At 54.9% G+C, this 53,687-nt stretch carries 48 protein-coding genes; 13 read left to right on the top strand and 35 right to left on the bottom strand.

Annotation, left to right across the window (positions count from 1 at the left end; genetic code table 11):
* From KQX66_RS33835 to KQX66_RS33810, 6 genes are all read right to left on the bottom strand, one after another.
* Window positions 1–437, bottom strand: a 437-nt coding sequence (locus tag KQX66_RS33835) for a M17 family peptidase N-terminal domain-containing protein (RefSeq protein ID WP_308647311.1), incomplete at its 3' end; no start/stop codon positions are given.
* A 72-nt stretch (window positions 438–509) separates the two neighbouring features.
* On the bottom strand, window positions 510–1,526 hold the full coding sequence (locus tag KQX66_RS33830; protein ID WP_216797961.1) for an aldo/keto reductase: 1,017 nt from the start codon (window positions 1,524–1,526) through the stop codon (window positions 510–512).
* A 207-nt stretch (window positions 1,527–1,733) separates the two neighbouring features.
* The gene (locus KQX66_RS33825) at window positions 1,734–3,905 is read right to left on the bottom strand and encodes an S-layer homology domain-containing protein (RefSeq protein WP_216797960.1); all 2,172 of its coding nucleotides are present in this window, start codon (window positions 3,903–3,905) and stop codon (window positions 1,734–1,736) included.
* 196 nt (window positions 3,906–4,101) lie between these two features.
* Window positions 4,102–5,652 (bottom strand): anti-sigma factor domain-containing protein, encoded by a 1,551-nt coding sequence (locus KQX66_RS33820; RefSeq protein ID WP_216797959.1) that lies wholly within the window; start codon window positions 5,650–5,652, stop codon window positions 4,102–4,104.
* Window positions 5,645–6,454, bottom strand: coding sequence for an RNA polymerase sigma factor SigI (gene sigI, locus KQX66_RS33815; protein ID WP_010499579.1), 810 nt, complete (start codon window positions 6,452–6,454; stop codon window positions 5,645–5,647). Before sigI ends, KQX66_RS33820 begins: the two co-directional genes overlap by 8 nt.
* Window positions 6,455–6,762: 308 nt before the next feature.
* Complete coding sequence (locus tag KQX66_RS33810; RefSeq protein ID WP_216797958.1) at window positions 6,763–7,191, bottom strand: hypothetical protein; 429 nt, start codon at window positions 7,189–7,191, stop codon at window positions 6,763–6,765.
* A gap of 474 nt (window positions 7,192–7,665) precedes the next feature.
* Here KQX66_RS33810 and KQX66_RS33805 point away from each other — a divergent pair, with 474 nt between their 5' ends.
* The 5 genes from KQX66_RS33805 (at window position 7,666) to KQX66_RS33785 (ending at window position 16,263) form a co-directional block, all read left to right on the top strand.
* Complete coding sequence (locus KQX66_RS33805) at window positions 7,666–8,175, top strand: DUF4912 domain-containing protein (protein ID WP_216797957.1); 510 nt, start codon at window positions 7,666–7,668, stop codon at window positions 8,173–8,175.
* Between the two features lie 12 nt (window positions 8,176–8,187).
* Entirely contained in the window at window positions 8,188–11,097 is a 2,910-nt protein-coding gene (locus KQX66_RS33800) for a 1,4-alpha-glucan branching protein domain-containing protein (protein WP_216797956.1), read from the top strand.
* Between the two features lie 58 nt (window positions 11,098–11,155).
* Window positions 11,156–13,552 (top strand): sugar phosphate nucleotidyltransferase, encoded by a 2,397-nt coding sequence (locus KQX66_RS33795; protein ID WP_216797955.1) that lies wholly within the window; start codon window positions 11,156–11,158, stop codon window positions 13,550–13,552.
* Between the two features lie 353 nt (window positions 13,553–13,905).
* The gene (locus tag KQX66_RS33790) at window positions 13,906–14,118 is read left to right on the top strand and encodes a KTSC domain-containing protein (RefSeq protein WP_216797954.1); all 213 of its coding nucleotides are present in this window, start codon (window positions 13,906–13,908) and stop codon (window positions 14,116–14,118) included.
* Window positions 14,119–14,286: 168 nt separating this feature from the next.
* A complete protein-coding gene (locus KQX66_RS33785; RefSeq protein ID WP_216797953.1) occupies window positions 14,287–16,263 on the top strand; it encodes a glycoside hydrolase family 15 protein in 1,977 nt (658 codons plus the stop codon).
* Between the two features lie 89 nt (window positions 16,264–16,352).
* On the opposite strand, the gene KQX66_RS33780 is transcribed toward KQX66_RS33785, so the two are convergent.
* The 6 genes from KQX66_RS33780 to KQX66_RS33755 form a co-directional block, all read right to left on the bottom strand.
* The gene (locus KQX66_RS33780) at window positions 16,353–16,859 is read right to left on the bottom strand and encodes a DUF1572 family protein (protein WP_216797952.1); all 507 of its coding nucleotides are present in this window, start codon (window positions 16,857–16,859) and stop codon (window positions 16,353–16,355) included.
* A 142-nt stretch (window positions 16,860–17,001) separates the two neighbouring features.
* Window positions 17,002–17,385: a glycine cleavage system protein GcvH gene (gene gcvH / locus KQX66_RS33775; RefSeq protein ID WP_036694249.1), complete on the bottom strand. Its 384-nt coding sequence runs from the start codon at window positions 17,383–17,385 to the stop codon at window positions 17,002–17,004.
* A 96-nt stretch (window positions 17,386–17,481) separates the two neighbouring features.
* A complete protein-coding gene (locus tag KQX66_RS33770; RefSeq protein ID WP_216797951.1) occupies window positions 17,482–18,030 on the bottom strand; it encodes a peroxiredoxin in 549 nt (182 codons plus the stop codon).
* Between the two features lie 231 nt (window positions 18,031–18,261).
* Window positions 18,262–19,341, bottom strand: a complete 1,080-nt coding sequence (gene leuB, locus KQX66_RS33765) for a 3-isopropylmalate dehydrogenase (protein ID WP_054972762.1) — start codon at window positions 19,339–19,341, stop codon at window positions 18,262–18,264.
* A gap of 187 nt (window positions 19,342–19,528) precedes the next feature.
* Entirely contained in the window at window positions 19,529–21,028 is a 1,500-nt protein-coding gene (locus KQX66_RS33760) for a PH domain-containing protein (RefSeq protein ID WP_216797950.1), read from the bottom strand.
* Window positions 21,025–21,519, bottom strand: coding sequence for a PH domain-containing protein (locus tag KQX66_RS33755; protein ID WP_216797949.1), 495 nt, complete (start codon window positions 21,517–21,519; stop codon window positions 21,025–21,027). Before KQX66_RS33755 ends, KQX66_RS33760 begins: the two co-directional genes overlap by 4 nt.
* Window positions 21,520–21,722: 203 nt before the next feature.
* Here KQX66_RS33755 and KQX66_RS33750 point away from each other — a divergent pair, with 203 nt between their 5' ends.
* Window positions 21,723–22,295, top strand: coding sequence for a DUF2975 domain-containing protein (locus KQX66_RS33750; protein ID WP_216797948.1), 573 nt, complete (start codon window positions 21,723–21,725; stop codon window positions 22,293–22,295).
* A gap of 19 nt (window positions 22,296–22,314) precedes the next feature.
* The gene (locus KQX66_RS33745; protein ID WP_216797947.1) at window positions 22,315–22,533 is read left to right on the top strand and encodes a helix-turn-helix domain-containing protein; all 219 of its coding nucleotides are present in this window, start codon (window positions 22,315–22,317) and stop codon (window positions 22,531–22,533) included.
* 415 nt (window positions 22,534–22,948) lie between these two features.
* Here KQX66_RS33745 and KQX66_RS33740 read toward each other — a convergent pair whose 3' ends face one another.
* On the bottom strand, window positions 22,949–23,854 hold the full coding sequence (locus tag KQX66_RS33740) for a hypothetical protein (protein WP_216797946.1): 906 nt from the start codon (window positions 23,852–23,854) through the stop codon (window positions 22,949–22,951).
* Window positions 23,855–23,983: 129 nt separating this feature from the next.
* Window positions 23,984–24,808, bottom strand: a complete 825-nt coding sequence (locus KQX66_RS38050) for an AraC family transcriptional regulator (RefSeq protein WP_216797945.1) — start codon at window positions 24,806–24,808, stop codon at window positions 23,984–23,986.
* A gap of 190 nt (window positions 24,809–24,998) precedes the next feature.
* Here KQX66_RS38050 and KQX66_RS33730 point away from each other — a divergent pair, with 190 nt between their 5' ends.
* Complete coding sequence (locus tag KQX66_RS33730; protein ID WP_216797944.1) at window positions 24,999–26,201, top strand: aminotransferase-like domain-containing protein; 1,203 nt, start codon at window positions 24,999–25,001, stop codon at window positions 26,199–26,201.
* Between the two features lie 156 nt (window positions 26,202–26,357).
* Here KQX66_RS33730 and rfbD read toward each other — a convergent pair whose 3' ends face one another.
* From rfbD to ilvB, 8 genes are all read right to left on the bottom strand, one after another.
* The gene (gene rfbD, locus KQX66_RS33725; protein ID WP_216797943.1) at window positions 26,358–27,200 is read right to left on the bottom strand and encodes a dTDP-4-dehydrorhamnose reductase; all 843 of its coding nucleotides are present in this window, start codon (window positions 27,198–27,200) and stop codon (window positions 26,358–26,360) included.
* A complete protein-coding gene (gene rfbB, locus KQX66_RS33720; RefSeq protein ID WP_216797942.1) occupies window positions 27,200–28,222 on the bottom strand; it encodes a dTDP-glucose 4,6-dehydratase in 1,023 nt (340 codons plus the stop codon). The genes rfbD and rfbB overlap by 1 nt, the downstream gene beginning before the upstream one ends.
* A gap of 10 nt (window positions 28,223–28,232) precedes the next feature.
* Complete coding sequence (gene rfbC / locus KQX66_RS33715) at window positions 28,233–28,796, bottom strand: dTDP-4-dehydrorhamnose 3,5-epimerase (RefSeq protein ID WP_216797941.1); 564 nt, start codon at window positions 28,794–28,796, stop codon at window positions 28,233–28,235.
* A 15-nt stretch (window positions 28,797–28,811) separates the two neighbouring features.
* Window positions 28,812–29,552, bottom strand: a complete 741-nt coding sequence (locus tag KQX66_RS33710; protein WP_216797940.1) for a sugar phosphate nucleotidyltransferase — start codon at window positions 29,550–29,552, stop codon at window positions 28,812–28,814.
* Window positions 29,553–29,878: 326 nt separating this feature from the next.
* On the bottom strand, window positions 29,879–31,426 hold the full coding sequence (locus tag KQX66_RS33705) for a 2-isopropylmalate synthase (protein WP_216797939.1): 1,548 nt from the start codon (window positions 31,424–31,426) through the stop codon (window positions 29,879–29,881).
* Between the two features lie 161 nt (window positions 31,427–31,587).
* The gene (ilvC, locus tag KQX66_RS33700) at window positions 31,588–32,580 is read right to left on the bottom strand and encodes a ketol-acid reductoisomerase (protein ID WP_010499554.1); all 993 of its coding nucleotides are present in this window, start codon (window positions 32,578–32,580) and stop codon (window positions 31,588–31,590) included.
* Window positions 32,581–32,738: 158 nt separating this feature from the next.
* The gene (gene ilvN, locus KQX66_RS33695; protein WP_010499553.1) at window positions 32,739–33,227 is read right to left on the bottom strand and encodes an acetolactate synthase small subunit; all 489 of its coding nucleotides are present in this window, start codon (window positions 33,225–33,227) and stop codon (window positions 32,739–32,741) included.
* A complete protein-coding gene (gene ilvB / locus KQX66_RS33690) occupies window positions 33,224–34,966 on the bottom strand; it encodes a biosynthetic-type acetolactate synthase large subunit (protein ID WP_216797938.1) in 1,743 nt (580 codons plus the stop codon). Before ilvB ends, ilvN begins: the two co-directional genes overlap by 4 nt.
* Window positions 34,967–35,921: 955 nt before the next feature.
* Between ilvB and KQX66_RS33685 the strand changes: the two genes are divergently transcribed.
* The gene (locus KQX66_RS33685) at window positions 35,922–37,100 is read left to right on the top strand and encodes a metallophosphoesterase family protein (RefSeq protein WP_216797937.1); all 1,179 of its coding nucleotides are present in this window, start codon (window positions 35,922–35,924) and stop codon (window positions 37,098–37,100) included.
* Between the two features lie 300 nt (window positions 37,101–37,400).
* Here KQX66_RS33685 and KQX66_RS33680 read toward each other — a convergent pair whose 3' ends face one another.
* The 11 genes from KQX66_RS33680 to KQX66_RS33630 form a co-directional block, all read right to left on the bottom strand.
* On the bottom strand, window positions 37,401–37,787 hold the full coding sequence (locus tag KQX66_RS33680; protein ID WP_216797936.1) for a GtrA family protein: 387 nt from the start codon (window positions 37,785–37,787) through the stop codon (window positions 37,401–37,403).
* Complete coding sequence (locus KQX66_RS33675; protein WP_216797935.1) at window positions 37,784–38,770, bottom strand: glycosyltransferase family 2 protein; 987 nt, start codon at window positions 38,768–38,770, stop codon at window positions 37,784–37,786. The genes KQX66_RS33680 and KQX66_RS33675 overlap by 4 nt, the downstream gene beginning before the upstream one ends.
* Before the next feature lie 20 nt (window positions 38,771–38,790).
* The gene (locus tag KQX66_RS33670; RefSeq protein ID WP_216797934.1) at window positions 38,791–40,371 is read right to left on the bottom strand and encodes an ArnT family glycosyltransferase; all 1,581 of its coding nucleotides are present in this window, start codon (window positions 40,369–40,371) and stop codon (window positions 38,791–38,793) included.
* A 2-nt stretch (window positions 40,372–40,373) separates the two neighbouring features.
* Complete coding sequence (locus KQX66_RS33665; protein WP_216797933.1) at window positions 40,374–42,740, bottom strand: cyclic di-GMP-binding domain-containing protein, MshE-related; 2,367 nt, start codon at window positions 42,738–42,740, stop codon at window positions 40,374–40,376.
* On the bottom strand, window positions 42,719–42,949 hold the full coding sequence (locus KQX66_RS33660) for a hypothetical protein (RefSeq protein WP_216797932.1): 231 nt from the start codon (window positions 42,947–42,949) through the stop codon (window positions 42,719–42,721). Before KQX66_RS33660 ends, KQX66_RS33665 begins: the two co-directional genes overlap by 22 nt.
* 12 nt (window positions 42,950–42,961) lie before the next feature.
* Entirely contained in the window at window positions 42,962–44,269 is a 1,308-nt protein-coding gene (locus KQX66_RS33655; RefSeq protein WP_216797931.1) for a sugar phosphate nucleotidyltransferase, read from the bottom strand.
* Between the two features lie 234 nt (window positions 44,270–44,503).
* Window positions 44,504–44,863, bottom strand: a complete 360-nt coding sequence (rplT, locus tag KQX66_RS33650; protein ID WP_025849278.1) for a 50S ribosomal protein L20 — start codon at window positions 44,861–44,863, stop codon at window positions 44,504–44,506.
* Between the two features lie 52 nt (window positions 44,864–44,915).
* Complete coding sequence (rpmI, locus tag KQX66_RS33645; RefSeq protein WP_025849277.1) at window positions 44,916–45,116, bottom strand: 50S ribosomal protein L35; 201 nt, start codon at window positions 45,114–45,116, stop codon at window positions 44,916–44,918.
* Window positions 45,117–45,144: 28 nt separating this feature from the next.
* Window positions 45,145–45,648 carry a translation initiation factor IF-3 gene (gene infC / locus KQX66_RS33640; protein ID WP_216797930.1) on the bottom strand — a complete coding sequence of 168 codons (504 nt, stop codon included), beginning with the start codon at window positions 45,646–45,648 and terminating at the stop codon, window positions 45,145–45,147.
* A 262-nt stretch (window positions 45,649–45,910) separates the two neighbouring features.
* Window positions 45,911–47,146 carry a glycosyltransferase family 2 protein gene (locus tag KQX66_RS33635; RefSeq protein ID WP_216797929.1) on the bottom strand — a complete coding sequence of 412 codons (1,236 nt, stop codon included), beginning with the start codon at window positions 47,144–47,146 and terminating at the stop codon, window positions 45,911–45,913.
* 305 nt (window positions 47,147–47,451) lie between these two features.
* The gene (locus tag KQX66_RS33630) at window positions 47,452–48,624 is read right to left on the bottom strand and encodes a glycosyltransferase family 4 protein (protein ID WP_216797928.1); all 1,173 of its coding nucleotides are present in this window, start codon (window positions 48,622–48,624) and stop codon (window positions 47,452–47,454) included.
* A 397-nt stretch (window positions 48,625–49,021) separates the two neighbouring features.
* Between KQX66_RS33630 and KQX66_RS33625 the strand changes: the two genes are divergently transcribed.
* Together KQX66_RS33625 and KQX66_RS33620 are read left to right on the top strand one after the other, a co-directional pair.
* Complete coding sequence (locus tag KQX66_RS33625) at window positions 49,022–49,549, top strand: phosphatase PAP2 family protein (RefSeq protein ID WP_216797927.1); 528 nt, start codon at window positions 49,022–49,024, stop codon at window positions 49,547–49,549.
* 58 nt (window positions 49,550–49,607) lie between these two features.
* The gene (locus tag KQX66_RS33620) at window positions 49,608–50,726 is read left to right on the top strand and encodes an MGDG synthase family glycosyltransferase (RefSeq protein WP_216797926.1); all 1,119 of its coding nucleotides are present in this window, start codon (window positions 49,608–49,610) and stop codon (window positions 50,724–50,726) included.
* A gap of 56 nt (window positions 50,727–50,782) precedes the next feature.
* Here KQX66_RS33620 and trmB read toward each other — a convergent pair whose 3' ends face one another.
* A complete protein-coding gene (trmB, locus tag KQX66_RS33615) occupies window positions 50,783–51,523 on the bottom strand; it encodes a tRNA (guanosine(46)-N7)-methyltransferase TrmB (protein WP_216797925.1) in 741 nt (246 codons plus the stop codon).
* 139 nt (window positions 51,524–51,662) lie between these two features.
* Window positions 51,663–52,178 carry a WGxxGxxG-CTERM domain-containing protein gene (locus KQX66_RS33610; RefSeq protein WP_216797924.1) on the bottom strand — a complete coding sequence of 172 codons (516 nt, stop codon included), beginning with the start codon at window positions 52,176–52,178 and terminating at the stop codon, window positions 51,663–51,665.
* A gap of 230 nt (window positions 52,179–52,408) precedes the next feature.
* On the opposite strand from KQX66_RS33610, the gene mnmL reads away from it, so the two are divergent.
* Window positions 52,409–53,389, top strand: coding sequence for a tRNA modification radical SAM protein MnmL/YtqA (gene mnmL, locus KQX66_RS33605; RefSeq protein ID WP_216797923.1), 981 nt, complete (start codon window positions 52,409–52,411; stop codon window positions 53,387–53,389).
* Between the two features lie 74 nt (window positions 53,390–53,463).
* A partial coding sequence (locus KQX66_RS33600) for a hypothetical protein (RefSeq protein ID WP_438804220.1) occupies window positions 53,464–53,687 on the top strand: 224 nt, incomplete at its 3' end.

The following is a 53,687-nucleotide window of genomic DNA, read 5'->3' as shown; positions in this document are numbered from 1 at the left end:
GGGCCAGCCCCGAGCCCGTGCTCGTGCGCGGCGCGGGCCGCGTAGACGCCTGCGCTGCGCCAGGCGTCGGTGTCTTCGGCGCGGGCGGCGTCGCCCAGGCCGCAGAGCAGCAGGGCCTGATAGCGCGGCATCAGGCCGAGCACGGGCAGCGCCTCGGTGTCCCCAAGGCGGCCCTTGAACCGCCCGCGCGCGGCGAGCGAGCGGACCGCCTGGACGAGCGGCTCCGGCACCTCCGTGCCGGCCGCCGCCGTCCACGCGTCCGCCGCCAGCGCCTCCGGCGTGACGAACACCGCGAGCGCGACGGCCTCCGCCGCGTCTCCCTCCGCTCCCGCCGACGCTTCGCTTCCGCCAGCTCCAGTCCCGCCAAAGCGCTCCTCATTCACCAATGCGATGCGCAGCTTCAACTCCTGCGTAATATAACGATCCAACGTCTCCACTCTCGTCACTCCTTATCGATTTGAGCGGGCGCTGATCCCCGCAAAGTTCTTCCTTCGCCCTAGCCGAAAAATTCAGCCGAAATACCCGGCGGCCTCCATCACAACCTGCCGCATCGGCAAATGGTACGGACACTGCTGCTGGCAAAGCGGCTGCTCCTTACAGGGCTCGTAGTCGGCACAGGACAATATTTTGTCCTTTTGCCTCTGGTAAAACCCGTCGCCCTTCGGCAGCAGGCCGAACGTCCGGCGCACCTGGCTTGAAATCATGATGTCGGGAATCGTCACGCCGATCGGACAGGAGCAGTAATTGCACCGGCGGCAGTTATGCGCTCCGAGCTCCACCGCCAGCGCCTCCAGCTCGCGCCGTTCGTCGTCTCCGACTTCTTCCCGCATCGCGGCGATATTTTCCTTCACCTCGTCCACGCTGATCATGCCCGAGATCGTCACATGCACATCCTGGCTGTAGGGATAGCGAATTGCTTGGGACACCGGCTGGATAAAGCCGCCCGAGAGCGGTTTCATCGCCGTCTTTCCCATCTGCTGCCGGGTCGCCTCCGGAATCAGCTCGTCCAAAGCGAACGGCTGCGCCAAGTTCAGGTGAAACAGCACCTGATCGAATTGCCCTTTGCCGATCCATTTGGCCAGCAGCTCCGGCCGGTGCCCGGTCAGGCCGATGAACCGGACATGCCCCTTGCGCTTCATCTCAAGCGCCGCCTGATATGCGCCGTTTTCCTCCATTGCCGCTTTAAACTCTTGAACTGTGTTGACATAATGAATCTGCAGCAGATCGATGACGTCCGTTTTCATCCGGTCCAGGCTGCGTTCCATTTCTTCCATGGCCGACTTGTAATCCCGTTTCCCCGTCTTCGTCGCCAAAAAATATTCCGAACGGCGGTGCGAAATGCATTCGCCGATAATTTCTTCGCTGTTGCGGTAGGCTGCGGCCGTATCGATGTAGTTGATCCCTTCGTCGAGCGCGTAATTCAGCGCCGCCCGGGCCTGTTCGAGCGGTACATTGGGCAAGTTCATCGCCCCGAAGCCGAGCGAAGAGACGCGGTATCCCGTGCTTCCAAACGTCGTGTAACGCATGTCCAAGTCTCTCCCTCATGGAAAAATTACATGTTCTCCCTTAATTAATTATAGAGCAACCGGCGCCAAAATAACAGTCTGCGGAACACGCCTCGCCTCGCAGACTTCCAGGCTTGACGGCCTCTCTTCTCAGTCCTGAAACGGCAAAAAACGGGCCGCCCCGAAAGGCAAACCCGCTTTTTTGTATCTCAGACTCCCAATGCGCACTTATGGTTTCGGCACGTCGTTTTTGTCGGTCGGCAAGCTTTTGAAGTTTTTGAACACCTTCACCGTTTTGCCTACCAGCGTGCTGCCTTCCGGCAACATATCGGCCGTAATGACCATGTCCTCCGGCTGGCCCATTTCTTCCAGATCGGTGAAGCCGTCCCCGTCCGTATCCTTGCCGGTGAGCGGGTCGGTGCTCGTCCGGATGATCATGCCGTTCTCCAGCATCATCCCGGCCGTCTTCTCGTAGAAGTCGTCCAAGCCGTCCTGATCTTTATCTTCGTGATAGCTGTTCCCCAGCGCCGACTTGAAGTACGCCTCAAGATCGTCGGCCGTCTGCACCTGGAAGTACATTCCGCCGGTATACTCGGCAATTTGCTTCAGCAGGCTGAGATCCGCATCTCGGCTCAGTCCCATCGTGATGATCGTGATGCCTTTTTCGAACGCCTCTTTCAGCATGTTCAGATCGTCCTGGGTCGTCGCAAAGTTGTTTTGTCCGTCGGTCAGCAGCAGGGCGATTTTCCGCTGTCCGTTGTCTCCATACGTATCGAACAGCTTCACCGCTTCGCGAACCCCTGCGAAAATATTCGTTCCGCCGTTGCTGTCGATATGGTACACCGCGTCGGCTACGGTCTGACTGTGGGCCGAGAATGTCGCGTACGTCCGCACTCCGGTGTCAAAATCGATAATCGCCGCCCGGTCGCTCAAGGAATAGACCTGATTCGTTACGGTCGGGTATTCGAAGTGAACCCCTTTCCCCTCCTCGTATACCGACTTGGTCACCGTCACCGTTTCCGTCTTCAGCAGACTCTCCGGATCGTGCTTCAAGCCGTAAACCAGGCTCGTAACCGCCGTTTTGCGCAAATTTTTAGGGTCCGTGCTGTTCATGCTGCCGGAGCTGTCGATGATGAAGGCAAAATCGATATACGGCTTGTAGGTACCGTCGACGACAGTTGAGAGATGCGCCCGGAACGTTTGCTCCCAGGACGTCTTATCGATCAGCACGTATTTGCTGTTGTGCGTCGTCGTAAAGCTCAGCGTTCCTTGATCCGCATTGTACGCGGTAGGCAAAAATTCGAACCGCTTCTTCGTTTCGTTATAATACGCCGCCGCCAAATTCTGTTTATTGGACAGCGCAGCCACATCGAACGTCAGCGTGCCGGACGCGAACGACTTCCCGTTGGTGGAGAACTCGACCACGGGCCCCGTCAAGCCGGGAACGGACAGTTGGCTGAACACCGTATTCGGCTTCTCCAGTTTGACCGAAATGTCGCTCAGGCTTCCGCCAAAAGAGCTCAGGTCCAGACCGACCAAAGCGATCCTGTTGTTCAAATCGTCGGTCCCTTCCACCGGGTTGCCGCCGCCAAGCGTATTTTGGATCGCCTCTTTATCCAGCGTGACCCTCTGCGTGCCGGAATCCGAGCTCGAATCGGAGCCGGAGCTGGAACTTCCTCCGCTGACCGTGCCGGATGTACCCGCAGCCGGGGTCGTTGACGGCGCAGGAGTCGGCGTCTCTTTCTTCGGATCTTTGGCGCCGGTTTCCGTTGTTTTCAAGTACCGGGTCAGCATTGCCATCCCTTCGGCACGGGTTGCCGCTTTTCCCGGATAAAAATAATGCTTGCCGTTCACCGTATCGCCTTCGACGATTTTGTTCGAAGCGGCGATGTTTACGTAATTGTTCGCCCAGTGGCCTGCCGTATCCTCGAATGCGACTGGATTGCCTTCCTGCATTCTTAGATTGTAGCTGCGGACCATCAGGGCAGCGATTTCCGCTCGGCTTACTTTGTTATCGGGCTTAAACGTCCCGTCCTCATACCCGTCGGTCCATCCGTTCGCTTTGGCCGCTTCGATATACTTCAGCGCCCAATGGGAGGAAGCGATGTCTTGAAACGAGCTCTGAGCCGGTTCGGCCAGCTTCACCTGCCGTGCGGAGACAAGCAGCTTGATGTACTCCGCTCTTGTAATGCTTTGGTCCGGCAGGATTACAGGCTGTCCGTTCTGTATGATCCCGTCGACGATCCCTTTCTGGACGAGATACTCCACTTCGCTCTTCGACCAGTGATCTTTCAGATCGTCAAAAGCCGGGACTTGATTGTCCGCCGCCGCGATACTGGAAAGTGAGGAGCCAAACATGAGACTTGCGATAGATACTGCTGTGATTGCTTTCCTTAGCATCTGTACACCTTCCTTGGCTACTGTGATTAAACTCTTAGGTGCGCCCCCCCCCTTATTGCCAAGCGCCACTCTTACATTTTATCGGTGGGCCGTTTGGTTTTATTTATGTGAAATAAACCCCAAAAAACCGTTTCCCGGGCGGCAAGTCCGCTTCGGTAACGGTTTTTGGACAGAGCAATATACTGGCATCTAAATATTAATCCTTCTTCCGGTCATCCCCCGGATGATCCTCTTTCTTGCGGGGATCGTCCGGCTTGTTATCGTCTTTCTTCTTCGAATCTCCGGCCGGCTTTTTATTGCTGCCGTCGTCCGATTTCTTGCTGTCGGATTCCTTCTTTTTATCCTGTTCCTTCTGTTGGTCTTGCTCTTTCCTTTTAGATTCGTCAACGCGCCGGTCTGCATCTTCGCGCCGGCGCTCATCGTTCGATTTGGTGGACTCTTCCTTCTTCCGGTCGTCCTCCCGGTCCTTCGAATTCGAACCGGAACGGTCGTTCTTTTGTCGATCGTCCTCTTTTTTCCGGTCGCCATCCTTCTTGTCGTCGTTCTTCTCACCGGGACGCGACGTGCCGGGATTTGTCGTTCCCGGCTTCGTGCCCGCAGGAGGCGTACTGCCCGGCCTTGTATTGACCGGCGTCGTCTTTCCTTGATCTGCGGATTTGTCGTCTTTATCGCTGCCCCGCTTATTGCCGTTCTTGTCGTCGTTTTTATCGTCGTCTTTGTTTTTGTCTTTTCCACCGTTCCCGGTCGTGCTTCCGGGCTTTTTCGGATCGTTCTTCGAATCGTTTCTCGAGTCGTTCTTGGAGTTGTTGTTCTTGGGGTCGTTTTTCGAGTCGTTTTTCGAATCGTTCTTTCCATTTTTTCCGTTCTTGCCGTTGTCTTGCTTGCGGTCTTTCTGATGCTCCTCCAGCTTCTTGTCCAGCTCTCCGTTCTTCTCTTCCTCCACCATCTTCTTGATGTCCGCTTTCGTCGGAAGCTTATCCGGTTGAATGAGCTTGGCCACTTCCGGCTTCTGCTTGGAGATCTGCAGAACCGATTCTCGCTTCAATTCGTCGAGAGTTACACTCTCTCCGTTGCTTTTGGCATTCAAATATACGGTGTATTTGCCCATGGATACACCGTTCTGGGAGGCGGCCTCCCGCACCTCCTGCGGCGCGGCGAACGCGGCGACCTGGTAAGCTTCCGCTTTGGTCGGGTGCGCCTCTTGGATGTGCTTGGTCACCTGCTTGCGCAGCTTCTCGGCAATGCCCGCATCGCTCACCTGGCTCTTAGGCTCGACGACGGTGCTGGCAATGACGATCTCCGTCTCTTGCTTGGCAAGCGGGCCCTGCTCGGCCTTGTCCAACAGCTTCGAGGTGACGGCCTCCAGCGTTTTCCCCTTGTAGTCGACCGCTTGCGCCAGCACCGCTCCATCGTCGTTAAGCCCCCGCAGCTCGAGCACGTTCTCTTTGGCGTCGATGCCCATCTCGATGCTCGGGTTAATGTCCATCGAGACGTAGGCTACCACCTCGGGACTGCCCAGCTTCCCATTGAAGCTGGCAAACAACACCAGACCAAAAACGACGGCTGCCGCAATCGCCGAACGGCCGGCGACGGAAGGACTTCTCCAATTGATGCCGCTATCGGCATAGACGATTTCTTCGCCGATTTCGCAAGTCCGCTTCTTGCGGGGCACCCGCTCGAACTTGCCGTCCGGACGCATCACAACGATGCTTTTTTCCGTGATTTCCATCACGACCCCTTTATTCACGGACATCTTCCCCTTTTTCATGATCCTCTCTGATATGTAAATAATCTCTGAGATACGGATAAGGTCCTTGATATATCAGAGCAACAGCAATAATAAATTTGCGGTTTCGTTCCAGCGTCTTGCGCGAAACCTTCACTTGAGCCAGCAGCTCCTTAATCGGAAGCATCCGCTTGGATAACATGATCCGCATCAGCTCGCCGTCCTTCGAGAGCGTCTTGGCAATACCGAAGAGCGCCTGACGCGAGTCGTCGTGCTTAGGGGAAGCATCGACCAAATCTCCGAAGCGGATACCGAATTCGGACAGACAGCGGTTCAGATCGATAATCTCGCTGCGCCGTTCCTCCATTCCCTTCTGCTTCTCGTACTGTTCGACAGCCTGATGGATTTCGACCGGATTGACGATGTTGTCCTCCTCGTCCTCCACCTCGAACGTGCTGTACGGGATTTGCTGCGAGAAGCGCTGCTCCTTGCGGACATAGTCGATGAGCCGCCGGCGGATGACCTGCTCGGAGAAGCCGAGAAACGATCTTCCGGCCTGCGGCGAAAACTGATTGATCGCTTCATTGAAGGCGCCGAGTGCGATGCTGAACTCATCGTCCCGGGCCGGGTCCACATATCTTTTGCAAAATCTGCTCGTTACCTTCGCAACATAAGGTTGATAATCCGTGATGAATTGATTGCGGAGGCGTAGATCACCTTCTTGAATCAAAATTACGATTTGTTCCGGCGTTTGCGCATCCGCGGAATCCGAGTGGTGTGCCTGGCGTTTTCCGAGAAATTTCTTAAATAAAACCAGCAGCAATCGTTCCACCTCTCTGCTTAAAAATTTCGCTGTTGCTTATACGATTACGGGGGTCATTTTGAAGGCTGGACGCCTATATTTCTTAAGGAATTTTTTTGCGTGTCAGGACGGGTTTTCCAACCGGGCCAGCCGCAAAAAACGTCCCTATCCATGCCGCAGCCGCGGCAGGCTTGCCCGGGGCGCCGGACCGCATCGCCATGCGGCCGCAGCGTCGCACTTACATGGGCATACGGCGCCGCTGCCGGCGCTGTCTTTGCCTGCAAAGAAGCTTGGCGTAGAAGGGACGTTTTTGCAAAAGGTTGGTTCTTTTAAGACAGGCCACGCATGGTCTTTTTATTCTTCAGCTTGTGACGGCGCTGGCTGAGCACGTTCAGCCTTTTTTTGAGCTGCTGCTCCCATTCGGCGTCGCCGATCTCTTTGGCCACCATCAACAGGTCAAGCGCCATGTCGATCTGGCTTCGAACGACCTCAAGCGGCTCTTCGTTCTCGTGATTCACGCAGTTCTCGAACATCTCCTGAACGTCCCGATGCTCGACATACTCTTGGAAGTCCACTTCCGGCGCGCCGTCTCCATGCGCATATTCGGCAAGGATCTCGTACTCGTTTTCCACCAGATGATGCACTTCCACACGATGGCATACCGGGCAGAACAATAACGGCACGTTATGAATTTGCGTCCGGATATGTCTTAGCGTCCCTTTGGTCCCCAACATGCTGGCGCCGCAGCAAAAACTCATCGTCCTCGTCCCCCTGTTTCCACTACGAATCTATGACGGCTATGACTGCAAACTAGATCGAAAAACGTTTCGCACAGGAAAAACCGTTAATCGAATCGGCTCAAGAGGTCTCCCGGGACGATTCCAACTATATTGACGTTATTTTCCTGTAAAAGGTTTCTCGATGTTTGCGCGTCCCAAGCCGCATGGTCTCCTTGCTTTATAGTGACGTTAGCGAATTGTCAATCGTTCATGCGCAGCTGCAGGCTGCAAAAAGCTTATCCATACTTATCAACAAAAAAAAGACCCCTGCCGTTATCCCTAAGCTATTCGACCAAGAGCGCCAAAAATCCTCTTTTTTCGCCCCGCGGATGCCTAGTTAAATGTTTCCTTCTTGGAAACGGCAGGTCGTCCCCCCGCTTCCCGCGTGCATAAATTGGCTGTGATTTGCAAATTCTGTTAAAGATAAAGTTCGTTTCCAAGGAGGACTTTGCCGTGCGGTCTATTCCGACGTCCGGCTTCGAGCTGCCGGATCGCTATGAGAAGGATCTGCTGCATCCGATGGTCCGGGATGCCCATACGCTGTTCGTTTATTGGGAAGTCGGCAACCGCAAGCGCTGGCTGTGCTCGCAGCATTTTGAGTGCGACTGGGGCGTGCTGCCGAAGGTGCTGCGGGTATACGACGTCACCGGTGTATATTTTAACGGGAACAACGCGCACCGTCATTTCGATATCGAGACGACGCCGGAGGCCGACCGTTGGTACATTCATGGGCTTTCGGCCGATACCGTATGGACCGTCGATTTCGGCGTCTATACGATCCGGCGGCAGTTCGTTCCGCTGCTGCGGTCCGGCGCCGTCCGGACGCCGCGGGACAGCGCCGCTCCGTGGGGAGCTCCGCTGCAGCCGACCGTACCGGAGGCACGGGAGCCCGGCAAAACTCCCGCGCGTATACAACCGTACGATTTTGAGAATTTCAGCGCTTACCACAGCTGGATGAAATGAGGTTCTTCCTTTATGCTCAACCGAGGCCAGCCGAAGCCGGACCCGAAGGGCTACCTGGCTTTGGTTCTTCACGCCCATTTGCCCTATATCCGGCATTACGACCGCGACGACTATATGGAGGAGCGCTGGTTTTACGAGGCGATGACGGAAACGTACCTTCCCTTCGTCGGCCTGTTCGACCGGTTGGCGGCGGAAGGCGTCGATTTCAGGCTCACCTTCTCGATGACGCCCACGCTGCTGGCGCTGTGCACGGACCCGTTGATGCAGGAGCGCTACGCGATCCATCTGGCCAAGCTGATCCGGCTGGCCGATCAGGAAATCGTCCGGCTTCGGGGCGACGAGCGCTTCGAGCCGCTGGCCCGCATGTACGCCAAGCGGTTCCGGGAGCTGAGCCGGCTTTACGAGGCTTGCGGACGCGACATCGTGACCCGCTTCAAGCATTACCAGGATCTCGGCATGCTCGAAATCGTCACCTGCGCCGCGACCCATGGCTTTTTGCCGCTGATGCGGACCGAAGAGGCGATCCGCGCCCAGATTGTTACGGCCGTCCGCGATTACGAACGGCATTTCGGCCGCTCGCCGCGCGGCATTTGGCTACCCGAATGCGGCTTCACCCCCGGGGTGGACCGGGTGCTGAAATCGTGCGGCATCGATTATTTTTTTGCCGACTCGACGGCGGTCGCCTATGCCACGCCGCGTCCGAACCGCGAGCTGTACGCCCCGCTCATGACGCCCTATGGCGTCACGGCGTTTCCGCGCGATCCCGAATCGTCGCAGCAGGTGTGGAGCGCCGAGGACGGATATCCGGGCGACTACGACTACCGGGAATATTACCGGGATATCGGCTGGGACCTCGGCTGGCACGATTTGGCGGAGTGGGAACATATTCGTCCGTACGTATTGCCGACGCACGAACGGGTCAATACGGGCATCAAATATTACCGGATCACCGGCAAAGACGGACACCGCGAGCCGTACAACCCGGAATGGGCAAGGAGCAAGGCCGCCGAGCATGCGGGGAATTTTCTGTTCAACCGGCAAAAGCAGGCGGAGCATTGGCACCATCATTTGGACCGTAAGCCGATCATTGTCTCGCCCTACGACGCCGAGCTGTTCGGCCATTGGTGGTACGAAGGGCCGCTGTGGATCGAGATGCTGTGCCGCAAGCTGTTTTACGATCCGTTCGAGCTGCGGATGGTGACGCCTTCGGAGTATTTGCGAGAGTACCCGGTCGCCGATACGGGCAAAGTGAACGAATCCAGTTGGGGGCGCGGGGCTTCGGCGGAGGTATGGCTGCAGGGGAATAACGACTGGATTTACCGCCACCTGCACGAAGCGGAGCTGCGGATGATCCGGCTTGCCACGAAGCACGAGCATTTGGAGGAAGGCAAGAGACTCCTGAAGCGCGCGCTGAACCAGGCGGCCCGCGAGCTGATGCTGGCGCAAAGCAGCGACTGGGCGTTCATTATGGATTCGCAGACGGTCGTCGATTACGCCTGCCGCCGGACGAAGGACCACCTCGGCTGCTTCCGGACGCTGTGCGAACAAATCGAGGCAGAGGTGGTCAACGAATCGTTCGTCGCGGAGCTGGAAGCGAAAGACAACTGCTTTCCCGGGATCGACTACCGGGATTACGTTTCCATTCACCGGGCGTCGCCGGTTCCGCTGCTGCCGGATGCGGAGCATTTCCGGCAAATCCTGCAGGAAACGAAGCATAGCCCGAACGTGTTCATGCTCGCCTGGGAGTACCCGCCCAAAACGGTCGGCGGGCTCTCCCGCGCCGTGGCCGATTTGTCCGAGGCGCTGGCCGCCCAGGGCGCGATCGTTCATGTGGTAACGAGCGCGCATGACGGCTCGCCGTATTTCGAGAAGCGCGGCGGCGTGTACGTGCACCGCGTTCCGGTGCTGCATTCCGGGGATACGGACTTTTACGATTGGACCTTCGAGATGAATCTCGCCTTCACGGATCATCTTGTCCGCTATAAAGAAAACGGCGGCCGCATCGACCTGCTGCATGCCCACGATTGGATGGTGTACCATGCGGCGCGCGAGCTGAAGATGAGCTACGGCCTTCCGCTCGTCTGCACGATTCATGCCACCGAATGGGGGCGGAATCACGGACGGCTGAGTACCGACTTGTCGAACCGGATTCATCGGCTCGAATGGCGGCTCACCTACGATTCGGAACGCGTCTTCGTCTGCAGCCATGCGATGAAACGGGAAGTGCAGGACTTGTTCCGGCAAGCGGATGACAAAATGCTCGTCTTCCCGAACGGCGTACAGCTGGAGAAGCCGGTCGAAGGTCCGGCCGATTCGCAGGAAGACGCCAAGCGCTGGTTCGGTGTTCAAGGACAGCGCGTGCTTGTTTTTGTCGGCAGGCTCGTCTTCGAGAAGGGCGTGCAGACGCTGCTCCACGCGATGCCAAGCATTCTGTCGGGCGCGCCGGACACGGTGCTGTTCATCGGCGGCTCCGGGCCGATGGAGGACGAGCTGAAACGGCAGGCCGCCCACCTGGGCGACCGCGTGCGCTTCACCGGGTTCATTGACGACGGGACGAAGGCGGCGCTGTACCGTGCGGCCGACGTGTGCGTCATCCCGAGCCTGTACGAGCCGTTCGGCATCGTCGCTCTGGAGGCGATGAAGCACGGATGCCCCGTCGTCTTGTCCGATACCGGCGGACTCGCCGAGCTGGTTGAGCACGGCGTCGACGGGTACAAAGCGCTGCCCGGCCATGTCGAGTCGCTCGCCTGGCATGTCGGCGACCTGCTGCGGCAGCCGGAGCTCGGGCGAAGCATGGCGGAGCGGGCGCGGCTCAAGCTGGAGCGGCACTATGCTCTGGAACGCATTGCAGGCGCCGTAGCGGAGCAGTACCAGGAGCGGATTCGCTCGCGCAAGCCTCCGGCATCCGGCGTCGGCTCGTGACAGAGGCTTGCCCTCCGGAGATTCGCAGCACGACAGTTCGCCGCAAGGAGGGATGTGTATGAAAGCCGTCATTATGGCCGGAGGCAAAGGGACGAGGCTTCGCCCGTTAACCTGCCATCTCCCGAAGCCGATGGTTCCGCTTGCCGGCCGCCCCTGCATGGAGTACATCATCGAGCTGCTGGAGGCGCACGGAATTACGGACATTGCCGTCACGATCCAATATTTGCCGGACGTTATACGCGATTATTTCGGGGACGGAAGCCGGCACGGCGTCCGCCTGCATTATTTCGAAGAAACGGTGCCGCTCGGCACCGCCGGCAGCGTCAAGCACGCCGCCCCGTTTCTGGACGAGCCGTTCGTCGTCATCAGCGGCGATGCGCTAACCGATTTTGACCTGACCCAGGCGATCCGGTTTCATCAAGAGAAGCGTTCGCTCGCCACGCTTGTGCTCACCCGGGCCAAGCATCCGCTCGAATACGGTGTCGTAATGACCGACGACGGCGGGCGCATCGTCCGCTTCCTCGAAAAGCCGAGCTGGAGCGAGGTGTTTAGCGACACGGTCAATACGGGCATCTATATTCTCGAACCCGAAGTGCTGGATCGCTTCGAGCCGGGCATCGCGTACGATTTCAGCCAGCAGCTGTTCCCGGGCCTTCTCTCCGACGGAAAGCCGCTGTACGGCTATGTCGCGGACGGCTACTGGTCGGATATCGGCACGCTGGAGCAATATCGGCAGACGCAGTTCGACATGCTCGACCGCAAGGCGAACGTGCGCATCCGCGGCACCGAGCTGCGGCCCGGCATTTACGTTGGCGAGAACGTCACCGCCGCTCCGGACGTCAAATGGATCGGGCCGGCGTTTATCGGCGACGGCTGCCGGATCGGGGACGGCGTGGAGATCGGCGAGTACAGCATCGTCGGACAGGGCAACGTGCTGTCCGCAGGCAGCGTGCTGGGCCGGACGATTCTATGGGATCACAACCATATCGCCGAACGTAACGAACTGCTCGGCTCGACGCTGGGAAGCCGGATCTTCTGCAAGGAAAGCGCGCGCTTCGCCGACGGGAGCGTCGTCGGAAGCCACTGCGTGATCGGACCGAAAGCCGTTGTCGAGTCGCATGTGAAGATATGGCCGAAGAAGCAGATTCGCGAAAATACGCGACTGACCTCCTCGTTCATTTGGGGCGAGCACCTGGGCAGGCCGCTATACAGCGCCTTCGGCGTCACCGGTACGCCCAATCTCGATCTGACGCCGGAATTCGCTGCCCGCTTCGCCACGGCCTACGGCTCCGCTCTGGCTGCCGGCAAGCGGCTTGCCGTCAGCTCCGCGCCCCATGAATTCGCCCGGCTGATCAAGCGCACCGTAGCCGCCGGTCTGCAATCGGTCGGCGTCGACGTGGTCGATCTCGGCGACGTGCTGCCGCCGGTCGCCCGTTTCGCCGTCCGTGAGCTGCAAAGCGCCGGAGGCATCCACGTGCAGCTCGGCGCCGACGGGCTCGGCTGCCTCGAATGCTACGACGGGCAGGGCCTGCCGATCGACAAAGCGGCGGAGCGCAAGGTCGAGAACGGCTTCCGTCAGGAGGATTACGGCCGGGCCCCGGCGGAATCGCCCGGAAGCTATCGGACGGACGAGACGATGACGGCGTCGTATCTCGGGGCTCTGCTCGCCTTAACGGCGATGGAAGGCGAAAGCGCCCAGCCGCTGCGCGCCGTCGTCTGCACACGTCCGGCTGTCTTCGCGCTGCTGCGGCCGCTGCTCGATGCGCTCGGCTGCGAGGCCGTGCATTTGCCCGCCGAAGCGCAGCGCGGGCGGCTGGCCGACCATGTCCGCGCGCTGTCGGCCGATCTGGGCCTATGGCTCGACGACGACGCCCGCGGCATGTCGCTCGTCACGTCCGGGGGCGAGACGGTGACCGGCGACCAACTGATGCTGCTGCAGTACGTGTCGTTTTTTCACAGCTTCAAATCCGCCGTCATCGGTGCCCCCGTGAGCGCGCCGCACCTGCTCGAAAGCTTGGCGGAAGGACTCGGCGCCCGGGTCGTGCGCACGAAGCAGCAGATTCGCAGCATCATGGAGGTTTCCGCAGACCTTGCGCTGCACCCGCTGTTTGACGGCCTGTTCGCAACCGGGCTCATCGTGCGCAATATGCACCGCAGCGGCCTGCCGCTTGACGAGCTGCTGCGGCTCCTGCCGAGCGTTTACGTCCGGCGTGAGCGGATCGACTGCCCCTGGGACCGCAAAGGCGAAATCATGCGCCGGATGCTGCAGGAAACAAAGGGACGGCCGGTGGAGCTCATCGACGGCATCAAAGTGCACCACGACGGCGGCTGGGTGCTGCTGCTTCCCGATTCGGACGATCCGGCTTTTAGCGTCGTCGCCCAAGGGCTTCACGACGATCACGCGCTGTCGCTCGTTCACGAATACCGCGAGCAAATTCTAAACCTGATGCAGTGAGCATAACCATAAGGTAATGCCCAATGATGAGTCCGGCTTCACCGGACTGAGCGAAAGATGGGACAATAGAGTTTACGAGGGGGTGGGTTATCCACTTCCGACCGCTGCTCCACCCCACAAAGTGAAGTTGAATCAGGGAAGCTTAGTCCGAATACTTTGCGGGGACCCCGGGTCCTCGGGAAATTTTTATTGGAAGCCGCTTATCAGCGGACATTTCCCGAAGACAAAGGCGGACGCTTTCGCTTCTCCAGTGGATACCCCACCTACGTTTGCATCTCTATTTTTGTTAAAGCCTATTTTCTCAACAAGCTCAGTCCGGCTTCGCCAGACCTTCCAAAGGAAAGGATGATCGTATGAAGCTCATTCCGATCGGCTCGAAGCAGATTGCTTTTGTCCGGTATGACGACCAAGCTTCCCAGATGCACATTCAATACCATACGGGTCATACCCACACGTGCTGCGACATCCTGCCCGAGCATTACCAGCGGCTGCTCCAGTCACCCAATCCATACGATTTGCTCATGCAAATGACATCCGACAAAGCCTGGTGCCCCCCGCAAGCCTGAGGCAGCCGGGCTTTGCCTCTTCCTCCGCTCCGGTCCCAGAGCCGACAATATTGAAGCAAACACGCCGCCGGCAGCCGTTTTCACCCATTTTCACGGATTGACCGGCATGGCATAAAAAGGTATCTTAAGAGAAAGCAAGCATTCTGGAACGAGAAGGGTGTGGGTGGATTGCCTAGGCACTTAGTCATCGGAAACGGCAAGTTTTTGATCAACCTGGACCGTAATACGTACATGCGCGATTTGTATTATCCTTACGTCGGGCAGCTCAACCATGTCGGCGGCTATCAATGCCGCATCGGCCTATGGGTGGACGGCGCTTTTACTTGGCTGGCCGACCCGGAATGGAAGTTCGAGCTTTCGTATATCGAAGACTCTCTGGTCACCGAAGTTCGCGCCTCCCATTACCATCTCGGGATTACTTTGCTTATGAACGACGGCGTGCATCAGCGCGAGGACGTCTATCTGAAACGCGTGCGTGTCCACAATCATTGGGATACCGTGCGCGAGGTGCGCATGTTTTTCAATCAGGATCTCGTGATCAACGAGACCGAGGTGGGCGATACCGCCGCCTATTATCCTCAGAACAATACCGTCTTTCATTATAAAAAAGACCGTTACTTCATGTTCAACGGGCTCGCCGGCACCGACGGCATTTATCAGTACACGGCGGGCGTCAAACGGTTTTACAACGCCGAGGGCACGTGGCGCGATGCGGAGGATGGCCATTTGATGGGCAATGCGATCGCCCAGGGCTCGGTCGACAGCACCGTCAGCTTCCGGCTGCATGTGCCGCCGAACGGCGACGAGACGCTCTATTATTGGATGAGCGCGGGCAAAAATCTCGAAGAAGTGAAGAAGCTCGACAACTACGTCAAAGAAAGCCATCCGGGCAAGCTGCTGGATCGGGTGGAAATTTATTGGCAGCGCTGGGTCAACAAGCCGGAGGAACGCGATTACGGCAACCTGAACGAGGCCTGTGTGCGATTGTACAAGCACAGCCTGCTGATCGTCCGGACGCAGACCGACGTGAACGGCGCGATCATCGCGGCGAACGACTCCGACATCATGCAGTCCAACCGCGACCATTACAGCTATATGTGGCCCCGGGACGGCGCGCTGATCGCTTATGCGATGACGATGGCCGGCTATCAGGGCATGATTACGCCGTTCTTCAACTTTTGCGCGGAGGCGCTCTCGCCGGACGGCTACCTGCATCACAAATACAATCCCGACGGGACGGTCGGCTCCAGCTGGCATCCGTACCTCAATGGCGGCAACATGCAGCTGCCGATTCAAGAGGACGAAACCGGGCTCGTCCTGTTCGCGCTGTGGCAGGACTACGTCCGCCACGGTATCATCGAGCTGCCGCAATCGCTGTACCGGACGCTGATCCGCCGCGCGGCGCGCTTTATGGCTGGCTATATCGAGCAGGAGCTGAGCCTGCCGAAGCCGAGCTACGACCTGTGGGAAGAGCGGTACGGCATCTTCACGTTCACCGCATCGGCCGTCTACGGCGGTCTCATTGCAGCCGCCAACTTCTGCAGCCTGTTCGGGGACGAAGAGCGGTCCAGCCGCTACCGGCATACGGCGGAGAAAATCAAATCCGGCATCCTGAAGCATCTGTGGGACGAAGAGGAGCAGCGTTTCGTGCGGGGACTCGTGCTGGACGGCGGAGTCTGGGTGAAGGACAAGACGCTGGAGAGCAGCGTCTACGGCATTTTCGAGTTTGGCGTGCTCCCGGCCGACGACCCGCGCGTCGTCAGCACGATGAAGGCCAACCGGGCCGGACTCACGATCAAAACGGACATCGGCGGCGTCGCCCGTTACCACCACGACTATTACTTCCAGCGTTCGTCGGATATTGATACCGTCCCGGGCAATCCGTGGATCATCTGCACGCTGTGGATCGCGGAATGGGAGATCGAGTGCGCCAAGACGCTGGAAGACCTCGAATCGCCGCGTCGTACGCTCGAATGGGTCGTCAAACACGCGATGGAAAGCGGCATTTTGCCGGAGCAGCTCGACCCGTTCGACGGCGGACCGGTATCGGTCGCCCCGCTCACCTGGTCGCACGCCACCTATGTGCTGACCGTCGTCAAGTACACGGAGAAATATAAAAAGCTGCTGGCCGCCAGCAAAGCGTAAACCCGGCAGCTTTCGTAATAGCAAAAACATGCCGGCAAGACGGGTCATGTCCGTCCTTCCGGCATGTTTTTTGTTCTGCACAGCCTCTGCTACCGCTTGCGGGGAATGCTGAGCGTCTGCCAATGCTCGCTTTTCAGGTGTTTGCCCAAAAAGACGATCTGCCCGACATGGTATCCGTAATGAGAAACTTGACGCTGAATCGCCTTCAGCACCGTATGCGCTTCGCCGCGAATATAGACGGTCCGCAGCACATCATCCGGTGTCAGCGAGCGCAGCGTCTGAAACACCCGCTCCCAGCCTTCCTCCCACAGCCGCAGCAGCTCGGCCCGGGGGAGTCGGCTGACTTCGAATTCGCCGTCCCGGTTACGGTCCGGCTTCTCGCCGTCCGTCGTCAAAAAATCGGTCCAGCGCGAAATCATATTTCCATGCATATGCTTGATCAGTATTTCCAGCGAGTTGGATTCCGGATCCATCGTTTCGTAAAAGTGCGCGTCCTCCAGTTGGCTCATCGTTCCGTCGGCCAGCTTCTTCATGCTTTCAAAAGCCGAAATCGATTCTTTCAAAAATTCGTCGCCAAGTTGAAACGGTTGTTTCATTATGATCCTCCCTTTCCGCGAAATGGGTACAACACCATCTTACGGGAACGAGACCGGAAAGTACATTTCCGTTTTTTATCGGGGCGATAAGCCGCATAACCGGAAGACGCAAAAAAACCTGACCGAAGTCAGGCTGCCGTACTTATTCATGTACGTAGGTTTGTTCGTACTTGTCCGCTTCCCACAGCCGGTCAAGCTCGGCAGGATCGCTCATTTCGACGACGATCATCCAGCCTTGGCCATACGGGGACAGGTTGATGACGCCTGGGTTTTCCGTCAGCTTCGGATTGACGCTAACGACTTTACCGGATACCGGAGCATACAGCTCCGTCACCGTCTTGACCGATTCCATGCTGCCGAACGGCTCGCCGGCCTGAAGGACGTCTCCCTCTTCGGGGAGCTCCACAAAGACGATGATCCCGAATTCCTCTTGGGCAAAATCGGTGAGTCCGATCACGGCTCTGCCGTTTTCCACCCGAACCCATTCATGATTTTCGCTGTATTTGAGCCCTTTGATTACTTCCATAACGTCGGTTCCGAGCCCCTTTACTCCAAGTAGTGAAAAACCCCCTAGCCTGCCGCAAGACAAGCCGAGGGGGAGATGCGAAGCGTATGAAGACGATTATTTCGCCACCAGGTGCTTGTCGCCTTTTTTCCAGCCGATCGGGCACAGACCGCCGGATTGCAGAGCTTCGAGAACGCGGAGCGTTTCTTCGACGCTGCGGCCGACATTGTTGTGATGAACGACTTGGTATTGCAGCTCGCCTTCCGGGCTTATGATGAACAAGCCGCGCAGCGCGATGCCTTCTTCTTCGATCAGAACGCCGTAGTCGCGGGATACTTGTTTCGTAATATCGGCAGCCAACGGGAAGTTCAATTGGCCAAGGCCGTTTTGATCTACCGGCGTGTTGATCCAAGCGCGGTGGGAATGAATGCTATCGATGGAAACGCCGAGGATTTCGGCATTGATCGCTTTAAATTGCGAAGCGGCCTCGCTGATTGCCGTAATTTCCGTCGGGCATACGAAAGTGAAGTCCAGCGGGTAGAAGAACAATACGAGCCACTTGCCTTTATAGTCGGACAAGGAAACTTTGCCGAACTCTTGTCCGTTCCCAAGGACGGTGTCCATTGTAAAATCGGGTGCTTGTTTACCTACCAAACGCTCTGCCATGTTCCAAAAATCCTCCCTTAAGTTGGTTAATTGATCACGGTTTTTCACGATATAAATCGTATCATTTGGAGCCCATCGAAGTCAAGATTAAACTAATTATTTTTTTATAATAATTCTAATCTATGACAACCCAAACATACAATTGCGCTGTAGAAAACAGAAAAAACTCTTAAGAAATCGGAATTCCTCAAGAGTTTTTCCTGCTTTCCGGTCTTGCTATTGGTTCGATCCTTATTTGCGGATGGCGTTAACGATCAGCTCGCCCATTGCGGTCGTGCCGATGGCCTTGCTCTTGTCGACGGCAATATCTCCGGTGCGGTGACCCGCATCCAGCACTTCCTTCACGGCGCGCTCGATCGCTTCGGCGGCGTCATGGTAGCCGAACGTCAGACGGTACATCAGCGCTACGGACAAGATCGTCGCGATCGGATTCGCAATGCCTTGGCCCGCAATATCCGGCGCAGAGCCGTGCACCGGCTCATAGAGGCCGAACGCCCCTTCGCCCAGGGAGGCGGAGGACAGCATGCCGATCGATCCTGTCAGCATCGCCGCTTCGTCGCTCAGGATGTCGCCGAACATGTTCTCCGTCACGATGACGTCGAAGCTGGACGGACGGCGCAGAAGCTGCATTGCGCAGTTGTCCACGAGCACATGCTCCAACTCGACGTCCGGATAATCCGGCGCGATCCGGTTGACCGTTTCTCTCCACAGGCGGGACGTTTCCAGCACGTTCGCTTTATCGACGGACGCCAGCTTCTTGCGGCGGGTACGGGCGATCTCGAACGCTTGGCGGACGATGCGCTCCACTTCCGTGACGTTGTATACGCACGTATCGACCGCTTCTTCTCCGTTCGCACCTTCGCGGCGGAATTTCTCTCCGAAGTAAATCCCCCCGGTCAGTTCGCGGACGACGATCAGATCCGTGCCTTCAAGCACTTCCGGCTTCAGCGTGGAAGCTTCCTTCAAGCAATCGAATACGTTAGCCGGACGGATGTTGGAGAACAAGCCGAGCGCCTTGCGGATGCCTAGCAATCCCGTTTCCGGACGCAGCTCTTTCGGATTGTTGTCCCATTTCGGGCCACCGACGGCTCCGAGCAGCACGGCGTCCGCTTTCTTACAAATTGCCAGCGTATCCTCCGGCAGCGGGGTTCCTTTCTCGTCAATGGCGATACCGCCGAACAAGCCGTGCTCGAACTCAAAACGGTAACCGAACACGTCCTCGGTTTTTTTCATGACTTTAATCGCTTCCGCTACAACCTCGGGACCGATGCCGTCCCCGGCGATAACGGCAATTTTTTTCACGTCTGCCATTGGTTTCACTCCTAAATAAATTCATTATCTCTTTTGTAGCACATTTGTCCGTCTTTGCGCCAAGACATAAATCGAATAAATTTGATAGACAAAACCTATAACCATCACCGTACCGATAACCGGCCTCCCGGACTTCTCCAGAGCTGGAAGGCGGGACGCTCTCCGAATCGGGCACGCCGGCGCCCTTCTATTCCATTTTGACCTCTTTGCGGCGTCCCATATACCACTTGACGAACGACTCGGCCAGCTCGGCCGGCGCATCGTCGATCCCGGCGCGACGTACCGGCTTGGCCCGGTTCATGGTCCCGACGGACGCGAGCCCCAGCCATTTTTGAAATAGACTGCGGGTGACATTCACTTCAATAATCTTCTCCCGCTTCGATACGAATAATGCCGTTGTCAGACTTCCCGTTTTGAACTGAATGAAGTTATCCTTCAAGACGTACCGCGTATTGGCGTAATCAAGCCATCTGGATACAAAGATCCATATCAGCAAAACGCCGGATAACACCCACCAAGTCTGTTCGAATCCAAGCAACCGCGGCTTGAAATAAAATAGAGCGGCCGTCGCTAGAATCCAAACCCAGCTTGGCCTTAGCATGCGGATCCATAACGACTTCCGGGGAAGCCGGTTCATCTCGCGGGTCACTTCATAAGCCGGCAGCATTTCCGAAATCATCTCATAGGCGCGTTGAACAGGCAGAAAAGGATACAGCGAGCTGATTTCGAGCTTGTCCTCCCCGTCGCCAAGGCCCCCTGCACTGGTCAGCTTCACTTCGGCGAGTCCGAGCAAACGTTTCAGCACGGACTGTGTAATTTCAACCGCTTGCACCCTTTGCTTGGCAATGGAAAATACCGTTTCGTCGACAAGGCCTTTGGTGATGTAAATCCGGTCGGGATCGGAAGAAATCTCGTATTTCCCATACTTCACAAAGGTTCTGACGATTCCGAAAGCGACGGAGACCACGGCGAGCACAACGATCAGAATCGCGGCAATCCACCAGGAGTTCATAAGGATTGAAAGCAAACCTTTCGCCTCTTGCTTCACATGAAAGAATTGATCGAGTTTGGAATAAGCGGAACCGAGCAAAGGAATAAGGAGCAGAAAGCTTAAGGATGTAAAGGAAGCTCTTACAATATCCTTTCTTGTCGGCTTAAAATGAACGATCCGCTGCGGTTTCACCGCTTCTGCATGCGACTCCGCGGCAGCTTCGCCGTCCTGTACCGTCATCAGTTTGTCGGTTACCGGGCTCGTCACATGCTTTTCAATATTGTCGGCTTTTGCTAAAGCGATGACCTCGAATTCGACAGCAGCCTCTTCACCGGTGAGCCCTGTTTCAAACCGGATGGAAGTCACATTAAACAGCCGATGGAATAAGGTCGTGTGACGGTTGACGTTTTGAATTTTGGCAAAAGGAATCGTTCGTACGGACTTGGTGAACACCCCTTCATAGAGATGAAACGAAGCATCGTCGAGCTTGTATTTATGCGTCAGCCACTGAAATAGAATGACGAGAACAGCGACCCCGACAAAAAGAAAAAAAGCGATCCTCCCATACTTAAGGAAAGTCGAATCCGAACCGAATTTGATCACGAACAAATACATGGCGATGACAAACGAGAATTTGGCCAACTTCCATAATTTCCAAACCATCGTCAGCGGATGATGCCGTTTCGCTTCGGTCATGACTCCACTTCCTTTAGTTTGGCGAAATGGGCAATTTGATCCCTTAACTCAATCGCGACCTCTTTAGGCAGAGCAGGTATGGCATGCGTCGATCCCATCGTTTTGATTGAGACTGAGCAGAGGCCGTACTTTCGCAGAAGCGGTCCTTGCTTCGTGGCGACCGACTGGATTTTGGTCATCGGGACGAGCCGATGCTCTTCGTTTAACGCGCCCGATTTCAGCTGCAAAAACTCTTCATTCATATCGTAGCGCCAGTTGTTATAGAGCAAAAACGGTCTATAGAAAGACCAGATCGCAGACGGCACGGAAATGACGGCAAGACCGATAAGAATCCAGCCGATCCACTCTTTCCATGCGTACCGATGGTCCAAATAGAGCAAAACCCCAAGCACGACAAAGCCGATCACATTCGAAATCGTTTCACTGATGATCCATACTTTGACCGCATCCTTGGACAATCGTCTTTGAGGCGCGCCAATTGGAGAAAACATAATCTCACCCCTATAGCTCCAAGCTGCCATGTTCATGTTTCTGATTTCCACCTTAGCAGCTTTCATCATCTTAATCAATAAATTTTTATCGAAAAACGATAATTTTTTATTGTTTAGGATAAAATAATATGGTAGATTAATGAACTGAAGCGGCCTTTGGCCCGATTCGTTACTACATTTCTGCTATAAAGGAGTTATCCTTCATGAAATCAAAAATCGTCTTTAAAATAGGCGCAATCCTGTGTCTCATTTGTTTTTACTTTGTTATATTGGTGGGGATATTTGCATTAGGGGAACATTCCTTACGTCTGTGGAGCCCGGATAGCGAACTCGCCCGGTCCTTCGGAGACTTCCAGCCTTTATTTAGTTATATTGATCTCAACTTTTATCAGCAGCCGGAGCTTTATACCGATCCGTCCTTTGTTCAACTATCGTTCATTTCCACGACGTGCATGCTCTTGTTCATGTTCTTATTCTTATGGTTTATGCGCAAGCTCCTGAACAATATATATGAAGACAGTCTTTTTTCGTATGAGAACGTGTCGATTGTTTTCAAATTAGGGCTGACGATCATCGTTGCTGGGTCGGCCTTTACGTATACCGACGGCCTTCTGTTATCGAAGGCGCTTGCGGCCTTAACGGTTTCCAATGCGCAAATTTCGCTTTCCAACCTGTCCTATGTCGATACGATAACCGGCGGGATCGTGCTCCTGTTGATCTCTTGGGCTTTAAAAATAGCGGTACATGCAGTGGAGGAAAATAGCAAAACAATTTAACTGCGAAGTAGGCGATAAAATGATAAGAATCAAATTGGATGTCGTGATGGCGGAGCGCAAAATGTCGTTAAACCGGCTCTCCGAACTGGTCGGCATCACGCCGGCCAATTTGTCGATCTTAAAAAACGAAAACGGAAAAGCCATTCGCTTCACGACGCTTGATGCATTGTGCAAAGCTTTAAACTGCCAGCCCGGTGACTTAATGGAATATATCGACGAGGCCGAAAATCAAGACTAGCGCCAATAGAACAAAAGGAACCCTTATGCGGGGTTCCTAGGTTTGTTAAAAAACCGCTTTGCGTAAAAATTCTCTGCATACGCTGGTGGGGTATATCCCTCCAGCCACTCTTGAAACCCGTGAATTGGATTAGAATTAGCGGTATTTTCACGGGTTTCAAAGGTGGACGTAAACTCTTACGGGATATACCCCACCTCTATTTATCTGAGATTTTCTACTTAACTAAGGTCCCTCAACGAGCTCTAGGAACCCTTAAACGGGGCTCCTTTTTGTTTGAATAATAATCAATACCTGGTCTTAGACTTCCCGATGCGTTCCATAGACTGCAACCATGGGTTCCGCCACCCGCCGTTCGGCACCGCAATCGCAACGAGGTGAGTGGTGGCTGCGTTGCTTCCGACCATCGCCCCCCGCTCTATCGCAAATCCCGCAGCAGCCGCAAGTTCCCTAGCGTCAGCACGCTCTTCCACGCTTCTTTGGCAATCGGCCAAACGTCCTCGTACTGCCCCCAAGCCCACGCCGGCTCCCAAGCCCCCTCCTCCGTCTGACCCCGGACGATGAATTCCAGATTAGCCGGTATGATATCCTTGTACCGCTCGTAGTATGGAGATTGCCGGGTTGTCGCCACTTGCACCGGATGCAGCCCGTACCCACTCCACTGTGTCGGATCGACCGTAACACAGCGGCCGATCATCGTGTCGAGCCGGTCGGCGATCCGTGCCCGCTGCTCATCGGCGAGCCGCTCGGACAGGCGCAGGTAACACAACAGTTCATGGAATTCGTCCAGCGACGATTCCGAGCACAGCTTTTGGATCGCGAGCTCTGCAAGCTTGCCAGCCCACGCCCAGCCTTCCGCCTCCGCTAATTCCCGGAACTGAATAAAGTAGTCCGCGATTTCCGCGCTCGGATTGCCCCAGTACGGATTCGCCTTGCTGTAATTCCACCACGGGGCCCGAGGGGACTGCTGGACCTCCGGCGGCACCTTGTCCCAGCCCGAATTCGCAGGGTCGTACGTTTGCGTAAAGTAGCGCAGCGCTTTTCTCGTCATCTCCCCGCCTGCCTCCCGGGGAAGCAGGGACAGCGTTTGCAGCGCTACCGTCGTGGCGATTGCCGAGGACGCCTCGCAGCGAATATCCGGCTCCAGTCCATGCCCGAAGCCGCCGTCTTCGTTCTGGTAGGGCTCCAGTGCCCGGACCACGTCCTCCGCGCGTCCCTCCTCGAACTCGTACTTATACATCGCCTTCTCCAGCGGCCGCGCTTTCGTTTTCAGGTAGTGCTTGGCCCGTTCTTCCGCCGCCGCAGCGGCTCTATTGAATTCCATCGCTCACACGCCTCCTCGATGTTCGATTTCCGTATACCAGTGTAACTGGCCATAGGCAGCTTGTATTGAACAAATCGGACATTAGTGGATGTGAACGATCCGCTACGTACATGGCGGCCGGACTACCTGCTAGGACGTCATCAACGAGGAAGGAAGCTCGCCGTAAAAGCGCTTGAAGTCGCGAATGAAATGCGCTTGATCGCAGTATCCGTAAGCCCCGGCGATTTCCTGCCAAGAAAGCTTGGGGTGCCTTTCCGCATCGCGCAGTATATTCTGAAACCGGACAATGCCGCAAAATGTTTTCGGCCCCAGCCCGATCCGGCCGTCGAACAGCCGCTGCAGCTGCCTTGCGCTAATATTCCCCGACCGGACCAGCTGCTGGACGCTGACCGTCCCCCTGGCCGCAAAAATACGTACCATCGCCTCATGCAGCGCTGGCGGCGCTTCAGCCCTGCCGTTATCCGCAGCCGCCAGCAGGCGGAGCAGCGCCGTTTCGACAAGGATGATCCGTTCCGGTGTCCCTGCGGCAAGCCTCAGCTGCTCCCCGAGCTCCGCGACCGCTTTCCCCCATACGTCCGTCCCCCGAAACAGCGCATTTTTAAACTCGCCGAGGGGCACTCCTATAAAAGGATACGCTCCTCCCGGAAAAAAGCGCACCGCAAACGTTTCCGATGCGCCTTCACGCTTCGGCCCCGGGCTGAAGGGAAGCTCGAACGCCCCGCAATAACGGATAGAAACGTCTCCTCCGCCCGCGGCTTCCCATTCGAAAATCAAATCCGTACAGCCGTCCGGAACGACGGTGACCGCAGGTTCGCTCCGCCTCCCCGTTCCATCCGTCCGGGAGCTCCAATAGCACGATATATGCGCCTTAAGCGCGGAGCATGGCTTGTGTTCCGCGTAATGATCCGGGGTGCGCGTCCCCTGCGTCGGTTCGAACATCAGGTAAGATTCCACATCGTCCGGCTCCTTCCATCTTCGTGCTGATACGAATAGTTTACCACACCGGTCTTCCGGGCGCCTTGACAGCATGCGAACGGCTGCTGTCGGCTTTTGGCGGCAGTTGTCATCTCCCCCGGTTAGGTTTACAATTAAATTTATCACTTGGAGCAACATTCACTTCTTTTCGCCAAAGGAGCCTGAACCGATGAAATACCGTTTTTCCGATACAACCAAAGCTTTCGAATCGTCGGCCGTGCGTGAGATCCTGAAATTAACCCAAGGCCGTTCGATCATTTCGCTCGCCGGCGGCTTGCCGAACGAGCAGTATTTTCCGGTAGAAGCGGTCAACGAAGCGTTCGACCGCGTGTTCAAGCAGGGCAAGGGCGTGCTGCAGTACGGCTTGACCGAGGGCTACACGCCGCTGCGCGAGAATATCTCGAAGCATCTGGAACGCAAAGGCATCCGCGCCGGCGTTGACAACATGCTGCTGACGACGGGCTCGCAGCAAGCGATCGACCTGCTCACCCGCGTCTATATCGACCCGGGCGACGTCATTCTCGTCGAGCGGCCGACTTACCTTGCCGCCATTCAAGTGTTCCAATCCCGCCAGGCGAAGCTCATCTCTGTCGACTGCGATACGGACGGCATGATTCCCGAGGATCTGGAGCGTAAAATCAAGCTGCACCGTCCGAAGCTCGTTTACGTCATCCCGACCTTCTCCAACCCGACGGGGAAATCGTGGAGCCTGGAGCGCCGCCAAAGCACGCTAAACTTGTGTAAAAGCAACGACGTGCTGATTTTGGAAGACGATCCGTACGGCGAACTGCGCTTCGGCGGCGGTGAGCCGATGCCGTCGATTTTCTCGTTGGAGCAGGAAGCCAACGGCGGCGCGGTTGTCTACACCAGCACGTTCTCGAAGATCGTTGCTCCGGCGCTGCGCACGGGCTGGGTCGTCGGCGACGAGCAAGTGATCCGTCACATGACCCGCGCCAAGCAAGCGGCCGACCTGCACTCCAGCACGATGGACCAACAGGCGCTGCATCAGTTGTTCGAGCATTTCGATCTGTACGGCCATATCGATCAGATCCGAACGGCTTACGAGACGCGGATGCGACAGATGATCGACCTGATGAAAGCGAAAAACTGGGACGGCGTGCAGTGGATCGAGCCGAAAGGCGGCATGTTCGTCTGGGTGGAAATGCCGGAGCATATCAACACGCAGGAGCTGCTCAAGCTGGCTGTCGAAGAAGGCGTCGCTTTCGTCCCAGGCATCAGCTTCTTCGCGAACGAACCGCAGACGAACACGATGCGGCTGAACTTCACCCATACGGACAGCGAGGACATGGTTCGCGCTTTCGACCGGTTGGACCGCGCCCTGCAGCGCATGCAGCAGACTGCGGCACGTTGAGCGAACGAAGGTAAATACTTGAACACTAAAAAACCGTTCACCACCTGTTGGGGACTGCCCCCCGTTGCAAAGTGAACGGTTTTTTATATTTCCGAAATTTATAAAATTAAGTTGCATAATACATGGAATTGTATTTTTTCTGTTAGCAGTGATCAATTATTTATGCAATAAAAAAGCTGAAAGTGCTTCTTTCCAATGACGTAAATCTTTGAGACCGTTTAAACGAATGGCCATATGATCCATCACGGAATATGAAGGTCTCGGAGCTGGACGTGGAAATTCTAATGTGCTTACAGGATTCACCTCCACATGCTGCAATCCCGCCTGTTGAAAGATTTCTTTACTAAATTCGTACCATGAGCATACACCTGCATTTGATACATGGTACGTCCCATACAATTCTTTGTCCAATAATTGTAGAACAAATTCGGCTAAGTCCGCCGTATACGTAGGCGAACCGAACTGGTCATGCACTACATTTAGCTGTGTACGTTCTTCAGCCAATTTTAGCATCGTCTTTACAAAGTTGGAACCATGTTTTCCAAATAACCAAGAAGTTCTTATAATATAATGCTGCGGAATCCATTGGCGAACAAATTGTTCTCCTGCTAATTTTGATTTACCATAAACGCTTTGTGGCGAAGTCGGAGAGAACTCATTATACGGAACCTGTGAAGCCCCGTCGAATACGTAATCTGTACTGATATATATCAATTTGGCATTGCAAATCTGTGCAGCCATGGCAATATTTCTTGTACCGTAAGCGTTGACAGCATAGGCTTCATCTATATCTTGTTCAGCCTGATCCACTTTAGTATAAGCAGCTGAATGGACAATAATGTCAGGATTCTTCTCCGAAATTATGTGTTCTACGGCTTTTCTATCGGTGATATCCAAGTCCTTACTGGATATACCATAAACCTCAAATCCTGTTTCTTTAAAAAGATCAACAAGATCGGTTCCTAATTGCCCGGAAGCACCAGTAACGAATATCCTCATTACGCACTCCCACTTATTCGCATGGCGTATTGTTTCTCGTAATATTTTTGATATTGCCCATTAATAATGCGTTCCCACCAAACTTGATTTTGTAGATACCATTGAATCGTCTCTTTGATACCTGATTCAAAATTATATTTAGGAGTCCAGCCTAACTCTTTTGTAATTTTACTTGCATCTATTGCATAACGACGGTCATGCCCTGGGCGGTCCTTAACAAATTGAATCAAATCATCTGATTTCCCCAACTCCGCCAAAATGGTTTTGACAATCTGTATATTCGTCTTCTCGTTATTCCCTCCAACATTATAGACTTCTCCATCAATTCCGTTATGAAGGACATAATCAATTGCACAGCAATGGTCTTCTACATGCAACCAGTCCCGAACATTTAAACCATCCCCATATACAGGTAGCGATTTATTGTTAATTGCATTGATAATCATTAATGGAATAAGCTTTTCAGGGAATTGATATGGACCATAGTTATTGGAGCATCGTGTTATATTTACCGGCAAACCATAAGTTTCATGATAAGCTCGGACAAGCAGATCAGCACCAGCTTTACTGGAAGAGTACGGGCTGTTCGCAGCTAGTGGCGTAGTTTCTGTAAATAAACCGGTTTCTCCAAGAGTGCCGTATACCTCATCGGTAGAAACTTGAAGAAACTTTGCAATATTATATTTTTTTGCTGCATCGAGCAAAACTTGTGTCCCTAGAACGTTTGTTTTCACAAAAATACCAGGCTCCGTAATACTTCGATCTACGTGAGATTCTGCGGCAAAATTGACAATAGCCTCAACTCCGTCTGCTACAACCGACTCCACTAAATCACGGTCCGTGATATCTCCTTTAATAAAGCGATAGTTTGGTAAAAGATGAACTGACCCCAAACTTTCCAAATTTCCTGCATAAGTAAGAGCGTCAAAATTAACGAATTCGTAATTCGGATATCGATTGGTCATATAAATAATGAAATTACTTCCAATAAATCCAGCACCGCCGGTAATTAATACTTTCATATGGCCTCCATTAAATAAAGTTAATTTCAGCATCCCGAAGTAACGGATGCTTTTCATCCTTAGCTGAAAGCTGAGGTTTGTTTACAGGCCATTCAATGCCAAGACTGGGGTCGTTCCACATAATTCCACGGTCATGTTCAGGTGAGTAGTATTCGTCAACCTTATAAAGGACTTGAGTATTTGGAACCAACGTACAGAAACCATGGGCAAACCCTTTGGGTACTAACAACTGCCTTTTGTTAGACTCACTTAAAATAACACCATACCATTCTCCAAAGGTCGGCGAGGATTTTCTGATATCAACAACAACATCAAAAATAGCCCCAGCAATAACTCTTACCAGCTTTGATTGTGCCTTCGGTTCCAATTGATAATGAAGCCCTCTCAATACACCCCCATCGCACGATAAGGAATGGTTATCTTGAACAAATGAATAATTAACTCCAGATTTTTTTAAAATTTGTTCATTATAGCTCTCCATAAAAAAACCACGTGAATCTTTAAATACAATAGGCTCGATCAGCTTCACTTCTTGAAACTTTGTAGGGTATATTTTCAAGAAAACCCTCTCCATTAGTAAACTTTATTTTTAATTGATACACCCAAAATGATTTCCAAATTCAAGTCCTACTGCTAATTCATTTGCCTTTGCTAAGGATGAGTGAGTTCCGGCGTCAGTCCACCAACCTTGAAGAACATCATAGGTTAGCTCATTATTTTGAATGTATGCGTTATTTACGTCAGTGATCTCAAGCTCTCCACGCCCCGAGGGCTTTAATGTTTTAATAACATCAAACACCTTGTTATCATACATATAAATTCCGGTTACCGCGAATGAACTTTTCGGTACTGTTGGTTTTTCTTCAATGGAAACAATTTTTTCCACCAATAGTTCTGCTACACCGTAACGTTCAGGATCATGAACCTCTTTGAGAAGAATTTTTGCCCCACGGCCTTGTTTATCGAAATTTTGGACATAAGGACTTATATTATCTTCAAACACATTATCTCCCAAAATAACCACCATGGAATCCTGACCGACAAAATTTTGGGCCAATCCTAAAGCTTGAGCAATTCCACCAGCTTGATCCTGTACTTTATACGTAAATGTTACCCCAAATTCATGACCGCTGCCCAAAAGGTTGACTACATCACCCATATGCTCCCGGCCAGTCACAATAAGAATTTCATATATATCCGCTTTAATCAATTTATGAATGGCATGATAAATCATAGGATATTTGCCTACAGGCAAAAGGTGTTTGTTCGTTACTTTCGTAAGAGGATAGAGTCTGGAACCGGTTCCGCCCGCAAGAATAATTCCCTTCATTGTCGACCTCCGTATAATGTATGAAATAAGCTGAAACGGATCCACTTTAAAAAGAAATTTGTTCAAGAAACATCTTGAACAAAAACTCTCCTTTTGTTAAAGGCAGGGTACTATCATACCTCTCCCTCTAAAGGAGATATCTCTTGGATATCATACATTATATATCGGCCATTGAAATGCGTTTCTTTAGTTCCAAGTATATAGTATCTTTTTACATAAACTCAGTCTGCAGGTGTCGGAATAAGGTTCGGGAATCATGATGATTGAATGAAAAAAGCCGGCACTCAAGGCGCCGGCAAAAATAAACAAGTACATGTACTTACTTCTTATATCAACGTCACATTATCGCGGCTGCGAGCCGGGCTTTTGCGTTTCTCGATCAAGCGGTTGATCGCGTCCACGTACGCGCGGGCGCTCGCTTCGAGGATGTCCGTGCTAACGCCGCGGCCGAGTACGGCGTAATGGCCCTGCTTCAGCACCACGTGCACTTCGCCAAGCGCATCCTTGCCGTGCGTAACCGATTGAATCGAATAGTCGTCGAGCTCGACTTCTTCCTTGGTCGCCTTGTCGATCGCTTTGTAGATTGCATCGACGGAGCCGTTGCCGACGGCCGCTTCTTCCAGGTGACCGCCATCGAGCAAGTTGATCCGCACGGTAGCCGTCGGAGTCGATTGATTGCCGTACGAGACTTGAATCGTCTCCAGCGAGAACACCTCGGGCGTCTCGATCAGCTTCTCTTCGAGCAGCGCGACGATGTCTTCGTCCGTGACGTTCTTCTTCTTGTCAGCCAAGTCTTTGAACTTGGCGAATGCGGCATTCACATGCTCGTCGTCGAGGTTGTAGCCGAGGTCGACCAGCTTCTCGCGGAACGCATGGCGTCCGGAGTGCTTGCCGAGCACCAGCTTGCTTTCCTTGAGCCCGATCGTCTCAGGCGACATAATCTCGTACGTCGTCTTTTCCTTCAGCATGCCGTCCTGATGGATACCGGATTCGTGCGCGAACGCATTGGCGCCGACAATCGCCTTGTTTCCCGGCACGACCATACCAGTCAGCTTGCTGACCAAACGGCTCGTACGGGCAATCTCGGACAGCGTGAGCGTCGTCTTCGCTTGGAAAAACTCCTGACGCGTCTCAAGCGCCATCGCCACTTCCTCGATCGACGTATTGCCCGCGCGTTCGCCGATGCCGTTGATCGTCCCTTCGATCTGGTCCGCTCCGTTCAGAATCGCCGCCAGCGCATTCGCCGTCGCCATGCCCAAGTCGTCGTGACAGTGCGCGCTGAGCTGAATTTTCTCGATGCCCGGTACGTTCTCTTTCAACGTCTTGAAAATGTTTCCGTATTCATAAGGCATCATGTAACCGACCGTATCCGGGATGTTCACGACCGTCGCGCCGGCGCGGATCGCCATCTCCGTGACTTCGCACAGAAAATCGAGCTCGGTGCGGCCGGCATCTTCCGGCGAAAACTCGATTTTGCTGAAATATTTCTTCGCGTAACGGATCGCCGCTTCCGCCGTTTCGAGCACTTGATGCTTTTCCATCCGCAGCTTGTGCTGGCGGTGAATCGGCGAAGTAGCGAGGAACAAATGCAGACACGGGTCCTGCGCATCCTTCAGCGCTTCGCGGGCCGCCTCGATGTCCTGCTCGCGGGAGCGCGACAGGGCGATAACCGAGGCATTTTTCACGGCACGGGCTACGGCGCTGACGCCCGCCAAGTCTCCGGGAGAGGCCGCCGGGAAGCCGGCTTCCATCCGGTCGACGCCGAGCTTCTCAAGCTGCAGCGCAATCTCAACTTTTTCCTGCATATTCAGGTTGACACCCGGCGACTGTTCGCCGTCACGAAGCGTCGTATCGAAAATATAAATTTTTCTCATGGGTCTTGGCTGCGCCTCCTTTGGAATTGACTTGCATTTAAAACAGAAAAAGGTGCGACCCGAAACGGACAGGGATCGGATCTCTTGTTGTCCATTTCCCTGCGCCGCTTCAAGCCGACCTTATGCCGCTTCTCCGTTATAGGTTGAAATCGTCTGCCGAATTACTTCTTGATCCAGTGCATCAATTCGCGCAGCTGGGAACCGACTTGCTCGATCGGATGCTCGGCTTCCAGACGGCGGGTAGCTGTCAGGAACGCACGGCCCGATTGGTTCTCCAAAATGAAGTCGCGGGCGAATTTGCCTTGTTGGATGTCGGACAGGACGCGTTTCATTTCTTTCTTCGTTTCTTCCGTAATGATGCGAGGACCTGTGACATAGTCGCCATACTCCGCCGTGTTGGAGATGGAATGTCTCATCGTCGCGAGACCGCCTTCGTACATCAGGTCAACGATCAGCTTCAGCTCGTGCAAGCACTCGAAGTAAGCCATTTCCGGCGCGTAGCCTGCTTCCACCAGCGTTTCGAAGCCTGCTTTGACAAGCGCGGAAGCGCCGCCGCACAGAACGGCTTGCTCGCCGAACAGGTCGGTTTCGGTTTCTTCGCGGAACGAGGTTTCGATAACGCCCGCGCGGGTGCAGCCGATCCCTTTGGCATAAGCCAAGCCGATAGCTTTCGCTTGACCGCTTGCATCTTGCTCAACCGCAATCAGGCCGGGAACCCCGAAGCCTTCGACGTACACGCGGCGAACCATGTGGCCCGGCGATTTCGGAGCGACGAGGAATACGTCTTTATCCGCGGACGGTTGAATTTGGCCGAAATGAACGTTGAAGCCGTGGGAGAACATGATAGCTGCGCCATGCTTCAGGTTCGGTTCGATTTCGTTTTTGTATACGCTCGCTTGGGTTTCGTCCGGCATCAGAAGCTGTACGACGTCGGCAAGCTTAGTCGCTTCCGCTACGGAGTAAACTTCGAAACCGTCGTTTTTCGCTTGCTCGAAGGAACGGCCTTGACGAAGTCCGATGATGACTTTCAAGCCGCTGTCGCGCAGGTTTTGCGCTTGGGCGTGGCCTTGGCTGCCGTAACCGATGATGGCGATCGTTTTCCCTTTCAATACGTTCAAATCAGCGTCTTTTTCATAGTACATCGTAACTGCCATGGATAATAGCTCCTCCTTTGAATTAAACCCTGTGAACGGGTGCTCGAACGGACGACGGGGGACAGGAAGCTCGGACCGTCGGCCGGGTTGGCCCCGTCATCCGCATGAGCCCCCGCTCACAGGATCATCTTGATATTAGTAGCAAAACGAAAAATGAATTATTTATTCATACCGCGAATCATCGCCGTTACGCCGGTGCGAGACAGCTCCTTGATGCCGTAAGGCTTGAGCAGCTCGGTCATGGCTTCGATTTTCTCCGAATCCCCGACCACCTGCACGATCAGCGAGCTCGGACCGATATCGACGACCGCCGCGCGGAACGTCTCGACGACGCCGAGAATTTCCGGCCGCATGCTTGGCTCGGCGTTTACTTTGATCAGCGCCAGCTCGCGCGCCACCATCGGATGGGCGCTCAGGTCGACGACTTTGATCACGTCGATCAGCTTATAGAGCTGCTTGGAAACCTGTTCCAGCGTCTTGTCGTCTCCCGTCGTGACGATAACCATGCGGGAGAGCCCTTTTTCCTCGGACTCGCCCACCGTAATGCTCTCGATATTGAAGCCCCGGCGGCCGAACAGGCCGGATACGCGCTGCAGCACACCGGGCTGGTTGTTCACTAGAACGGATATGGTGTGTTTGCGTGTCATTCCGAATCCCCCATTAACATTTGGTCTATCGTCGAGCCCTGCGTTACCATCGGGAACACGTTCTCGTGCTTCCGGACGACGAATTCGACGAGCACGGGACCCGGGGTATCAAGCGCTTCCTGCCAAGCTTGGCGGGCTTCGTCTTTGTTCGTCGCACGAAGACCCTTCACGCCGTAAGCTTCCGCCAACTTTACGAAATCCGGGCTGCCGGCCAGGTCGATGTGGCTGTACCGGTTGTCGTAAATGATCTCCTGCCATTGGCGCACCATGCCAAGCACCTGGTTGTTGATGACGACGATTTTGACCGGAATTTGGTGAATCGCGCAAACCGCCAGCTCCTGGGAGCACATCTGCATGCCGCCGTCGCCGTTGATCGAGACGACCAGCCGGTCCGGGTGCGCCTTCTGCGCGCCGATCGCCGACGGGAATCCGAAGCCCATCGTGCCGAGGCCGCCCGAGGTGATCCAGGAACGCGGATGATTGAATTTGTAATACTGCGCCGCCCACATCTGATGCTGGCCGACGTCCGTTGTCACGATCGCTTCGCCCTTGGTCGTCTCGTGGATCATCTCGATCACGTACTGCGGCTTCAGCTCCGTATCGGAATCTTTGTAGCGCAGCGGGAAATTCCGCTTTGTCTCCTGCACCCATTCGATCCATTTCTCGGACCGGGACGGCTTCGCCTTCAGGTTGGCAAGCTGCAGCGCAGCCTTCACGTCGCCGACGACTGGAATGGCCGTTTCGACGATTTTGCCGATTTCCGCCGGGTCCACGTCGATGTGGACAATTTTTTTCGCCTTCGGCGCAAAGCCGTCCACCTTCATCGTGACGCGGTCGTCGAACCGGGCGCCGATGCCGATCAGCAGATCGCAGTTTTGCAGCGCGTTGTTGGCGGTGTACGTTCCGTGCATCCCCGGCATGCCGAGCCACAGCTCGTGCGCGCTCGGGAAGCCGCCCAAGCCAAGCAGCGTCGTGGCGACCGGAATCCGCGTTTTGTTGACGAACTCGAGCAGCTGCTCTGCCGCATCCGCGTAGACAACGCCGCCGCCCGCAATGATCACCGGACGCTCGCTCTCGGCGATCGCTTCCAGCATCTTGTCGACCTGGAGCTTGTTCGGCTGCACCGTCGGATTGTAGCCGCGGATGTCCACCTTCTCCGGATAATAGAACGGCGCCGTATCGTTCGAAACGTCTTTCGGAATATCGATCAGAACCGGGCCTCTGCGGCCGGTCGAAGCGATATGGAACGCTTCTTTGATAATGCGCGGCAAATCATTCACGTCGCGCACCAAGTAGCTGTGCTTCGTAATCGGCATCGTGATGCCGGTAATGTCCGCCTCTTGGAACGCGTCCGTACCGATCACCGATGTCGCAACGTTGCCCGTGATGACCACGAGCGGCACCGAATCCATGTAAGCCGTCGCAATCCCGGTAACGAGGTTCGTTGCCCCCGGACCCGAGGTGGCGATACAGACGCCTACCTTGCCGGTCGAACGGGCGTACCCGTCGGCTGCGTGAATCGCGCCTTGCTCATGCCGCGTCAGCAAATGGTTAAAATCCGGATTGCCGTGCATGGCATCGTAAATATATAAGACCGCTCCGCCGGGATAACCGAAGACGCAATCCACGTCCTCCAGCAGCAGGCTGCGAAGCAGCATTTCCGAACCGGTAATGACGTCCGGCTTCAGCAGCTCTTCGCGAAGCTGTTCCTTTGACTTTTGTGTGGTTTGGACGATCATGAATATTGGCCTCCTCTCAGATAATCCGACAAACGACTAAAAAACCCCTCTCATCCCCAAACGCAGCATGTGCGTCTGACGGGACGAAAGGGGTTAATCTTCCGTGGTACCACCCAGAATTTGTTAGATGCCTCGCGGCAAATAACCTTAGCAGGTAATGCGCGCCGCAGCAATCCTCATCGGCTAGCACGATGACGACCCGTAAATTCGCGTCTCTTACCTTCGGCACGGTAACGTGTGCCAAGTCCGATTTTCCCTAGTAACATTGTCGCTTTCAAGCGGTAAAGCCTGATGTTATGCGAAAAGCTTTCAGGAAAACAGCTCCGAGGTGAGCTCGTACATAAGGGGTTAAGGCATTGGTTTCAGCATCTCCACTGCTCTCTGAACATAAGAGCCCTTATAACTTCGTCCTCTTCATAGCCGATAGTTCTGATGTGTTTTTTTGTATTATATGCCGAATCGATTTTTTAGTCAAGCATCATTCCAACCGAAAAAACGGACGCGTAAACGCCCTTGATCCGGGCCCTCCCGCCCAAGTCGGAGACGGCGTTTGCGGTTTCTTTACACGAAGCCGGACCAAAGACCCTTTCGGAAAGCCCGTTTGCAGGCTTTCCCTACTCATAGCTGCCGATTTCCGTCGCATCAAATAAAGATTTTGTGAATGCCTCCCGTTGGTTTCACAAACAATTCTTGCCAGCTTGACGAAGCAATAACAAACTTTGGTTATGTTAAAAAGGAGCCCCGCGACCAAGAAATGGAGAAAGGCCGACCGAAAATTGGATACACTGAAACTTTTACCAAAGCGAACTCGTCTTCAATCTTGCGGCTTCGGGCCAATACTAGCCATGATGTAGAAAAGTTTACCGTAATGGGTCAAAACGGGGGAGCCGTACGCCGAAGTATATAAAAGACCGAAAAGACAAAAAAAGCGCAACTAAGAAAAAGGAGTGATTTCATGCGAGACCTGCTGCAATCCGCCGTCCTGTCCATCACCTTGATCTCCGGCGCCCTTGCAACCGCTGCAGCCGCTCCTTTTGCCATGGGTTCCGAACTGATGGCAACCAGCATGGGACAAGCCATAAGCCAAGCCTCCACCGCATCCGGCCCGCTCCTGGGCGGCGAAGCCGTGTCGCCGGCCCCGCCGACGGCTATCTCCGGCTCCGCTCCGCAAACGAAGCCGCCGCAAGACGCGGCCGCCAGAAGCGTTCAGCCCCAAACCGACGGCAGTCCGGTGCTGACCTTTCCCGTCATCAGCGATATCCACGTTCAATCGTGGGAGAATGCGTCGCACGAGAAGCTGGTTCGCGTATTGAACGACCTGAACGAAATCAATCCGTCGGCCGACACGCTCGTGATCAACGGGGATTTAACCGAAGGCATGCCCGAGGACTATGCCAAGCTAAAGGAGCTCATGCAAAGCGCGCCGCATCCGGAGAGCGTCTTGTACAATATCGGCAACCACGAGTTTTACAAAGCCTGGTACAGCAGCCGTACCCGTTGGAACCCGGACGGCTTCCCGAACGGAGAAACGGAGCAGGAGTCGATTTCCCGTTTTCTCGCGTTCTCCGGTGAGAACAAGGTCTACCACGAGAAGACGATCAAGGGCTATCACTTTATCTTCCTTGGCTCGGAGCGGTACCGGCAGTCCGACCAGAATAATGCGGAGGACGCTTATTTGTCACCCGAGCAGTTGGAATGGCTGAGGCAGACGCTGAAAAAAGACGCCGGCTCGAACAAGCCGGTCTTCGTCTTCCTGCACCAGCCGCTGCCTGCCACGGTATCGGGAACGCATTTCTGCTGCACGAACAGCCGGGCCGTCATTCAGCACGAGGAGCTGAAGGCGATCTTGTCGCAGTATCCGCAGGTCATCTACTTCAGCAGCCACTCGCACTGGGAGCTGAATCAGCCGGATACGCTGGTGCGGGACGGCTTCACGATGGTCAACACCGCCTCGGTGTCCGAAACGTGGACGAGCGACGGCAAAGGAGCGGAAAAGCTGAAGGGCAGGGAAGAGAGCGAAGGGCTGTACGTCGAGGTGTATCCGGATCGTGTCCGGATCAAGGGCAGGGATTTTTACCGGAAGCAGTGGATTCCGGAAGCGCAGTTTACCGTGCCGGCAGCTCAGAAAAAATAATCAGCAGCCGGCAGGCTATATTTTTTAAGGTCCGGTGAATAAGAACAGGCCGCTCGGCGGCTCGAGCTTGTTGAGAAAGTGGTCTAAACAAAAATAGAGATATATACGTAGGTGGGGTATCCACTGGAGAAGCGATAGCGGCCACCTTTGTCTTCGGGAAATGTCCGCTGATAAGCGGCTTCCAATCAAAATTTCCCGATGACAACAGTGGTCGGAAGTGGATACCTCACCCATTCGTACACCTCTATTCTCCCAATGATCACTTTCTCAACACTCTCAGGCCGCTCGGCGGATTCTTATTCACCGGACCTTTTTTTCGCGAAACGTCCAGTAATAATTAAACAAAAAGTTCGACAGCGGCACGGCAACGACAACGAGACATTGGCCAACGGCATAATGCCAGTGCAGCCGGTCCACGGCCAAATACATCAGACCGGTATTGAGCAGCAGACCCGCGACGGACACGACCGTATATTTGGCAAGCGGCTTCCAGCCCGATGCGGAAGCCTGAAACGTCCAGCGCCGATTCAGCGCGTACGATACCAACAGCACAAGCACGAACCCGAGCGCCGAGGCCGGCACCGGATGCAGCTTCGCCGCTTCGACGAGCACAAACAGCGCCGCAAAATGAAGCGCCGTGCCGAGCAGCCCGACGATGCCGTACCGAAAAAGCAGCCGCAGCGTCATGAAACCTCGCCCACCCGGCGGCTTTCCTCGCCGGCCGCTGCGGACGCTTCGCTGAAGATGCGCTGGCTGACCAAGTACCGCGGCCTTCCCTTCACCTCGTTGTAAATGGAGGCGATGTACTCGCCGATAATGCCGAGTGAAATCATAATGACGCTGCCGATGACCAGCAGCAGCAGGATGACCGTCGTAAAGCCGGTCACCGCGTTGCCGACGATTTTTTGATACAGCGTCTGAACCCCGAGCACGGCGGCGCCGAGCAGGAACACGATCCCGAACAGGCTGACAAATCGCAGCGGAATGGAAGAAAATGCCACCACGGCATTCACCGCCAGCTTCATGAGGCCGAGAAAGCTCCATTGGCTGTGACCGTCCGCCCGCTCCGGCACCTCGAACGAAATCTGCGCCCGGTTGAAGCCGAGCCATGCCGTCATCCCGCGGAAAAACGTGTTCCGCTCCGGCATTTCCCGCCATGCCTGCACGACCTTCCGGTCCAGCAGCTTGAAATCCGACGCGCCGCGCAGATCGAAGCCGGACAGCCGGTTGAGGATGCTGTAGAACAGCGCGGAGCCAACCGCCTTATCCAGCGACTCCTTGCCCCGGTCCTGCTTGACGCATTCTACGATTTCCTTACCTTCCTCGCGCCACAGCCGGACCATCTCGGGAAGCAGCGCCGGCGGGTGCTGCAGGTCAGAGTCCATAATAATGACCGCCCGTCCCAACGCATGCTCCAGCCCGGCGCAGAGCGCCAGCTCCTTGCCGAAATTGCGGCTCAGCCGCAGCGCGGTAAGCCGGGGCGAACGCTGCCCGGACAAAATCAGCTGCTCCCATGTTCCGTCCCGCGAACCGTCATCGATGACGATGATCTCGTAAGAGGCCGTCAGTCGCTTCAGTTCCTCTTCAATATGCTCCAGCGAGCGGTAAATATGAATTTCCTCGTTATAAACCGGTATAATGACGGTAATCTCGGGCTCCGCGCATTCCACGTTTCCCCGCCTCCCTCTTGCTAACGAATCACCTTGTACAATCTCCATTTGCCCCCGAATTCCTTATACAGCTCCGTCCATTCCGTGCCCTTCTCGTAGAAATCTTTGTACGTCCGCTCCTCGGCACTTAGCGCCGAGCTCTTGTCCGGCTTCGCCGTAAGAATAAAATCGACGCCCCGGCCGACCGGGTCTTTCAGCGAAGGAGTAAATTCGAAATCGCTGGTAATCAAAAATTGGTCAGGATGCCTGCTGTTCAGAATGACCGAGTAAGCGGAATACGAATCCATCAAAATGTTGTAGCCGCTAAGCTCCGTATCCAAATAATGGGCAATCTCCTTCTCCACCTGCTGGGAAGCCGCATACTGCGACGCATGCAAAAACTTGTTCTCGTCCGGCGCAATCTGCGGGTTCGTCCAGGCATACCCGAGCACGACGCAGGCTCCCAGCATCCCCGCCAGCACGATTCCGTAATTGACGAAGGACCGTTTCACCCGGGCAAGCTCATACGGCAGCCAGGCCACGGTGATCGGAAACACGTACATGAAATAACGAAACCAGCCGTAAGACGTTCCTTTCATGAGCATGAGGAACTGCAGCGCGACGATCGAGACGAACAGCAACAGCAGCACCAGCAGGTCCCACAGGAACCAGCGCCGGTTCCAGAGCCTCAGCAGCACGACGGAAGCCAGCGGAAGCGAATAATAGGCCGTTTTCTTGGCCACAAACAGCAGACCGAGCAGCGGATTGCCCATCATGTCCACAAAGGTCTGCTCGGTCGCCAGCCCTTGCGCCTGAGCCACGTTCGAGTATTCGGAACGCAGGAAATAAAGCGCGTCCCCCATGATGCTGTAATTGAACCAAAGCCACAGCAGCCCGGAGAATATAACCGGCGCCATGACCATCGACCATGTTCCCTCGATATGGAACAGCTTGTGCAGCATTCCGTACTGCCGCTTTGGCAGGTCGATCCGGGGGTCCGTCGGCGGTATCCGCAGAACGATCAGGATGATGGCCAGAGCGACCGCCGCTCCCAGAGGCACCGCTTCGTATCGGGTCCAGAAAGCGAGCGCCAGCGCAAAGCTTACTTTGATCAGACTGCCGACGCGACGCCCGTAAATCCAGTGCGTCAGATGAATGACCGCATACATGATGAAAAATATAAACGGCGCATCGCTAAGTCCGTTCGCGCCGAACAGGAACATGAACGGGTTGCAGCTGAAGCTCAGGCTCAGCAGCACGGCGAACGCGCGCGACAGCCCGAAATCGACCGCCGCCCGCGCCAGCAGCACCGCCGTCATCCCGGCGAACACGCTGCTCATGAGCACACCGGCCAGCGCCGACGAAGCGAGCTCCGGCAGCCAATGGTACGGCAGCAGAAACAGCAGCTCAATGAGGCTGGGCAGCGGGTTCCACACGAAGCCGATGGCGGCCAGGTGCGGGTCCCGGCTGTAGAGCACGTAGAAGGCGTTTGCCACCCGGCTCATCGCGTCCGAATGCACGTAGCCGATGACGTGGCTCACATAGTAGCCGGCGGCGAATTCCAGCGAGAAAATGAACAAAAACAAGCCCCAATAGACGCTTTTCGGCAAGCGGACCTCCATCGTCAGCCACCTCCCTGCGACACGCCGCCGCCCGGGGCAGACGGATGATTTTGCTTCGCCAGCCCGTGCGTCGTTTTTTCCCAATAAAACGGCTTCGTAATCAGCTGCCAAGCCGCTTTCACGGCCGCAATGCTCATCAGCACCCAATAGATCGGCGTCAACAGCGCGTATTTGACGAGCCCATAGGAGAACGTGCGGTCTCCGCGCTTCTCAAGATCGTGAATAACCCAGTACACTCCCGCAACATTACTGAAGACGAACAGGAAATTGCCGATCAGAAACTCCGCCGCCGCCAAATAATAAATAATGCCGGGGAAAAACTGCGGAATCCAGGCGAGTTTCCAGCCATACCACAGCACCAGCATAATCCAGTAAAACGGATTAAGCAGCGGCAGCATCGGCGTGGCGAGCACCATCACCTGAAAGCCCAAAAATCCTTTCGGCCCGAGCTCCCGCCACAGCCGTACCGGGTTGCGCATATGGACAAGCCACGTCTGCATATATCCCTTGATCCAGCGGGAACGCTGCCGGATCCAGTTGCCGACGCGGCTGTTGGCTTCTTCCCACGTCCGGGAATCGACGATCGCCGTGCTGTAGCCCGATTTGTACAGCCGGATGCCAAGGTCCGCGTCCTCCGTCACGTTGTACGGGTCCCAGGCGTTGATCTCTTTGAGCACCGACATTTTAAAATGGTTCGACGTCCCGCCAAGCGGAATCGGAATATTAAGCTGCATCACGCCGGGCAGCAGCAGCTCGAACCACATGCTGTATTCGTGCGTAAACCAGCGGGTCAGCAGATTCTGATCGCTGTTGAAATAATTGAGCTTGGCTTGAATGCATGCCGTATTCTCCGGGCTTCTCATGAAAGCGGCGTGCACCTTTTTGAGCTGATCGGGATCTGGCCGGTCCTCGGCATCGTAGATGACAACATACTCGCCACGCGCGCGGATCAACCCGTAGTTGCAGGCCTTAGGCTTTGTCTTCGGCAAGCTGTGCGGCACGACGATCGTCGTGTAATAAGGCGGCAGCTTCATCCCTTGCAAAATCTCCTGCGCCTCGATATCGTCCTGCTCGATCAGGAGCCGCACATCCAGCTTCGCCTTCGGGTAATCAAGCTGCTCGATATTGTGCAGCAGGTGCGGGATGACCTCGCTCTCCTTGTACATCGGAACGAGAATCGTATAGACGGGCAGCGTCCGCTCGTCGATGGCGTCGATCTCTTCCTGCTTGAAGCGGATTTGCGCGAAGTCGCGGGTTCCGTACATGATGATCATGAACTTGAACAGCGTCATCGCAAAATAAAACAGCTGCACGGCTATGTTGATGACGATCAACGTATGCAGCCAATCGAGCCCCAAGCTGAGCAGAACGAGGAACGCGCAGATGCCGATGACCGTCAACTGCGGCTTCGTAAACGTGATGTGCGCGGAATTTTGCGGCTGCTCGTCGGCCAGCTTCTGGGTGCTCTCGTGCAGCAGCTCGGACTGGTACGCTTCCTTCCAGAAATATTCCATTTCCTCCCTTGTCGCCAGCACTTGCTGCACCGGCATGCCCAGCATGTTCTCGATCGTAACGACCGCTTCGTCCGTCAGCGGATGGCCGACGGCTACCAGATAGCGATTCGCGTCCTGGTGAATGACGACGGCATCGTACTGCCGGGCCATCGCCTCCGGCAGCTTGTTCACTTCCTCGAACATATATTCCGAACCAATTCGTCCGAGATTGTATTGCGTAGCGATGTGACGGTACAGCTTCTCCGGCTCGATGAAGCGCATCGACATCAAAATGTCGCCGAGCAAGCCGCCGCTCTTGCGTTGAAACTCGAGCGCTCTATCCAGCTGTTCTTTCGTAATGGCGCCGGTTTCGACCAGCATGTCGCCAAGTCGACCCTTGTTTCCTTGCTGATGCAGAATAGGCGCAATGCGCTCCCGCGGAGTGAAGCCCAGCTCCACCAGAATATCGCCCAGACGGCCGCCGAATTTCTGCTGCCGCTCCATCGCCGTTTCGAGCTGCTCAGGGGTCACCAGCCCCTCGGCTACCAGCCGGTCGCCAAGACGCAGCCTGGGCTTGTCCGCAGGCTCATCGTCCAGCTTCGGCTCGAAGCCGGGCCGTTCCATAAGCTCCATCTTCGCTGCGATAAGCTGCTGCACCGTACGATCCTTGCTCTCGATCTGCGCCTTGAGCTCCTGTGCCCGTGCTTGCAGCTCGCCGATCCGCTCCTGCCGCCGGCTCCGCTCCCGGTTCAGCTGTTCTTCCTTCTCCCGGACCTGTGCTTCCAGCTCGTCGACGAACCGGTCGGTCACGCTCTTGCGGAGTCCAAACAGCGTGCGCCCGTACGGCTTTCTCTTTACCCGTTTCTTTGAATCCATTGCCTCAGACCCGCTTCCATACGCTCCAATTCGGTCAATCCCTGCTCTAAGTCGGCGATTTCGTCCAATAGCTCCGTTTCCGTCCGTTCATATGCTGCGCTTTCCTCTTGCTGCCGTTCCTCCAGAAGCTTGAGCTCCGCTTCAAGCGAGGAGACGTATCGGTGTACCTGATCAACTTTATAACCGAACAAAGCCTTGTCTACTCTCACGAGTCTCTCCCCTTATGCATGACATTCCGTAATAATCTCGATCAGATCAAGCGGGTCCAGCGCTTTCAGCCTGGCGCTATCTTCTTCCCCGAGCACGACGCTTCTTCCGACGGCTGCCGGCAGCTCCCGGCCGTTTTGGAACAGACGGCACCTGCCGTGCAGAACGGTCCATGAGACGATACGCCGTACATCGGCAGACGGGGCGGTGACGAGCTCCTCTCCCGCTTCCAGATGAATGCGGCGCGTCGTTACCGAGGTCCCGTCCGGGAAGGCGGAGCTGTCCACCGTCCGCTCGGAGGACGCCTTTTTATCGTTGTTCCTCTCCCGCCCCATGCGATCGAGAGCTTCTTTCAGGCGGGAGCTGCTTTCCTTATGCGTCACCAAAATGCCCTCGGGGCTTGCCGCGACGACGACATCGGACAAGCCAAGCACAATCGTCGGCGCCTCAAGCTCGTTCACTACGTGAACGTTGTCACATTCCTCCCCAATATATCCGGGACCGATCAGAGGCCGATTCATTTCCTCCGTCAGCGCGCACCACGTGCCGAGGTCCTTCCACGGTCCTTCGTATGCGAGCGCCACAATCCGCTCCTCCCGTTCCACGACGGCATAGTCGAAGCTGCGGCTCTCGATCCGGTCGTACGACAAAAGCAGCTCCTCATACGCTTCCGGAAGCCCCACGGCTTTCAGCCGGTCCATTAAATACCCGGCGCGGAAACAAAACACGCCGCAGTTCCAAAGCGCACCTCGTTCGATATAACGAACAGCATCCGACTTCGAAGGCTTCTCGTGAAAAGCGCGGATCGTCAACGCAGTATCGGCTCCGCTGTCCCCCTCCGGGACCATATATCCGTATTTCTGCGACGGAAAATCAGGCCGGACACCCATCAAAGCCAGGTTTGCGCCGGAGCTTGTCAACGTCTCGGGCAGCTGCAGCAGCCTGTCGTAGAACGAATCCTCCGTCCGTCCGTCTACGGGCATAACGATGATCGGCTCGTCACGGGATACGCCGCGATGCGAGCACAGATAAGCGACCGAAAGCAGGATGGCCGCAAACGTATCGCGCTTCTCCGGCTCCAGCACCAGATCCGCTTCGCATCCGAGCTGCTCCTGAATCGTCTCCCGCTGGTTGGCGGAAGTGGCGATAACGGCCGATTGGTGAAGCCCTCTGCTGCCGAGCCTCTTCCATACCTGCTGCAGCATGGAGACCGGGCGCCCCGTTTCGTCATGAAACAACCGTATGAATTGCTTGGAGCGCCGCTCCGTCGACAGCGGCCACAGCCTCGTTCCCGAACCTCCGGACAGCAAAATAATGTTCATCCGTTCACCTGTTTTCCGTGCGAAACAATTCGTTTCGTGTTTTAAGAATACTAGTATAATAGCATAATCGTTTTAAAATTTTATTTAGCAAATATTAGCCAAAAGTCAAAATTTCATAAAAACCGATCCACTTGTTAGCCTTACGTTAATACCAAACAAACACCCCTTGCAAGGACACGGTTGTACGCATCGTTACAAGGGGTGTATTGGGCAGGCCCGGTTGAAAACCGTGCCTTATGCATTCACCTTTTGCTTGGCGGTTTCTGCCAAAGAGTTGAACGCATTGATATCGTTAACGGCGAGATCCGCCAGCATTTTGCGGTTTACTTCGACGCCAGCCAGTTTCAGGCCGTGCATCAGCTTGCTGTAGGAAAGACCGTTTTGACGTGCTGCCGCATTGATCCGCACGATCCACAGTTTGCGGAAATCGCGTTTTTTCTGACGGCGATCACGGTATGCGTAAAGCAAGGATTTCATCACTTGCTCTTTTGCCGTTTTAAACAGTCTATGTTTCGAGCCAAAGTAACCTTTAGCAAGTTTCAATATTTTTTTACGACGACGCGTACGGATAAATCCGCCCTTCACTCTTGCCATGACAATCTACCTCCAGAAATGTTGTAAGTATGCGAATTCGAGACGAACGGGATTACTTAATGTTAGCGAGCTGCTGCTTCAGGCGTCTTACATCGCCCGGATGCATAACCGGATTCGTGCCCAAAACGCGTTTTTGGCGAGCGGATTTGCCGGACAGCAGGTGGTTTTTATACGCTTTGTAGCGTTTTACTTTGCCGGTACCTGTAATTTTGAAGCGATCTTTCAAGCTGCTGTGAGTTTTCATTTTTGGCATGGGGTGTTCCTCCTTAAAGAATGAGATTTTACTGTTGCTGCTGCTTCGACGCCAAGATCATGATCATGCTCCGGCCTTCCAGCTTCGGCTTGCGCTCAACGATGCACAGCTCTTCCACTTCGGCTGCCATGCGCTCCAGAACGCGTTGACCGATATCGGCATGAGCGATCTCGCGGCCGCGAAAACGGACGGACAGCTTTACTTTATCGCCATCGTTCAGGAATTTCACAACGTTGCGCAGTTTCGTTTGGAAATCGTGCTCGTCAATCGTCGCGCTCAGACGAATTTCTTTCAGCTCGACGATCTTTTGATTCTTACGGGCTTCTTTCTCTTTCTTCTGCGTTTCGTAACGGAATTTACCGTAGTCCATAATCCGGCAAACCGGCGGTTTCGCCGTAGGCGCCACGTTCACCAAGTCCAGATTCTGATCAAGCGCAATTTGCAGCGCTTCGCGGATCGGCTTGATGCCGAGCTGTTCTCCGTTCGCATCAATCAAACGAACTTCTCTCGCCCGAATTTCATCGTTAATCATGTGCTCTGTACTGATAACCTGCCACCTCCAAAAAATTTTACAAAAAAAATACGCGGGCGTTAAACGCCCACGTTTGGTTTTAGGTCCAATGGTGACTGGTCCGTTCGAAAACGGATCAATCAAACAAAGTCACTCTCAGTCATAACCAGCCAACCAAGGTCGGACAGGTGAGAAGCGGGCGCTTCTTCTTTTGCACTAAATTAATATACCATTGCCATTGACTATAGTCAACAGCGAATTCTGATTTTTTTAGCGGCTTGCGCTAGCTGGCCTGCTTGCTCTGCATATCCTCGAGCCGGATGACGCGGGTATGCTCGGTATGGCTCCACTGCTTGTTGTTTTGCGTGAAAAACGCGTAGAACGTGATCGGCCACCAGGACAGCAGGAAGAGCGGGAACGTAATCAGGTACTTATACGATTTCCAAGGCGCTTTCTCCAAAATCAGCGCGATCACAAACTGGGCGTACGTTAACACCGAGAATATCGCAAAGAAGCTCGGCGCAATCTGGAACAAGGAACTAAAGTTCGGAACGCCCGGAAGCGTCATATCGATCCACAGCACCACGGTAACGATCGAACCGATGAACAGGTTGTAAACGTTGAGCGCATAAACGGCCGTATCGATCTTCGCCCAGCTGCCTTCCTTGATCCCTTTCCAGAACAGCGGGAAGAAGTAGCGTCTGGCCACGTTGAAATGGCCTTGCATCCAGCGGAGCCGCTGGCGCGCCGAAGCTTTGAACGTGAGCGGCTTCTCGTCGTACACTCTCGCGTAATAGTTGAACGTCGGATTGACGCCGCGCATCACGCAGCGCATCGTAAACTCCAGGTCCTCGACGAGGCTTGTCGCCCCCCAGCCGATTTCCTTCAGCAGGCTCGATTCGAAGCACATTCCCGTGCCGCCCAAATAGTTGGCCAGACCAAGGTTGGTCCGCGGCAGCTGCCAAAGACGGTTACAGTACCAGTAGGTTACCGCGTAAGCGGCAGTGATCCAGGAATCGTGCGGATTCTTCGTATCCAGATAAGCCTGAATAACCTTGGAACCGTTGCACAAGTCGTTGTTCATATGCTGCAGGTAATCCGTGCTGACGAGGTTGTCGGCGTCGAACATGACGACGGCATCGTACTCGCGCGGCATTTTCCACAGCTCTTTGAGCATCCACTCGATCGCGTAGCCTTTGCCTCTCAGCTTCGGATTGTTGCGTTCGCAGGCGTGCACGCCCATGTCGCGGGCGATCTGAGCCGTATTGTCGGTGCAGTTATCGCAAATCACGAATATATCATATAGTTCTTTCGGATAGTCAAGATTCTTCAAGTTCTCGATAAGCGCCCCGACAACCTGCTCCTCATTGTGAGCCGCTACAAGAACGGCAAACGTTTTTTGAGGCGCATGATCAATTTGATTTTTGCGGCGGTACCAACCGAAAAACGTCAGAACCAGCTGGTAGGCTCCAATCATAGCCAAAACAATCTGGAGGCCTAACAGAATACTGTCCAACATGAAACATCCCCCTTTTTTTGTATGTACCCCTTATGTCTGTTTCTCTTAGCGCCTTCAAAAATTTTTTCGATGGTGTGGATTAGATTACGAGGGTCGCCGAATATGATTTTCCTCTCTTTGGTCCGATTTGTCAAAACCGCCAAGTGGCTTCCTGCGGCCGGATCTTTGTTTTTCCGGGAAATTCGGCAGGAATTCCGGCAAGACTCTTTACTATCCATCTTTTTACGTCTTATTTTCATCGATTTTCAAACTTTTTATAAGCGCCAGCTGGAAAAAACTTTCTGAAACCCCAAACGGAAAAGCGGTCATTTGGAAAAGACGGCCTCCTTCTGCCGCATTGTCCCGGCTTCGCGCACGACTTGGCAATAGCTCTGGTACAGCCTGTGGAAAATCGCATCCCGAGACTGCCGTAAGCTGTAAGCCCGTCCGGCTTGACCGAGCCTTGCGCCCAGCCCGCGGTCCTCGTACAGCCGGAGCATCGCTTCGGCGAAATCCGGCACGTTCTCCGGTCTGCAGAGCAGCCCGGTTTCCTCATGCACGATCGATTCCCCGATGCCTCCGGCATCCGCGCCGACAACCAGCGTCCCGCAAGCCATCGCTTCCAGCACGACATTGCCGAACGTTTCCGTCGCCGACGGAAACACAAAGACATCCGCAGCGGCGTACAAGTCGCTCAGTTCCTTTCCTTGGCGGAAGCCCGTAAAAGTCACGTCTTCCCTGCCCGCAAGCTGCTCCCGCATGGGCCGCAGCAGAGGCCCGTCCCCGGTCACGATCAAGTGCGACCGGCTGCGCACCTCGCCCGGAAGCGAATCGAACGCGCGAAGAAGAACATCGACGCTTTTCTCCGGCGCCAACCTCCCGACATATAATATAACGAATGTGGACGGGGAAAGGTTGCAAGTCCGCAGCACTTCTTCCCGGTTGACAAACGGGTGAAACCGGTTCATTTCCACACCGCGGGACCAAATTTCCAGCGATTTCAGTCCTTTTTCCTGCAAATGCCGGAGCGTCGAACGGGACGGAACATAAATTTTGCGGCAATCCTGGTGAAACCACAGCATGTATTTCCAGAGCAGCGGCTCCATCCATTGCAGCTTATAATAAACAAGGTATTGATCGAAGTGGGTATGGTACGAGGCAACGACCGGCACCTGATGGCGCTTGGCATACTGAAGCCCGATCCATCCCAAATTAAACGGCGTGGCGACATGAATCAGGTCGGGAGCGAACGCCTTCAGCGACTTGGCCAGGTTGACCGGATTAGGGATAGCCATACGGCACTCCGGATACAATAAGAAGGGAATGCTGCCAAATCTTTCTACCAACCATTGATCGGATTCGGCTGCCGATTGACTATGCGGCGCAAACACTTTGCAAGCCACTCCGCGCACTTCAAGAAACTTAACCCACCTGCCGAGCGTCTTCGCTACCCCGTTCACGTCCGGTACGAACGTATCCGTAAATAGGGCTACTCTCATGTTTAACCTCCTCCAAGTTTTGTGAAACATCAACTATTAAAAAGTTGGTGGAAACAAAACTACATCGGAAGCATTGGCCTGTACAAGCGCACAAAACAGGCCTTTTTTGAAACCAAACCGGTACCGGAAGCGTTTATGTTGTATGAAAACGAAGCTTTTCAGAGCATGGAATGCAACCTTCGCTTTAGCACATTTTTCAAAAATTATTTCATCGTTGAAGGGGAAGCCGAACGGCCGTCGTCAAAAGTGATTGTAACGAGGCAATGTTAGCGCAGCATCAATGGAAGATTAAATTTACCTTTTATATTGTTTTTATATTCCTATAACATTTGCCCCCTACACTTATATATGAGCTGGCCAGACAGCTTATCCCACACTGCAAGGAGGCGTTGTTCCCTTGAGCCGTGTCGTTTCGTGGCTGCAAAAGCATGAGCACCGGATGTTTTTCTTCGTGAACCAACGTATTCAGCACTCTGCGCTGGATTACTTTTTTAATGCGATCACCCACCTGGGGGGCGCTACGGCTATGATTATCATCGCGCTCTGCGTCGCTCTGTTTACGGAGGGGGTATGGAGAATAGCCGGTATCGAGAGCTGTATCGCCCTGGCGGTCAGTCATGTGCCCGTCGCGATCATTAAGAAGAAATATCCGCGGCTTCGGCCTTATCTCGTGCTGAAAGGCACACACACATGCAAAAAACCGTTAACGGATCATTCGTTCCCGTCCGGCCATACGACGGCCGTATTCTCCGTAACCGTGCCGCTCATGCTCGTTCATTCGTGGATCGCTATTATTTTGCTTCCTGTTGCATCACTCGTCGGTCTGTCGCGTATATATCTAGGACTCCACTACCCGTCCGACTGTTTGGCCGGGCTGCTGATCGGAACCGTAACGGCCCTGTCGGCCGTTGCAATTTTGGGCTAAAAGCATTAATGTTAATTTTGTGTAAATTCCATTTGGTACAAGGTTGGGTGAAGCGCCTATGCGTAAAAAGAGGGTCTTGTTATTATCCGAAGGCTTCGGCGCCGGTCACACGCAAGCGGCTCACGCACTGTCCGACAGCCTTCGCATGCTCTCGCCCGAAGTCCAGACTCGCGTACTTGAGCTCGGCACGTTTCTGCATCCGACGCTGGCTCCATGGATTCTTACCGCTTACCGCAAGACCGTGTCGACTCAACCCAAACTTTATGGGCTGATGTATCGTTCCCAATACAAAAAATCGTTAAACCGTTTTACCCAGCTTGCGCTTCATCGTATCTTTTATGCGCAGGCTGCCGAAGTCATCCATCAACTGCGTCCGGATACGATCGTATGCACGCATCCGTTCCCGAGTGCGGTCATCTCCCGCTTGAAGCGTTCCGGTTTGAACGTGCCGCTATGCACCGTAATCACCGATTACGACGCTCACGGCACCTGGGTTAGTCCCGAAGTGAACACGTATCTGGTGTCGACCCCGGACGTCAAAGAAAAGCTGCTCAGCCGCGGAATACCGTCCGAAACGGTAAAGGTGACGGGCATTCCGATTCATCCGAACTTCTGGGAGCAGCACAACCGGGAAGAGCTTCGCAGCCGCTTCGGCCTGTCGACCTTGCCTACGGTGCTCGTGATGGGCGGCGGCTGGGGACTGGTGAAGGACGAAGGATTCCTGCAGCACTTGACCACTTGGCGCGACCGGATCCAGCTTGTCGTCTGTCTCGGAAACAACGAGAAAGCGCTGGCGGAGCTGGCCGAGGACGAGCGTTTCCGGCATCCGAACATCCGTCTGCTCGGGTTCACCAAAGAAATCGACAAATGGATGGACGTCTCCGACCTGCTCATTACGAAACCGGGAGGCATGACCTGCACGGAAGGGCTTGCCAAAGGAATCCCGATGCTGTTCTACAAGCCGATCCCGGGACAGGAAGAGGAAAACCTGCAGTATTTCACGCAGCATGGCTTGGGAGAGCCGATCAAATCGGCAGAGACCATAGATCATTGGTTCCAGCTTCTGACCAACAAGGTGTTCGAAATGCGCCAAACCCGTGCCGGACTGGCGCGGAGAGAGGGCGCATACAATCCCGCCCAATGCTCCCAAGCGATCATCGAAGTGCTGGCGCGCTAAAAAAGGCAAAAGCCTTGTGGCTCCAAATGTGGGCGCACAAGGCTTTTTCGTTGGTTTTATTGGTCTGCTTCGTCTTCCGCACCTGTTTCGGGCTCCTGCCGTTCGGACAGCTGCTTCTGATGCGCAGCAAGCGCTTCTTTCCCGATCACGGCTTCCAGCCGGTAAATCGGCATCCCCTGCTTGTAGAATTTCGTTTCGTATTCCGTCATGATTAAATCCGTCCGCGCTTCTTCCGCATGAAGATCAAGCGAAATGTTACGCATGCGAAGCCCCAAATCGGCAAACGAGTTAAGCGAAAACTCAAACAGCGAACGGGAATCCGTTTTGAAATGAATTTCTCCCCGCTCATTCAGGATTGACTGATATTTATAAACAAAGTTCGCATGGGTCAGCCTGCGGCGGGCATGTCTTTTTTTCGGCCAAGGATCGCTGAAATTAAGATAGATCCTCTCCAACTCGCCCGCGGCGAAAATGTTTTCGATCAGCTCGATGTTAAAACGCGCGAGCCGCAGATTGGACAAGTCGCCGCCATGCTCCTCGCGGGAAGCATGCGCCTTCTCGCCAGCCCGGCGGACAAGCTCGTCGTACATGTCGACACCTATGTAATTGATGTGCGGATTGAGGGCGCTCAGCTCGCTAATAAACCGCCCCTTGCCCATTCCGAGCTCCACATGGATAGGACGGTCGTTGCCGAACAGCTCGGCCCACCGGCCCTTGTACGGCTCCGGCTCCAGCACGACCAGCTCCGGCTGCGCCTCCAGCGCTTCCCTGATTCCTTTACGTCCTCTTAACCGCATAGATCAACCTTCCTCCAACCGCTTGCGCATCGTACCGCGCGTTTTTGTCTTGATCGATTATACTCCAGAAGACCGGGAATGAAAAGACCGGCCCGTGCCGCAAAGGCGAATGGACCGGTCAGGAGGCTGGTTAAAAACGTTATTTGCGGAACTCGCCTTCGTCGCGGTTCCGGTTGCGCAGACCGGCTAGCCCCAGCAAGCCCAGCAAACCAAGCCAGCCCCAGTTGGCGCCATTGTTGTTGCCAGCGGCGGTCGCACGATACGTGTTGGTGTTATAATTGCCGCCGTATCCGTAACCCGTACGGTCGGTGGTACCGGTGTACGTATTCATGCGATCCAGCATGTTGTAGTTATAATTAGTTCCTGTTGTCGTACCGGTTGCGGCCCCGGTAGTCGTACCGGTTGTGCCTGTAGTCGTACCCGTCGTTGTGCCAGTAGTGCCTGTAGTCGTGCCTGCTGTTGTACCTGTTGTGCCTGTTGTCGTACCTGCTGTGCCTGTCGTCGTACCTGTGCCCGTCGTTCCATAGGTCGAAGTGGTTCCATACGTAGACGAAGTCCCGGTTCCCGTGGCCACCGTTTCCGCATAGGCTTGCCCCCCCGTACCAATAGCAGCCGTCAGAGCGAGCGCAAGCACCGTTTTCCCGAACTTGTTCATGGTATGATTATATCTCCCTTCTCAAGCTGGATTGGTTTTTAACGCCTTGCAACCTTAGCATAGGCCAAGCGATGTTTTCTTATCCCGTTCTAGGGCAGGAGGGTTTTGTCAAGGACTAAGTTCGCTTTTGAGGCCATTTTTCGGTACAATATATATTGTAATGCTCAGCGAAAGAGCCGATTCGAGTCTATTCGAGCTTTATCGATTTTTTATAAAAGGAGTTTCGCCTGATGAAGCAAGCTGAAATCATCCGACCGCCATTATGGGGCGATAAACGTTTTCATACATGGAACTACGAAATGCGGCAGCAGTTCGGTGGCAAGGTATTCAAAGTCATGCTGGATGCCGGATTCACTTGTCCGAACCGCGACGGGACGATAGCCGCCGGTGGCTGCACGTTTTGCAGCGCGCGGGGCTCCGGCGATTTTGCCGGAAGCCGCCGGGACGATCTGGTGACACAGTTCAACAAAATCCGCGATTTGCAGCATCAAAAATGGCCGGAAGCGCAATATATCGGCTATTTTCAAGCCTATACCAATACGTATGCTCCGGTTGAGGAGCTCCGCGAATATTATGAAGCGATTTTGCAGCAGCCCGGCGTGGTCGGCTTATCGATCGCCACAAGGCCGGATTGCCTGCCGGACGATGTCGTCGATTATTTGGCCGAGCTGAACGAACGGACGTACTTGTGGGTCGAAATGGGTCTGCAGACGATCCACGAACGGACGTCGGAGCTGATCAACCGGGCGCACGATACGCAGTGCTACTTGGATGCGGTCGCGAAGCTTCGGGCCCGAGGCATCCGGGTCTGCGCGCATATCATTTACGGTCTGCCCCAGGAAACGCACGAGATGATGCTGGAAACTGGTCACGCCGTCGCACGGATGGACGTGCAGGGCATCAAGATTCATCTGCTCCACTTGATGCGCAAAACGCCGATGGTGAAGCAGTATGAAGCCGGTCTGCTGCGGTTTCTGGAAAAAGACGAATACGTGTCGCTCGTCGTCGATACGCTGGAATTTCTACCGCCGGAGATGATCGTTCACCGGCTGACCGGGGACGCGCCCCGGGATTTGTTGATCGGACCGATGTGGAGCTTGAAAAAGTGGGAGGTGCTCAACGCCTTCGACGAAGAGCTGCGCAGACGCGATACGTGGCAAGGAAAAAAGTGGCCGCACGGCGCACAAGGTTCCGGTTCGGGATTGGCCTGAACCGGGGAGGCGCCAGGCTCGGGGACCGGTAAGACCGCCCGGCACCCGGCGGCCCGCGGGAGGAGTGAGGAACGATGAACGGCAAACGGAGAGTCGTTTGCTTCATGCTCGGGGCCACGGCATGTCTCGCGGCCGGCTGCACGGACGATCCGGCGACGCCGACGCCGCCGGTCAATGTGGCCCCCGCCCCGACGGAGGACGGGGCGAAGGTACCGCCGCCGAAGGCGGAGGCGAACGCCCCCGGCGGGGCGGTCGGCTCCGCCGTCCCGGGCGGCGCAGGCAGCGGCGAAGCCGGGAG

The organism is Paenibacillus oleatilyticus (assembly GCF_018998565.1).
Taxonomy (GTDB): Bacteria; Bacillota; Bacilli; order Paenibacillales; family NBRC-103111; genus Paenibacillus_G; species Paenibacillus_G oleatilyticus.
Note: the sequence above shows the minus strand (reverse complement) of the source record. Positions and strands in the feature narration are given on the sequence as shown.

Coding starts and splice junctions, on each gene's coding strand:
- KQX66_RS33830 (WP_216797961.1), bottom strand. CDS start 1,526: ATGCGTTACACGACGTTTGGAAGCACGGGATACCGCGTCTCTTCGCTC.
- KQX66_RS33825 (WP_216797960.1), bottom strand. CDS start 3,905: ATGCTAAGGAAAGCAATCACAGCAGTATCTATCGCAAGTCTCATGTTT.
- KQX66_RS33810 (WP_216797958.1), bottom strand. CDS start 7,191: ATGAGTTTTTGCTGCGGCGCCAGCATGTTGGGGACCAAAGGGACGCTA.
- KQX66_RS33800 (WP_216797956.1), top strand. CDS start 8,188: ATGCTCAACCGAGGCCAGCCGAAGCCGGACCCGAAGGGCTACCTGGCT.
- KQX66_RS33795 (WP_216797955.1), top strand. CDS start 11,156: ATGAAAGCCGTCATTATGGCCGGAGGCAAAGGGACGAGGCTTCGCCCG.
- KQX66_RS33790 (WP_216797954.1), top strand. CDS start 13,906: ATGAAGCTCATTCCGATCGGCTCGAAGCAGATTGCTTTTGTCCGGTAT.
- KQX66_RS33780 (WP_216797952.1), bottom strand. CDS start 16,859: ATGAAACAACCGTTTCAACTTGGCGACGAATTTTTGAAAGAATCGATT.
- gcvH (WP_036694249.1), bottom strand. CDS start 17,385: ATGGAAGTAATCAAAGGGCTCAAATACAGCGAAAATCATGAATGGGTT.
- KQX66_RS33770 (WP_216797951.1), bottom strand. CDS start 18,030: ATGGCAGAGCGTTTGGTAGGTAAACAAGCACCCGATTTTACAATGGAC.
- leuB (WP_054972762.1), bottom strand. CDS start 19,341: ATGGCAGACGTGAAAAAAATTGCCGTTATCGCCGGGGACGGCATCGGT.
- KQX66_RS33760 (WP_216797950.1), bottom strand. CDS start 21,028: ATGACCGAAGCGAAACGGCATCATCCGCTGACGATGGTTTGGAAATTA.
- KQX66_RS33755 (WP_216797949.1), bottom strand. CDS start 21,519: ATGTTTTCTCCAATTGGCGCGCCTCAAAGACGATTGTCCAAGGATGCG.
- KQX66_RS33750 (WP_216797948.1), top strand. CDS start 21,723: ATGAAATCAAAAATCGTCTTTAAAATAGGCGCAATCCTGTGTCTCATT.
- KQX66_RS33745 (WP_216797947.1), top strand. CDS start 22,315: ATGATAAGAATCAAATTGGATGTCGTGATGGCGGAGCGCAAAATGTCG.
- KQX66_RS33740 (WP_216797946.1), bottom strand. CDS start 23,854: ATGGAATTCAATAGAGCCGCTGCGGCGGCGGAAGAACGGGCCAAGCAC.
- KQX66_RS33730 (WP_216797944.1), top strand. CDS start 24,999: ATGAAATACCGTTTTTCCGATACAACCAAAGCTTTCGAATCGTCGGCC.
- rfbD (WP_216797943.1), bottom strand. CDS start 27,200: ATGAGGATATTCGTTACTGGTGCTTCCGGGCAATTAGGAACCGATCTT.
- rfbB (WP_216797942.1), bottom strand. CDS start 28,222: ATGAAAGTATTAATTACCGGCGGTGCTGGATTTATTGGAAGTAATTTC.
- rfbC (WP_216797941.1), bottom strand. CDS start 28,796: ATGGAGAGGGTTTTCTTGAAAATATACCCTACAAAGTTTCAAGAAGTG.
- KQX66_RS33710 (WP_216797940.1), bottom strand. CDS start 29,552: ATGAAGGGAATTATTCTTGCGGGCGGAACCGGTTCCAGACTCTATCCT.
- KQX66_RS33705 (WP_216797939.1), bottom strand. CDS start 31,426: ATGAGAAAAATTTATATTTTCGATACGACGCTTCGTGACGGCGAACAG.
- ilvC (WP_010499554.1), bottom strand. CDS start 32,580: ATGGCAGTTACGATGTACTATGAAAAAGACGCTGATTTGAACGTATTG.
- ilvN (WP_010499553.1), bottom strand. CDS start 33,227: ATGACACGCAAACACACCATATCCGTTCTAGTGAACAACCAGCCCGGT.
- ilvB (WP_216797938.1), bottom strand. CDS start 34,966: ATGATCGTCCAAACCACACAAAAGTCAAAGGAACAGCTTCGCGAAGAG.
- KQX66_RS33685 (WP_216797937.1), top strand. CDS start 35,922: ATGCGAGACCTGCTGCAATCCGCCGTCCTGTCCATCACCTTGATCTCC.
- KQX66_RS33680 (WP_216797936.1), bottom strand. CDS start 37,787: ATGACGCTGCGGCTGCTTTTTCGGTACGGCATCGTCGGGCTGCTCGGC.
- KQX66_RS33670 (WP_216797934.1), bottom strand. CDS start 40,371: ATGGAGGTCCGCTTGCCGAAAAGCGTCTATTGGGGCTTGTTTTTGTTC.
- KQX66_RS33665 (WP_216797933.1), bottom strand. CDS start 42,740: ATGGATTCAAAGAAACGGGTAAAGAGAAAGCCGTACGGGCGCACGCTG.
- KQX66_RS33655 (WP_216797931.1), bottom strand. CDS start 44,269: ATGAACATTATTTTGCTGTCCGGAGGTTCGGGAACGAGGCTGTGGCCG.
- rplT (WP_025849278.1), bottom strand. CDS start 44,863: ATGGCAAGAGTGAAGGGCGGATTTATCCGTACGCGTCGTCGTAAAAAA.
- rpmI (WP_025849277.1), bottom strand. CDS start 45,116: ATGCCAAAAATGAAAACTCACAGCAGCTTGAAAGATCGCTTCAAAATT.
- infC (WP_216797930.1), bottom strand. CDS start 45,648: ATGATTAACGATGAAATTCGGGCGAGAGAAGTTCGTTTGATTGATGCG.
- KQX66_RS33635 (WP_216797929.1), bottom strand. CDS start 47,146: ATGTTGGACAGTATTCTGTTAGGCCTCCAGATTGTTTTGGCTATGATT.
- KQX66_RS33630 (WP_216797928.1), bottom strand. CDS start 48,624: ATGAGAGTAGCCCTATTTACGGATACGTTCGTACCGGACGTGAACGGG.
- KQX66_RS33620 (WP_216797926.1), top strand. CDS start 49,608: ATGCGTAAAAAGAGGGTCTTGTTATTATCCGAAGGCTTCGGCGCCGGT.
- trmB (WP_216797925.1), bottom strand. CDS start 51,523: ATGCGGTTAAGAGGACGTAAAGGAATCAGGGAAGCGCTGGAGGCGCAG.
- KQX66_RS33610 (WP_216797924.1), bottom strand. CDS start 52,178: ATGAACAAGTTCGGGAAAACGGTGCTTGCGCTCGCTCTGACGGCTGCT.
- mnmL (WP_216797923.1), top strand. CDS start 52,409: ATGAAGCAAGCTGAAATCATCCGACCGCCATTATGGGGCGATAAACGT.